This window comes from Pseudarthrobacter phenanthrenivorans, from assembly GCF_036455295.1.
Lineage (GTDB): Bacteria > Actinomycetota > Actinomycetes > Actinomycetales > Micrococcaceae > Arthrobacter > Arthrobacter phenanthrenivorans_C.
The window spans coordinates 1-56,281 of record NZ_JAYXNX010000017.1; the positions used below are offsets into that span (position 1 = coordinate 1).

The 56,281-nt window shown below is 66.4% G+C and carries 55 protein-coding genes and 1 pseudogene; 34 read left to right on the plus strand and 22 right to left on the minus strand.

Annotated features, from left to right (window positions below; translation table 11 throughout):
- From VXJ37_RS17665 to VXJ37_RS17685, 5 genes are all read right to left on the minus strand, one after another.
- On the minus strand, positions 1-243 hold a 243-nt coding region (locus VXJ37_RS17665), incomplete at its 3' end, for an aldehyde dehydrogenase family protein (RefSeq protein ID WP_331324412.1).
- Positions 244-421: 178 nt separating this feature from the next.
- Positions 422-868, minus strand: coding sequence for a riboflavin kinase (locus VXJ37_RS17670; protein ID WP_331324345.1), 447 nt, complete (start codon positions 866-868; stop codon positions 422-424).
- Positions 865-1,347 (minus strand): NUDIX domain-containing protein, encoded by a 483-nt coding sequence (locus VXJ37_RS17675; protein ID WP_331324346.1) that lies wholly within the window; start codon positions 1,345-1,347, stop codon positions 865-867. Before VXJ37_RS17675 ends, VXJ37_RS17670 begins: the two co-directional genes overlap by 4 nt.
- A gap of 93 nt (positions 1,348-1,440) precedes the next feature.
- Positions 1,441-2,871: a purine-cytosine permease family protein gene (locus tag VXJ37_RS17680; protein ID WP_331324347.1), complete on the minus strand. Its 1,431-nt coding sequence runs from the start codon at positions 2,869-2,871 to the stop codon at positions 1,441-1,443.
- Positions 2,872-2,976: 105 nt separating this feature from the next.
- Complete coding sequence (locus tag VXJ37_RS17685; protein WP_331324348.1) at positions 2,977-3,915, minus strand: flavin reductase; 939 nt, start codon at positions 3,913-3,915, stop codon at positions 2,977-2,979.
- Between the two features lie 140 nt (positions 3,916-4,055).
- On the opposite strand from VXJ37_RS17685, the gene VXJ37_RS17690 reads away from it, so the two are divergent.
- The 15 genes from VXJ37_RS17690 to VXJ37_RS17760 all read left to right on the plus strand — a co-directional run bounded on the left by VXJ37_RS17690 (position 4,056) and on the right by VXJ37_RS17760 (position 17,936).
- Positions 4,056-4,739, plus strand: coding sequence for a GntR family transcriptional regulator (locus tag VXJ37_RS17690; RefSeq protein WP_331324349.1), 684 nt, complete (start codon positions 4,056-4,058; stop codon positions 4,737-4,739).
- A 57-nt stretch (positions 4,740-4,796) separates the two neighbouring features.
- Entirely contained in the window at positions 4,797-5,405 is a 609-nt protein-coding gene (locus VXJ37_RS17695; protein WP_331324350.1) for an amino acid synthesis family protein, read from the plus strand.
- Positions 5,402-5,956: an amino acid synthesis family protein gene (locus VXJ37_RS17700; RefSeq protein WP_331324351.1), complete on the plus strand. Its 555-nt coding sequence runs from the start codon at positions 5,402-5,404 to the stop codon at positions 5,954-5,956. The genes VXJ37_RS17695 and VXJ37_RS17700 overlap by 4 nt, the downstream gene beginning before the upstream one ends.
- Before the next feature lie 9 nt (positions 5,957-5,965).
- A complete protein-coding gene (locus tag VXJ37_RS17705; protein WP_331324352.1) occupies positions 5,966-6,703 on the plus strand; it encodes an alpha/beta fold hydrolase in 738 nt (245 codons plus the stop codon).
- Entirely contained in the window at positions 6,693-8,180 is a 1,488-nt protein-coding gene (locus VXJ37_RS17710; RefSeq protein WP_331324353.1) for an aldehyde dehydrogenase, read from the plus strand. The genes VXJ37_RS17705 and VXJ37_RS17710 overlap by 11 nt, the downstream gene beginning before the upstream one ends.
- A 2-nt stretch (positions 8,181-8,182) precedes the next feature.
- Positions 8,183-8,404: a tautomerase family protein gene (locus VXJ37_RS17715; protein WP_331324354.1), complete on the plus strand. Its 222-nt coding sequence runs from the start codon at positions 8,183-8,185 to the stop codon at positions 8,402-8,404.
- Positions 8,404-9,471, plus strand: coding sequence for an LLM class flavin-dependent oxidoreductase (locus VXJ37_RS17720; RefSeq protein WP_141944629.1), 1,068 nt, complete (start codon positions 8,404-8,406; stop codon positions 9,469-9,471). Before VXJ37_RS17715 ends, VXJ37_RS17720 begins: the two co-directional genes overlap by 1 nt.
- 105 nt (positions 9,472-9,576) lie before the next feature.
- Entirely contained in the window at positions 9,577-10,227 is a 651-nt protein-coding gene (locus VXJ37_RS17725; protein WP_331324355.1) for a cyclodeaminase/cyclohydrolase family protein, read from the plus strand.
- Positions 10,228-10,457: 230 nt separating this feature from the next.
- A complete protein-coding gene (locus tag VXJ37_RS17730; protein WP_331324356.1) occupies positions 10,458-11,723 on the plus strand; it encodes an ABC transporter substrate-binding protein in 1,266 nt (421 codons plus the stop codon).
- Positions 11,723-12,616 (plus strand): carbohydrate ABC transporter permease, encoded by an 894-nt coding sequence (locus tag VXJ37_RS17735; protein ID WP_331324357.1) that lies wholly within the window; start codon positions 11,723-11,725, stop codon positions 12,614-12,616. The genes VXJ37_RS17730 and VXJ37_RS17735 overlap by 1 nt, the downstream gene beginning before the upstream one ends.
- Entirely contained in the window at positions 12,613-13,452 is an 840-nt protein-coding gene (locus tag VXJ37_RS17740; RefSeq protein WP_331324358.1) for a carbohydrate ABC transporter permease, read from the plus strand. The genes VXJ37_RS17735 and VXJ37_RS17740 overlap by 4 nt, the downstream gene beginning before the upstream one ends.
- 42 nt (positions 13,453-13,494) lie before the next feature.
- The gene (locus VXJ37_RS17745; protein WP_331324359.1) at positions 13,495-14,577 is read left to right on the plus strand and encodes an ABC transporter ATP-binding protein; all 1,083 of its coding nucleotides are present in this window, start codon (positions 13,495-13,497) and stop codon (positions 14,575-14,577) included.
- On the plus strand, positions 14,574-15,932 hold the full coding sequence (gene ggh, locus VXJ37_RS17750) for a glucosylglycerate hydrolase (RefSeq protein WP_331324360.1): 1,359 nt from the start codon (positions 14,574-14,576) through the stop codon (positions 15,930-15,932). The genes VXJ37_RS17745 and ggh overlap by 4 nt, the downstream gene beginning before the upstream one ends.
- 27 nt (positions 15,933-15,959) lie before the next feature.
- Entirely contained in the window at positions 15,960-17,159 is a 1,200-nt protein-coding gene (locus VXJ37_RS17755) for an ROK family transcriptional regulator (RefSeq protein WP_331324361.1), read from the plus strand.
- A gap of 36 nt (positions 17,160-17,195) precedes the next feature.
- Positions 17,196-17,936, plus strand: a complete 741-nt coding sequence (locus VXJ37_RS17760) for an SDR family NAD(P)-dependent oxidoreductase (RefSeq protein WP_331324362.1) — start codon at positions 17,196-17,198, stop codon at positions 17,934-17,936.
- Between the two features lie 152 nt (positions 17,937-18,088).
- On the opposite strand, the gene VXJ37_RS17765 is transcribed toward VXJ37_RS17760, so the two are convergent.
- The 3 genes from VXJ37_RS17765 to uriH are packed head-to-tail and all read right to left on the minus strand — an operon-like array spanning position 18,089 to position 21,599.
- Positions 18,089-19,051, minus strand: coding sequence for a ribokinase (locus tag VXJ37_RS17765; protein WP_331324363.1), 963 nt, complete (start codon positions 19,049-19,051; stop codon positions 18,089-18,091).
- Positions 19,048-20,478: a uridine transporter UriT gene (gene uriT, locus VXJ37_RS17770; protein WP_331324364.1), complete on the minus strand. Its 1,431-nt coding sequence runs from the start codon at positions 20,476-20,478 to the stop codon at positions 19,048-19,050. The genes VXJ37_RS17765 and uriT overlap by 4 nt, the downstream gene beginning before the upstream one ends.
- Positions 20,475-21,599, minus strand: a complete 1,125-nt coding sequence (gene uriH / locus VXJ37_RS17775) for a uridine-preferring nucleoside hydrolase UriH (protein ID WP_331324365.1) — start codon at positions 21,597-21,599, stop codon at positions 20,475-20,477. The genes uriT and uriH overlap by 4 nt, the downstream gene beginning before the upstream one ends.
- 217 nt (positions 21,600-21,816) lie before the next feature.
- Here uriH and VXJ37_RS17780 point away from each other — a divergent pair, with 217 nt between their 5' ends.
- From VXJ37_RS17780 to VXJ37_RS17825, 10 genes are all read left to right on the plus strand, one after another.
- A complete protein-coding gene (locus VXJ37_RS17780) occupies positions 21,817-22,806 on the plus strand; it encodes a LacI family DNA-binding transcriptional regulator (protein WP_440589833.1) in 990 nt (329 codons plus the stop codon).
- 47 nt (positions 22,807-22,853) lie between these two features.
- Positions 22,854-23,960, plus strand: a complete 1,107-nt coding sequence (locus tag VXJ37_RS17785; RefSeq protein ID WP_331324367.1) for a GTP pyrophosphokinase — start codon at positions 22,854-22,856, stop codon at positions 23,958-23,960.
- Between the two features lie 7 nt (positions 23,961-23,967).
- Positions 23,968-24,948 carry a hypothetical protein gene (locus VXJ37_RS17790; protein WP_331324368.1) on the plus strand — a complete coding sequence of 327 codons (981 nt, stop codon included), beginning with the start codon at positions 23,968-23,970 and terminating at the stop codon, positions 24,946-24,948.
- Between the two features lie 52 nt (positions 24,949-25,000).
- The gene (locus VXJ37_RS17795) at positions 25,001-26,053 is read left to right on the plus strand and encodes a D-2-hydroxyacid dehydrogenase (RefSeq protein WP_331324369.1); all 1,053 of its coding nucleotides are present in this window, start codon (positions 25,001-25,003) and stop codon (positions 26,051-26,053) included.
- A 17-nt stretch (positions 26,054-26,070) separates the two neighbouring features.
- The gene (locus tag VXJ37_RS17800) at positions 26,071-26,808 is read left to right on the plus strand and encodes a fumarylacetoacetate hydrolase family protein (RefSeq protein WP_331324370.1); all 738 of its coding nucleotides are present in this window, start codon (positions 26,071-26,073) and stop codon (positions 26,806-26,808) included.
- A gap of 94 nt (positions 26,809-26,902) precedes the next feature.
- Positions 26,903-27,700 (plus strand): IclR family transcriptional regulator, encoded by a 798-nt coding sequence (locus VXJ37_RS17805; RefSeq protein WP_331324371.1) that lies wholly within the window; start codon positions 26,903-26,905, stop codon positions 27,698-27,700.
- A gap of 156 nt (positions 27,701-27,856) precedes the next feature.
- Entirely contained in the window at positions 27,857-29,206 is a 1,350-nt protein-coding gene (locus VXJ37_RS17810; RefSeq protein ID WP_331324372.1) for an MFS transporter, read from the plus strand.
- Positions 29,203-30,135: an NAD(P)-dependent oxidoreductase gene (locus VXJ37_RS17815; protein ID WP_331324373.1), complete on the plus strand. Its 933-nt coding sequence runs from the start codon at positions 29,203-29,205 to the stop codon at positions 30,133-30,135. Before VXJ37_RS17810 ends, VXJ37_RS17815 begins: the two co-directional genes overlap by 4 nt.
- Positions 30,136-30,300: 165 nt before the next feature.
- Positions 30,301-30,936: an ANTAR domain-containing protein gene (locus VXJ37_RS17820; RefSeq protein WP_331324374.1), complete on the plus strand. Its 636-nt coding sequence runs from the start codon at positions 30,301-30,303 to the stop codon at positions 30,934-30,936.
- A gap of 145 nt (positions 30,937-31,081) precedes the next feature.
- A complete protein-coding gene (locus VXJ37_RS17825; RefSeq protein ID WP_331324375.1) occupies positions 31,082-32,122 on the plus strand; it encodes an LLM class flavin-dependent oxidoreductase in 1,041 nt (346 codons plus the stop codon).
- A gap of 15 nt (positions 32,123-32,137) precedes the next feature.
- On the opposite strand, the gene VXJ37_RS17830 is transcribed toward VXJ37_RS17825, so the two are convergent.
- A complete protein-coding gene (locus VXJ37_RS17830) occupies positions 32,138-32,527 on the minus strand; it encodes a CBU_0592 family membrane protein (protein WP_331324376.1) in 390 nt (129 codons plus the stop codon).
- Positions 32,528-32,751: 224 nt separating this feature from the next.
- Between VXJ37_RS17830 and VXJ37_RS17835 the strand changes: the two genes are divergently transcribed.
- From VXJ37_RS17835 to VXJ37_RS17845, 3 genes are all read left to right on the plus strand, one after another.
- A complete protein-coding gene (locus tag VXJ37_RS17835) occupies positions 32,752-33,201 on the plus strand; it encodes a helix-turn-helix transcriptional regulator (RefSeq protein WP_331324377.1) in 450 nt (149 codons plus the stop codon).
- On the plus strand, positions 33,198-33,617 hold the full coding sequence (locus VXJ37_RS17840) for a VOC family protein (protein ID WP_331324378.1): 420 nt from the start codon (positions 33,198-33,200) through the stop codon (positions 33,615-33,617). The genes VXJ37_RS17835 and VXJ37_RS17840 overlap by 4 nt, the downstream gene beginning before the upstream one ends.
- A gap of 93 nt (positions 33,618-33,710) precedes the next feature.
- Complete coding sequence (locus VXJ37_RS17845; protein ID WP_331324379.1) at positions 33,711-36,104, plus strand: excinuclease ABC subunit UvrA; 2,394 nt, start codon at positions 33,711-33,713, stop codon at positions 36,102-36,104.
- Positions 36,105-36,116: 12 nt separating this feature from the next.
- On the opposite strand, the gene VXJ37_RS17850 is transcribed toward VXJ37_RS17845, so the two are convergent.
- A complete protein-coding gene (locus VXJ37_RS17850; RefSeq protein WP_331324380.1) occupies positions 36,117-37,079 on the minus strand; it encodes an alpha/beta hydrolase in 963 nt (320 codons plus the stop codon).
- A gap of 61 nt (positions 37,080-37,140) precedes the next feature.
- On the opposite strand from VXJ37_RS17850, the gene VXJ37_RS17855 reads away from it, so the two are divergent.
- Entirely contained in the window at positions 37,141-37,713 is a 573-nt protein-coding gene (locus VXJ37_RS17855) for an MOSC domain-containing protein (protein ID WP_331324381.1), read from the plus strand.
- A 170-nt stretch (positions 37,714-37,883) separates the two neighbouring features.
- Here VXJ37_RS17855 and VXJ37_RS17860 read toward each other — a convergent pair whose 3' ends face one another.
- Both VXJ37_RS17860 and VXJ37_RS17865 read right to left on the minus strand, forming a co-directional pair.
- Positions 37,884-39,245, minus strand: coding sequence for an MFS transporter (locus tag VXJ37_RS17860; protein WP_331324382.1), 1,362 nt, complete (start codon positions 39,243-39,245; stop codon positions 37,884-37,886).
- Positions 39,246-39,448: 203 nt separating this feature from the next.
- Positions 39,449-40,324, minus strand: a complete 876-nt coding sequence (locus VXJ37_RS17865) for an NAD(P)-dependent oxidoreductase (RefSeq protein ID WP_331324383.1) — start codon at positions 40,322-40,324, stop codon at positions 39,449-39,451.
- 122 nt (positions 40,325-40,446) lie between these two features.
- Here VXJ37_RS17865 and VXJ37_RS17870 point away from each other — a divergent pair, with 122 nt between their 5' ends.
- Entirely contained in the window at positions 40,447-40,710 is a 264-nt protein-coding gene (locus VXJ37_RS17870; RefSeq protein WP_307305184.1) for a DUF3072 domain-containing protein, read from the plus strand.
- Positions 40,711-40,793: 83 nt separating this feature from the next.
- On the opposite strand, the gene VXJ37_RS17875 is transcribed toward VXJ37_RS17870, so the two are convergent.
- The gene (locus tag VXJ37_RS17875; protein WP_331324385.1) at positions 40,794-40,997 is read right to left on the minus strand and encodes a hypothetical protein; all 204 of its coding nucleotides are present in this window, start codon (positions 40,995-40,997) and stop codon (positions 40,794-40,796) included.
- Between the two features lie 356 nt (positions 40,998-41,353).
- Between VXJ37_RS17875 and VXJ37_RS17880 the strand changes: the two genes are divergently transcribed.
- Both VXJ37_RS17880 and VXJ37_RS17885 read left to right on the plus strand, forming a co-directional pair.
- Entirely contained in the window at positions 41,354-42,643 is a 1,290-nt protein-coding gene (locus tag VXJ37_RS17880; protein WP_331324413.1) for a glycosyltransferase family 87 protein, read from the plus strand.
- Between the two features lie 28 nt (positions 42,644-42,671).
- The gene (locus VXJ37_RS17885; protein ID WP_331324386.1) at positions 42,672-43,928 is read left to right on the plus strand and encodes a glycosyltransferase 87 family protein; all 1,257 of its coding nucleotides are present in this window, start codon (positions 42,672-42,674) and stop codon (positions 43,926-43,928) included.
- On the opposite strand, the gene mptB is transcribed toward VXJ37_RS17885, so the two are convergent.
- Both mptB and VXJ37_RS17895 read right to left on the minus strand, forming a co-directional pair.
- Positions 43,925-45,544: a polyprenol phosphomannose-dependent alpha 1,6 mannosyltransferase MptB gene (gene mptB / locus VXJ37_RS17890; protein ID WP_331324387.1), complete on the minus strand. Its 1,620-nt coding sequence runs from the start codon at positions 45,542-45,544 to the stop codon at positions 43,925-43,927. The two genes, VXJ37_RS17885 and mptB, sit on opposite strands and share 4 nt — an antisense overlap.
- 176 nt (positions 45,545-45,720) lie before the next feature.
- Entirely contained in the window at positions 45,721-46,122 is a 402-nt protein-coding gene (locus VXJ37_RS17895; RefSeq protein WP_331324414.1) for a MerR family transcriptional regulator, read from the minus strand.
- A 185-nt stretch (positions 46,123-46,307) separates the two neighbouring features.
- Here VXJ37_RS17895 and VXJ37_RS17900 point away from each other — a divergent pair, with 185 nt between their 5' ends.
- Positions 46,308-47,807: a SulP family inorganic anion transporter gene (locus VXJ37_RS17900; RefSeq protein ID WP_331324388.1), complete on the plus strand. Its 1,500-nt coding sequence runs from the start codon at positions 46,308-46,310 to the stop codon at positions 47,805-47,807.
- Positions 47,808-47,870: 63 nt separating this feature from the next.
- Here the strand turns inward: VXJ37_RS17900 and VXJ37_RS17905 are convergent, their stop codons facing one another.
- From VXJ37_RS17905 to VXJ37_RS17925, 5 genes and pseudogenes are all read right to left on the minus strand, one after another.
- Positions 47,871-48,992, minus strand: a complete 1,122-nt coding sequence (locus VXJ37_RS17905) for an NAD(P)/FAD-dependent oxidoreductase (protein ID WP_331324389.1) — start codon at positions 48,990-48,992, stop codon at positions 47,871-47,873.
- 77 nt (positions 48,993-49,069) lie between these two features.
- A pseudogene (locus VXJ37_RS17910) lies at positions 49,070-50,112 on the minus strand (Gfo/Idh/MocA family protein).
- Positions 50,112-50,891, minus strand: coding sequence for an amino acid ABC transporter ATP-binding protein (locus VXJ37_RS17915; RefSeq protein ID WP_331324390.1), 780 nt, complete (start codon positions 50,889-50,891; stop codon positions 50,112-50,114). Before VXJ37_RS17915 ends, VXJ37_RS17910 begins: the two are co-directional and overlap by 1 nt.
- On the minus strand, positions 50,888-51,676 hold the full coding sequence (locus VXJ37_RS17920; protein ID WP_331324391.1) for an amino acid ABC transporter permease: 789 nt from the start codon (positions 51,674-51,676) through the stop codon (positions 50,888-50,890). Before VXJ37_RS17920 ends, VXJ37_RS17915 begins: the two co-directional genes overlap by 4 nt.
- Positions 51,677-51,767: 91 nt before the next feature.
- A complete protein-coding gene (locus VXJ37_RS17925) occupies positions 51,768-52,625 on the minus strand; it encodes an ABC transporter substrate-binding protein (protein WP_331324392.1) in 858 nt (285 codons plus the stop codon).
- 173 nt (positions 52,626-52,798) lie between these two features.
- Between VXJ37_RS17925 and VXJ37_RS17930 the strand changes: the two genes are divergently transcribed.
- A complete protein-coding gene (locus VXJ37_RS17930) occupies positions 52,799-53,905 on the plus strand; it encodes a LacI family DNA-binding transcriptional regulator (RefSeq protein ID WP_331324393.1) in 1,107 nt (368 codons plus the stop codon).
- Here VXJ37_RS17930 and VXJ37_RS17935 read toward each other — a convergent pair.
- Both VXJ37_RS17935 and VXJ37_RS17940 read right to left on the minus strand, forming a co-directional pair.
- Positions 53,898-55,085, minus strand: coding sequence for a mandelate racemase/muconate lactonizing enzyme family protein (locus VXJ37_RS17935; protein WP_331324394.1), 1,188 nt, complete (start codon positions 55,083-55,085; stop codon positions 53,898-53,900). The two genes, VXJ37_RS17930 and VXJ37_RS17935, sit on opposite strands and share 8 nt — an antisense overlap.
- A gap of 47 nt (positions 55,086-55,132) precedes the next feature.
- Entirely contained in the window at positions 55,133-56,176 is a 1,044-nt protein-coding gene (locus tag VXJ37_RS17940; protein ID WP_331324395.1) for a LacI family DNA-binding transcriptional regulator, read from the minus strand.
- Positions 56,177-56,281 lie beyond the last annotated feature (105 nt).

Here is a 56,281-nt window from a genome sequence, read left to right on the forward strand (position 1 = left end):
CTTACGGAGGATCTCCGCCCGGGTCCTGGGCGCGGTCCGCGCCCACGACCCCTGCGCCGCATCTGCCGCGTCCAGCGCGGCGACCGCGTCTGCACTCGTGGCCGAGGCGAGGGTGGCGAGGACCTCCCCGGTGGCGGGGTCGTGCACGTCGAACGTGCCGCCGTCGGACGCGCCCACCCACTCACCACCGATCAACAAGCCGGTAGGCACCGACGCCAGCAGGCTGGATTCACGGTCAATCATCAAACTCGTTTGTGCAGCCACAGGGGGCTCCTTACTATGCGTAGCTCATCTTGCCTGTCACGGGGTCCCCGGCGGCCGGCTCCGCTTCCGCGGAGACAAGGCCGGGGTAATTGGAGGCGGCCCAGGCCCGCGCCTGGCNATCATCAAACTCGTTTGTGCAGCCACAGGGGGCTCCTTACTATGCGTAGCTCATCTTGCCTGTCACGGGGTCCCCGGCGGCCGGCTCCGCTTCCGCGGAGACAAGGCCGGGGTAATTGGAGGCGGCCCAGGCCCGCGCCTGGCGAACGTCGTGGTGCAGTTGGTCGGTCAGGGACTGAACGTCCGTAAAGGCCTGCTGGGGCCGCAGCCTGACCAGCAGTTCCACACGGATTTCCCGTCCGTAGAGATCCTCGTTGAAGTCGAGGAGGTGTGCTTCGAGCAGCCGCGGCCCGTTGTCGCCGTAGAACGTCCGACGCCGGCCCACGGAGACTGCGGCGGCGGCCCACTTGCCTGGTTTTGTCCTGACGAGCGCTCCCCAGACACCGTCGGCAATCGCCTCGTCAGCAAGGGTCAGGTTGGCGGTGGGGAAGCCGAGGAGCCTGCCCCGCCGGTCCCCGTGTTCCACGATGCCTTCGATGGCCGTCATCGTTCGCCCCTTCCAGTCGTCTGCGGAAGCGTGCCCTGCAGGACGATGTCCAGCCAGGGGACGCGGTTGGAGAACCTGCTGATCTTGGCAGGCACGGTCCAGCGGTAGGCGTCGTGCTCGTCATTGATGGTCAGCCTGCGCCTGCTAGTGACTGCAGTGTAGGCGTGCACCAGCCAGGGGTTGCCGGCGTCGTCGGAGATGAGGAGCTGGTCGGCGGGCTGGAAGGCTGTGAGATCTCCCAAGGTGAGTCCTGCTTCTTCCTCAAGTTCGGTCAGCGCCTGCTGCCGTGGTGTTTCGCCCGCTTCGAGGTATCCGGTGATGCAGTGCCAGAGGCCGCGCTCGTGCCCTACCGACTGGCTGCGCCGAAAGAGCGCAATGCGGCCGCGCCACTGAACAACCACGGCCACCACTTCACGGGGCGGACAGGGCGCGGACTTCAGTCCTTCGGCTTTCAGGGCCTGCAGTGTGGCGGTGCTCATCGGGCGCTCCTGGTCCGGTCACATGTGTCTGGGGGCATCGGAACGTTGGGGAGGATTCCCGGAATCCTCCCCAACGCCCTGCGGTGCAATTGGTTACAGCGTCTGGGCTGCGGGGGTACGGTCGAGCATTTCCAGTCCGGAGAGACGCCTGCGTCGGTGCGTTGCGAAGTAGACGCCTGCTGCGACGGCCGCGCCGACGTAGTAGGAGAGGTCGCCCATCTGGGGGAAGGCGGTAGCTATGGGACCCGTGTAGATCGAGGACATCCAGAACGGGGAGGAAAGGACCACGCCGGCGGCCCAGGCCACGAAACCCCATTCGAACTTGCGGCTCTTATCGAAGAGTTCACGCAGTCCCCGTTCAGTGCGCCGGCCACCGAACAGGTAGTCGCAGACCAGTACCGCAACGTACGGAGCGATGCAGTAGGCCGTCAGGTTCAGGAACGCCGTGAAGCCCTCGTTGAACCCCGTCTGGCCCCACTGGGCCACCAGGTATGAGGCGATGCAGATGAAGACAACTGCGGTGTGGCGCTTGACGGGTACGCCCATGGTCTGGATGGAGATGGCACCACCGTAGACGTTGAGGAAGTTCTGGGTGAAGGAGGAAAGTGCAACCACGCCCAGCCCGACGGCGGCCCACGGCCCCATGAGTTCTTTGAGGGCACCGATGCTGTCCGACGCCGTGGTGGTGGTTCCCAGAAGGGTCCCGAGGATACCCATCCAGACAAGGGTGACGAAGTTCCCGAGCATGGTGGCCCACCCGGCGCCGCGACGGTTTCCCGGCGTGTTGGGGAGGTAGCGGGAGTAGTCGGAGGCAAACGGCATCCAGGCGACGATGAAGGAGAAGAACCAGCCGAAGAAAATGATCCAGCCGCCGACGCCGTCAAAGCCCTTGGCTGCGACGTTGAAATCGGTCTCCACCCGGCCGTTGGCCGCGGCCACGACGGTGATGAAGATGAAGCCGACCACCAGGACGAAGGACAGGATCCGCTGCAGGAAGTGGATCAGGTTGTAACCGATGACGGCGACGGCAAGCTGGATACCCATGAGGATCAGCGATGACAGCCAGAAGGGAATGTCGGTGAGCAGGGCGATTGCCTTGCCGCCAAGGATCACGGTCACGGCAGCCCAGCCGATGCCGGCGAAGACATTGACGTAGGCAACCGGGAAGAGGTTGCCGATGAATCCAAGGGGTCCGCGGCCCTGCATCTGCTGCGGGACACCAAGCCGGACTCCCATGGCAGACAGGTATCCCATGCCTGCCGAGGAGGTCACGCCGGCGAGGATGATCGCCAGCGCTGCGGCCCAGAAGGGCAGGCCAAAGTAGGTGGCGCTGAAACCCAGGACCACGATGGGGAAGTTCATTCCGGCGGCGAACCACAGGAAGAACTGGGAACGGGGTTTGCCGTGCCGTTCGACGTCGGGAATGTGCTCGATGCCGTAGGGCTCGATCTTGGTGAGGCTGTCGCGGTAACCGCGGTCTTCGGCGACGCTGTTCTCGGCGGCGCGCATGGTATCTGGGCTCATGGGTGTCCTAAAGTGGAGAGCACACCTTGCGGTGTGCTGCTGGATCAGCAGATAGGGAAGGCGCGGCTGGGTTTCCTGTCCGAGGTGGTCAGCCGCGCCGGAACTCTAGAGTTCCGTGAGTTCGGCGCCGTCGAAGAAGTGGCCGGCTTTGTAAACCATCGGCGCTGTACCGGCAATCTCCGCGTGGCGGACCCGGCAGATAAAGACCGTGTGGGTCTTGGCCTGGAAACGTTCCTGGATTTCGGCTTCGAGGGAAGCGGCTGAGCCGTCCAAAAGGGGGCTCCCCTTGGGACCCTCATGCCACTCAAGCTCAGCGAACTTGTCCGGCACCTTCGACGCGAAGGTCTTTACCGTCCCGAGTTGTTCGGTCCCCAGGATGTTGATTCCAAGGTGGCTTGACGAGAAGAGCGCCGGGTAGGTGCTGGACGTCTTCTGGACGCAGACCAGCACCAGCGGCGGCTCCAGCGAGACAGAGCAGTAGGAGTTGGCAGCCAGCCCCTTGGGGGTTTCGCCTTCCTTGGTGGTGACCACCGTGACCCCGGTGATGAATTGCCGGTTGAAGGCCTTCATCAGGTCGGGATCCAGTTCGGGGAAGTCCGAGCCCTCGGCTACCAGGGGTGCGGCTATCCCGCGCAGGGGACGGATTCCCAGGCCGGCCAGCAGTTCGCTGCCGTCCCACGTCACCGTTTCTTTCAGGATCCTTCCGTCCTCGAGTACAAGGATGTTCGAACCCCTGGTCTGGACGGCCAGTCCCGTGGCGGGCACGCCCAGGTATTCGTGGGTGTGGGTACCCGTTGAGGTCCAGAAGACAGCGACTGTGCCGTCTCCTTCGACGACGTCGTCAACCGTGGTGGACAGGTCGGGAAAGGCTTCCCGGACCGCCGCGATCTCCGACTTGAGGCCAGCAAGGTCCACGGTTGCGCCCGTTGCCTTGCTGGTGCGCGTGTAGCCAGCTGCTACCAGGCCGTCAAGGGCGTCAAGGTCGCCCTTGTCCCAGGCCGCGAGCCAAGCTGATGTGATGAGCGGTTCGAGCGTCTGTTGCATACCAATGACGGTAAGCCAGGTCACAGGCACGGGTCAATAGGAAATGGAAAAATCCCTGGTTTCCGCCAGTTTGAGCGGTTTTGATGAGAGTGAAGAGTCGCCCTTGACGCTTCTGATGCATGCAACATACGCTGTGATGTATGCAAGAAGATCTGGAAACAATGACAGACGTGGCTGACCGCGACGGTCTCCTGGACCGTATCCGGCGCCTTGTCCTTGGCGGCGACTTCCCCCCGGGGGCAGTCCTTCCGGAAGCTTTCCTGGCCCAGGAATTTGCAGTCAGCCGGACCCCTATCCGCGAGGCGCTCAAACAGCTCCAGCACGAGGGGCTCGTGGAGATCCGCCCGAAGGTGGGCACCTTTGTCCGCGAACCCACGCGCAGGGAAATCATCGAACTCTTCCAGCTCAAGGAGTCCCTGGAAGGGCTGGCGGCATCCCTGCTCGCCCGCCGGGGTGAAGTGCCTGAACTCGCCGTGCTCCGGCGGAACCTCGAGGAGTCCGAGCTGGCCGTGCTCACCAACGACGCCGACACCTACGCCAGGCTGGTGCACGAGTTCCACTGGACCATCGTCCGGGGCTCGGACAACCACAAACTCGTTGAACACTACGAGCGGCTCATGAACCAGCTGGCCTACCAGCGGCTGGTGCTGCGGACTGTGGAGCATCCGGGCAGGATCCAGGCCTCCACGCGGGAACACCGTGCGGTGCTGGACATGATCGAACACAAAGACCCTTTCGGGGCAGAGGCATCGATGCGGAACCACGTTCACGCATCGTCGCGGGAAGCCCTGATGAACGAGCCGGCCACCAACGTCCGGAACTGAACCACGAAAGGAAGCCATGCGCTTCTCCACCCGCCCCGCGTCAGAGGGGGCCATGCCATGAACCACCAGCCATCCGGGATCCGCAAGATCGTGTACTACAGCGAAGAGGTCTTCCTGGAAAACGGCCTCTCCCCCGCAGTTCCGGCCATCCGCGCCACAGCGGCGGCCGTCATAGCCAACCCCTGGCTTGGCGGGAAGGCCACGGACGATCTGGGCACCGAGGTGGTGCGGGTCGCCCCGGGCCTCGCCCGCGCGCTGACTGACATTCTCGCTGCCAACCTTGGCGGGGTCGATGCAATTGAAGCGTTCGGCAAGGCAGCCGTTGTGGGCACCGACGGCGAAATTGAGCACGGCGCTGCCCTGATCCACACCCCATTCTTCGGCAACCTGGTCCGCGAGTACTTCGAAGGCAACTCCATCATCTGCTTCGCCGACGACAGGGCGGACGCCGGCGCCTCGCTGGTGGTACCCCTGTGGCACAAGAATGCCGCGGCCACCCGAAGCCATTACCAGACCATCAGCACCCGGATCGGGGACGCACCACGTCCCGGCGAAATCGTCGTCATCCTGGGTGCCTCGACCGGCCCCCGGCCCCATTCCCGTATCGGTGACCGCCTCACAGACCCGGTCGTCAAAGCAGACACACTAGGAGAACTTGTTTCATGAGCATCCGCAAGATCGTCACCTTCACCGAAGACGTCCTCGTTGAGGGCGGCAAGGAAGTCAGCCCCGCCGCCCGCGTCGCCGTCGTCGCGGCCATCGTCAGGAACCCATGGGCGGGCCAGGGCTTCGTTGAAGACCTCTCCCCCGGCATCGACGGCAACGCATCGGACATCGGTGCCTTGCTCGCCCCCCGCGTACTGGAAGCCCTGGGCTCCCCGGCGGAGGCGTACGGCAAGGCCGCCATCGTGGGCCTGAACGGCGAAATCGAACACGGCTCCGGGCTTATCCATACACTCGCTTTCGGCAACCACTTCCGGGACGCCGCCAATGCCACCACGCTGCTGCCCGCCGTGGAGAAGCGCGGCCCCGCGGGCGTCGTCTTCGACATCCCGCTCAAGCACATTACGGATGCCACCATCCGCTCCCACCACCAGAGCATCGAAGTCCGGATCAATGACGCCCCGCATGCTGACGAAATCGTCATTGCCCTGGCCGCCGCCGCGCAGGGGCGTCCCCAGCAGCGCCTCGCGGCGTTCTCCAGTGAAGCGAAGTAGGTGACCGTCGTGGACCGCGCCCGCATTGCCTTCATCCACGGTGTCGGCCTTGACGGGTCGATGTGGGAGCCCGTCCGCGAATTCCTCGAGCCGGAATATGACGTCCAGGTTCTCGAACTGATGGGCCACGGGCGGCACCCTAAGGCGGCGCGGGAGGTCTCCCTCCCCGAGCTGTCCGCCGACGTCGCGGACAGCCTGCTGCCTGGTACGCATCTGGTCGGCTTTTCGCTGGGCGCCCTCGTGGCACAGCACATCGCCAGGTTCCGTCCCGAGCTGGTCGCTTCCCTGGCATCGGTCGCCTCCGTCTGCAACCGCACCCCGGAGGAGCGTGCCGCCGTCATGCGCCGGCTGGAATCGGCGGAGGCCGATTTTCCGGCGACGGTGGAGGCCTCAATCCAGCGGTGGTATCCGGACGGCACCTCTGTCCCCGCCGCCGTCGTTGAGCAGACACGCGATGTCCTGCTCAGGAACGACCCCGGTTCCTTCGTGGCCTGCTACCGGGTCTTCGCTGCCGCAGACGCCGAAATTGGACCTGAGCTGCAGCACATTGCCGTCCCCTCACTCGCCGTGACCGGTGAGCTGGATCCGGGTTCAACCCCCGGGATGAGCGCCCGGCTCGCCGCCGCAATCCCCGGCTCCACGTACTCCATTGTCCGGGGCACCCGCCACATGATGCCGGTGGAACGCCCCCAGGAGCTCGCCACCATTCTTACTGCCTTCATCAAGGAGCATTCACATGTCCGTTGAACGCCGCTACGACCACTTCATCAACGGGGAGTGGGTCCCGCCATCGAGCGGCGCCTACTTCGACAGCACCAACCCCGCCACCCTCGAGGTGCTTTACCAGGCCGCCAGGGGCAATGAAGCCGACGTTGCCCGGGCTGTATCCGCTGCGTCAGCGGCCTTCGAAAACCCCGGCTGGCGCAACCTCAGCCAGACCAAGCGCGGGCACCTGCTGCGGCGCCTCGGTGACCTGGTGGGGCAGCACGCGGACGAACTCGCACGCATGGAGAGCCTGGACAACGGCAAGCTGCTTCGTGAAATGCGGGGGCAGCTGGCGGCCATGCCGGAGTACTACTACTACTACGCGGGGCTCGCCGACAAGATCCAGGGCGACACCATCCCGGGTTCGGCTCCAACGCTCCTGAACTACACCCTGCGGGAGCCCCTCGGCGTTGTCGGCGCCATCACGCCCTGGAACTCCCCCCTGACGCTGACCACCAGCAAGCTCGCCCCCGCCCTGGCGGCAGGCAACACCATCGTCATCAAACCCTCCGAATACACGTCGGCAACCGTCCTCCGGTTGGCCGCTCTGGCTGACGAGGCAGGGTTCCCCGCCGGTGTCATCAACGTTGTCACCGGTTTCGGCGCAGAAGCGGGGGCGGCCCTGGTTGATGACACGCGGCTGGCAAAGATCTCCTTCACGGGCAGCACAGCGACCGGGGCACGGATTGCCTCCACCACAGCGTCGCGGTTCATCGGTTCCACACTGGAACTCGGCGGCAAGTCCCCGAACATCGTCTTCGGCGACGCCGATGTCACCAACGCCGCGATGGGGGTTGTGGCCGGCATCTTCGCCGCGGCCGGCCAGACCTGCATTGCGGGCAGCCGCGTGTTCGCGCACAAGTCCGTGTACGACGAACTCCTGGAGCGGGTCTCCACGCGGGCCCGCAGCATCGTCATCGGTGACCCCCTGCTGGACGCCACGGAGCTTGGGCCGCTGGCGTTCCAGGACCAGCGCGACAAAGTGGCCAGCTACGTGGACCTGGGCGTCTCCGAAGGTGCCACCGTCCTGACCGGCGGCGGCCGCCCGGACATCGCCCTCGGCGGCTACTTCTTCGAACCCACCGTCCTGACCGACGTCGACAATTCCATGCGCGTAGTGCGCGAGGAAATCTTCGGCCCGGTCGCAGCCATCATGCCTTTCGAAACCGAGGAAGAGGTACTCCGCCTGGCCAACGACACCACCTACGGCCTTGCCGCAGGCGTCTGGACCACCAACCTGGCCCGTGCCCACCGGATGGCAAGCCGGCTGGAAGCAGGAACGGTATGGGTCAACACCTACCGCGCCATGTCCCCGGCGTCCCCGCGCGAAGGCTTCAAGGCCAGCGGCGTCGGGGTTGAACACGGGGTGGAAAGCATCCGGGAGTACACGCGGCTCAAGAGCGTGTGGATCAACACCGATGAGTCACCCATCGCCGACCCGTTCATCATGAGGAGCTGAACATGCCACTGATAGACGTGTCGATCGCGCGCGGCCGGACGCCCGAACAGCTTCGCGCCCTCATCGGCGCCCTTCACCGCGCGGCGGAGGAAACCGTGGGCGCGGTCGCGGAAAACACCACCGTCATAGTCCGCGAAGTTGAACATGAGCACTGGTCCCGTGGCAACCAGACCATCGCCGAACGTAATACGGCAGCCACCCAGGAAGACCAAAGGAGTCAGTAATGCGCTTTTCCCTCTTTGTCCACATGGAGCGCTGGGACGAATCCGTCTCCCACAGCGAATGCTTCGAGAACCTGACGGAACTGGCCCTCATGGCCGAGGCCGGGGGCTTCAGCACCGTCTGGATCGGTGAGCACCACTCCATGGAGTACACCATCTCCCCCAGCCCCATGCCCCAGCTTGCCTACCTGGCGGCGCGCACGTCGCGCATCCGGCTGGGCGCCGGCACCATCATCGCGCCCTTCTGGAACCCGCTCCGGGTGGCCGGTGAAACAGCGCTGCTGGACGTCATCAGTAACGGCCGGATGGAAGTGGGGCTGGCCCGCGGGGCGTACCAGTTTGAATTCGACCGGCTGGCGGGCGGCCTGTCAGCGGTCGACGGCGGCAAGCACCTGCGCGAGATGGTCCCCGCCGTACGCGCCCTCTGGCAAGGCGATTACGCCCACGACGGCGAGGTCTGGCAGTTCCCGACGTCCACCAGCGTGCCAAAGCCTGTGCAAAAGCCCACGCCGCCCATGTGGATCGCGGCCCGCGACATCAGTTCCCACGAGTTCGCGGTGGCCAACGGCTGCAACGTGATGGTCACGCCGCTCATGAAGGGCGACGAGGAGGTGGAGGACCTTGCGCGCAAGTTCGACACAGCCGTGGAGAACAACCCCGGCGTCCCCCGCCCGGACCTCATGGTGCTCCGCCACACGCACGTCCACACCGCCGACGAGCCCGAGGGATGGCGCCGGCCGGCAGAAGGGATCAACAAGTTCTACCGGACGTTCGATGCGTGGTTCGGGAATAAAACCACCCCGGAGAACGGGTTCCTTGAGCCCAGCCCCGAGGAAAAGTTTGCCGGGCGGCCGGAATTCACACCCGAGTCGCTGCACCGCACGGCAATGATCGGGACGCCGGAAGAGGTCATCGAACGGATCCGGCACTATGAGTCCCTCGGTGTCACCGAGTTCAGCCTCTGGTCCGACAACAGCCTTACGCACGAGGAGAAGAAGCGCTCCCTGGAGCTCTTCATCGAACACGTGGTGCCGGCATTCCAGGAACAGCCGGCAGCAGCAGTGCGCTGACCTCACCGGGCACCAGGCCGGGATTGACGGAAAGAACGACGGCGGGCGCGTGCCCGGCGTCGTTCTTTCCGTTTAGGCCCCCTCGCCGGTGGGCACGTTTTCCCCATGGAACAGGCTGAAGTAACCACCCAGGGATCAACGGTCGAGGAATGGACGCGGGCACTGGCAGAGTCCACAGGTTCGCCGGGCGGCGGAGCGGGGACGGGGCTCATGCTGGCCGTGGCAGCGTCCCTCACGTCCATGGTGGCCGGCTACAGCGGGGACGACGGCGGCGAGCCGGCAAAGATACGCGCGCGGGCGCAGCAGTTGCGCCGGGAGGCCCTGCGCCTGGCTGATGAGGACGCCTCCGCTTCCAAGGCGTTTGGTGCAGCTTTCCGGCTGGAGCCCGGCGACGGGCGCGACGAGGCCATCCGGCGTGCATCGCTTGAGGCCGCCGCCTCCTCAGCGGTCCTGGGCGACCAGGCCATCGGGGCCATTGACGACCTCGCCTGGCTGGCCACCAACGGCAACCGTGCGCTGGTGGCGGACATTGTCGTAGCGTTCGGCGCTCTCCGCGCTGCCGTGGCGGGCGCACGCACCAACGTCAGCTTCGACCTGGGATCGCTCCGGTCCGCCGGCGCCACCCTGGAGCAGGTCCGGACACAACAGCCGGAGCTCTGTGCCGCCGTCGAAAAACTGGGCGGTGCCATGGACCGCATCGACGAACTGGCTGCCGCCATCGATGACCGCGCCGCTCCAACGGAGACCGGCCAATAAAGACCCGAAGGTAGAGCCCGGTGCCCTCCCGGCACCGGGCTTTTCCATGCCCGCGGGCCACTTCTCCCGCGCCAAGGGTTGACAGCCACCGACTTATGTCTAATGCTTAAACGAAAGTTTGTGCAGTGGCGCACATCCGATGGGAGCAGTCAATGAACGACCCGAAATCACAACCCAGGCACGGGGCCCTTTCCCGCAGAAACCTCCTCCTCGCGGGTCTGGGAACCGCCATGTCAGCCCCTTTCCTCGCATCATGCGCGGGATTTGATACCAGCGGCGCAGCAGCCGGCCAGGGCACCGTGGGCTTCCTTTCCACGCAGTTCACCCCAGTGGAGGAAAGACAACGCTACGAAGCACTCCTCAAGAAGTTTGCGAAAGTCCCCACCGCCTACAACTCCGTACAACCTGACGTTTTCGCCTCCACGGTGGCCTCGCAGGCGGCCGCCGGCAATGTGAAGACCTCCCTTCTGGGCGGACTTCACGGCGAACTGGCCCCGCTGGCCGACTCCCTCGAAGACGTCGACGGCCTCCTCAGGGACCTGTCCGGGCGCGGATTCACCAAGGAAATGCTCGACCTGACCAAGGTGGGCGGTTCCACCTCCCGCTACGTCCCCTGGATGCAGGCAACGTATGTGGTGGCCGTAAACAAAAAAGCCCTGGAGTGGCTCCCCGCGGGCGTGGACGTCAACGACCTGACCTACGAGGGCTACCTCGCATGGGCCAAGACCGCTAAACAGGGAGCGGGCCGCCCCGTCTTCGGAATGCCGGCCGGCCCGAAGGGCCTGCACCACCGCTTCTACCAGGGTTTCCTGCTGCCCAGCTTCACCGGCGGCCAAATCACCACGTTCCGGAGCCAGGACGCGGTGGGAGCCTGGGACTACATGCAGGAACTGTGGTCCGTGATGGCCCCCGCGTCAACCAACTATGACTACATGCAGGAGCCGCTGGCCCGGGGCGAGGTGCTGGTGGCCTGGGACCATGTGGCCCGCCTGGTCAACGCCCCCGCCGACAAGCCGGACGACTGGCTCATGGTCCCGGCACCGCGCGGACCCAAGGGACGCGGCTACATGCTGATCATCGCCGGGATGGCGCTGCCCAAAAACGGCAAGGACCGTGACCTCGCAGAGAAGGCCATCCGCGCCCTGACCGAACCGGCCGCGCAAATCGAAACCCTGCGCAGCAACGCGTTCTTCCCCGTGGTCCAAACCGAGCTTCCCTCCGACCTGACGGGGGCCATCGCGCTCGAAGCCGCCGCAGTGCGCCGCCAGCAACGTTCCGCCGGCGCCCTCCTGGCCCTCCCCCCGGTAGGGCTGGGCGCCAAAGAAGGCGAAGTGTCCCAAATCTTCAAGAACTGCTTCCAGCAGATCTGCCTGGAAACCCGGCCCGTCCAGCAGGTCCTGGATACGCAGGCCACCCAGCTCAACACCATCCTGAAGGGCCTGAACATTCCCTGCTGGGCCCCCGATCCGATCTCCACCAAGTGCGAGGTAGCGTAATGGCTGTAGAGGCACCCCCCACCCCCGCCGCAACAGCGGCACCACCGCGGCGGCGCAGGATACCTCCCGCCGTCCTGTTGATAGCGCCGTCGGTAATCTTCATGGCACTGCTCCTGGGATGGCCCGTCGTCCAGGGAGTGCTGCAGGCCTTCAGGGACGACCAGGGTTTCACCCTCGAATTCATCAACCGCATGGTCCAGGACCCCTACTTCTGGCCGGCGGTCCGCAATACCCTGTTGCTGATCGTGGTGATGATCCCGCTGCAGTTCGCCCTTGCCATCGCCATGGCCCTGATGCTGCGCAGCAATCCCCGGCTCCACAAGGTCCACTTCTTCGTCTGGGCCATCCCCCTGGCACTGAGCGACCTGGCGGCCGGCCTTGTCTGGCTCGCAATCTTCAACGACCGGGGGTACCTGAACTCGGTCCTGTCCTGGTTCGGCCTGCAGGGCACCTCCTGGCTGGCCTACGACAACCAGACCAGCATGTTCATCTGCGTCCTCATCGCCGAGCTTTGGCGCGCAACCTCCCTGGTGCTGATCATCGTGGTGGCCGGACTGCAGGGCATCCCCAAGGACTATGAGGAGGCCGCCCAGGTATTCGGGGCCACCTTCTGGCAGCGCCTCCGGCACGTGACGCTGCCACTGCTCAAGCCCAGCCTCCAGGTGGCTCTGATCCTCCGGACCATCCTTGCCTTCCAGACCTTCGCGGTGGCCCAGGCACTGACTGGCCAGAACTTTCCCCTTGTGGTGGGTGAAACCTACCGCTGGTACACCGGGCTGCAGAACCCCAACATCGCGGCGGCACTGGCACTCGTCATCCTCGTCGTATCCATGCTGACGTCGATCTTCTACCTGCGGGCTCTCCGCGACAAGAACCAGGGAGGGCTCCGATGAGCACCACTGTGGACACCACGCCCATCGCGCGTCGAAAGCGGAACCGCATCCTGCTGCAGGCTGCGTGCATCGCCGTCTCGCTCTTCATGCTGATCCCCATCTACCTGATCTCGCTTGCAGCGCTTTCCAGCCGTGAATCGCTCAACGAGTTCCCGTTGTCGCTCCTCCCCACCCACTTCTCGGTGGAAACGCTCAACGCCTTCCTCGGTGCCACGGGTATCTTCGGAGCACTGGGAAACTCGCTGATCGTTGGCGCCGGGACCCTCCTGCTGTCCGCATTGATCGGCGTTCCCGCAGGGTACGCACTGGCCCGGTTCACTTTCCCCGGCAAGGACCCCTACCAGCTGTTCCTGCTCTTCACCCGCGCCCTGCCGATCGTGGTGCTGTCCGTCCCCCTCGCCAGGCTCTTCCTGACGGTGGACATCTACGACACCACCTACGCCGTCATCCTGCTGCACACCGCACTGGCGCTGCCCACCACCATCCTGATCTCTGCCAGCGTCTTCCTCAGCGTCCCCATCGACGTCGAGGAAGCTGCCCGGCTGTTCGGCTGCTCACCGCTCGGGGCGTTCGGCAGGGTGGTGCTGCCCATGGCACTGCCGGGCCTCGCCGCGGCGTCGATCTTCACCTTCGTCATGTCCTGGAACGAAGTGCTGGGCGCATCCATCCTCACCCTCGACCACCGCACCCTTCCCGCGCAGGTCCTCAGTTCGCTGTCCGACTCACCCCTGGCCTACAGGTTTGCCGGGGGCTTTGCCCTGGTCATCCCGTCCATCATCTTCATTGCCCTGATGCGCCGCTACCTCACCAACATGTGGGGCTCAACCATCCGTTAGGTCCGCCCCGGCCCACCACCCACTCTTTCGAAGGAGCCCACCGTGGCTGACATCCAAATCTCCAACCTCGTCAAGACCTATCCGGGCGGATCCGAACGCGCCACGGACGATGTTTCGCTGTCCATCCGTGACGGGGAGTTCACCGTCCTCCTCGGACCTTCCGGCTGCGGCAAGACCACCCTGCTCCGGATGATCGCCGGACTGGAACTGCCGGACTCCGGTTCGATCTCCATCGGCGGCCGCGACGTCACCTACCTGCCGCCGAACAAGCGCAACCTGTCCATGGTGTTCCAGTCCTACGCCGTCTTCCCCCACCGGAAGGTCCGCTACAACATCGGATTCGGGCTGAAGATGGCCAAGGTGCCGGCGGACGAAATTGAACGCAAGGTGCAGTGGGCGGCCGATCTCCTCCAACTGGGCCCGTACCTGGACCGGCTCCCGGCGAACCTCTCCGGCGGCCAGCGGCAGAGGGTTGCCGTGGCCAGGGCCATCGTCATGGACGCCGATGTTCTGCTCATGGACGAGCCGCTGTCCAACCTCGACGCCCTGCTCCGCCTGACCTTCCGCTCGGAACTGAAGAAGATCGTCCAGGACCTTGGGACCACCACTGTCTACGTCACGCACGACCAAAGCGAGGCGCTTTCCCTGGGAGACCAGGTGGCCGTGATGCGCAAGGGCCGGATCGCGCAGCTGGGTGACCCGCTGGACGTCTATGACGCCCCCGCCGACCGGTTCGTGGGCGGCTTCATCGGCTCCCCGCCGATGAACTTCCTGGACGCGGCAGTCAGCCACGACGGCGGCACGCTGGTCCTGGGCGAACAACAGCTCATGGCCCCCTCCATCCTGCGTTCCTTCGCAGGCAAGGACGTCCTCCTGGGGGTCCGTGCCGAAAACGTGACCGTCAACAGCACCGGCTCTTCCGGCGATGTGGCCGCCACGGTGCTGGTGGTGGAGCCGATGGGCTCCACCACCCTGCTCACCGTTGACGTGGACGGACACCCCCTCAAGGTGCAGGCCCCGCCCACCTTCAAAACGGCACCCCACCGGACTGTGTGGCTGGGCTTCGCACCGAACACCATGCGCGTCTACGACCGCGAAACGTCAATGGCACTGGAGGCCTCATGAACCCCACCCGCTCCCTGTCCATGGAAGAACTGCGCTCAGCCGCTGTTGAGGTCCTCAAGGTCAACGACCTGGGCACCATGACCAGCGCTGCCCCAAACCTGTACCCCCACATGTGGAGCTGGGACGCGGCATTCGTTGCCATCGGGCTTGCCCGCACCAGCGTCCCCCGGGCCGTCACCGAACTGCGCAGCCTCCTCAAAGCGCAATGGTCCACTGGCATGATTCCGCACATCGTGTTCAGCGACAATGACACCGGATACTTCCCGGGCTTCGACCGGTGGGGCACGCAGAATGCCGCCGCCCTGCCCGAAGGCATCCGCAGCAGCGGCATCTGCCAGCCTCCCGTCCACGCCATCGCGCTGCGCCACATCGTTGACCGCGGGCGGGAAAACGGCGGCGAAGACCAGGAGGTGGCCGAGTCGTTCCTGGCGGAGTCCTTTGACGGGTGGCTGGCATGGCACCGGTGGCTGGCGGCAGTCCGCGACCCCGACGGCGTTGGGCTCGTTGAAATCCACCACGGCTGGGAATCGGGTTTCGACAACTCACCCCGGTGGGACGGCCCCTACTCGCGGATCGTTCCGGGACCGGTGCCGGCATTCACCCGCAGGGATGTCCTGCATGTGGCAGACGCCAGTGAACGGCCGGACGACGACGAGTACACCAAGTACCTGTGGCTTGTTCAGCAGATGGCCGAGGTCGGGTTCGATGACGCCGCCGTGCAGGACGTCGTCGATTTCCGCGTCCGCGACGTCTTCTTCTCCGCGATCCTGGCTGCGTCCAGCGACGTCCTTGCAGGCCTTGCCGATGAGCTCGGCCGGGAACACGACGCCGGCGAGCTCCGGGACATGGCGGCCCGGTTCCGCGCCGGTGTCGCCTCGACAGTTGACCCGCAGACCGGGTTGGCGCGGGATTACGACGTGCTGGCACGGGAGTGGATCGGCACTGAGACCGTTTCCGGTTTTGCGCCACTCGTGGCGGGCGGCGACCCCGCCCTTCTGGCAGCCCAGCGGGAACTCCTGCGCGGACCACGGTGGATGGGCTTCCCGGGCCTGCGCTTCCCGCTGCCACCTTCCACATCCCCTGCCAGCGATGCCTTCCGGCCCCGGACCTACTGGCGCGGCCCCGTGTGGCCCTTCCTCAACCTGCTCCTTGGCTGGGCCTGCGCCCGCGATGGTGAGGCAGGACTCTTCGGGATACTGAGGTCAGCCTCCCTTGAACAGCTTTCGGACCTGCAGTTCGGCGAGTACTACGAGCCGTTCACGGGAGAACCCCTCGGAAGCCTCGCCCAGGCATGGACCGCGGCTGCGGCCCTGGAATGGGTGGGGTCGTATGAGGGGAACAACAAGGCGAAGTAGGCTGGGGAACCGGGAAAGGGGGCCGGAGTGACGGTTGAAAGAGTGCCTGCGGGACTGGTTGGGGCTACGTCGCACGGGCACCTGCTGGAACTTATCCGCGCCGCGGACGGACTGTCCCGGCAGCAGCTCCTGTCCACCACCGGCATGTCACGGGCCACCCTGTACGAACGGCTGGATACGCTCACCCGGCGCGGCTACATCTACGAGGCGGAGCCCCTGGGTTCCACTGGCGGGCGTCCGTCACGGAAGATCCGCTTCGAAGACAGGGGCAGGGTGGTCCTGGCGATCACCCTCGGCCAGACCCACGGCACAGTGAGCATCGCCGATACCGTGGGCCGGCAGCTGCGCTCCTTCACGAAAACCCTGGATGTCAGCGACCCCGCCGAGTCCGTCCTGGGCCCGTTGATCCGGGAAGGGCAGGCGCTGTTGGCCCAGGGGAAGAATGAGACGCTGCTCGGTATAGGTGTCAGCCTCCCGGCTCCCGTGGAGGCGGGTACGGGGCACGTCCGGCACCCGACGACCCTCCCCGGCTGGGCAGCGGACTCCGTGGTGGAAGCGGTCAGCGCGTCCTGGGACCTGCCCCTCGTCGTCGAAAACGATGCCAGGGCGGCCGGCCTGGGCGAGCGCAGGAGCGATGCCGAGACCGTGGTCTACGTGAAAGTGGGCACCGGCATTGGCTGCGGCATCGTGGTGGAGGGTTCCATTCTCCGCGGCGCCCACGGCGCGGCGGGGGACATCGGACACATCCGCATGACCCCCGACGGTCCGCTGTGCCGGTGCGGACGCCGCGGCTGCTTGGCGGCCTACAGTTCAGGCAGGGCACTCAGTGAGAAGCTCAGCGCCCGGGGCTTCAAGAACATGGCAGCCATCCGCGCCGCAGCGGGGGCCGGTGATCCTGCGGTGCTCGGGGCCCTGGAATCGGCGGCGGAAGTGCTGGGCAGCGCCCTGGCCGCCACGGTCACCACGCTCAACCCTGACCGGCTGGTCCTGGGAGGGGAAATGGGATCCATGGACTTTTTCGCACAGCAGGTGGGAGAGCGCGTCCTTGCCGATGTGGTGGACCGGATCGGCGAAGGCCTGGTGGTGGAAACCGGGCACCAGGAAGACGTTGCTGCCTGTTCGGGGCTCGCTACCCTTGTGATGCGGAAGATTTTCGCCCCGGGAGCTGTGGACCAGGTGTTTTCAGAAGAAGCAGTCCGTACGGCATCCGGCAGCCCCCGGCGGTAGCAGGCAGGACATCCAGAAGCGAAAGCAGGTCTGCGCATGGCACGCGTCTTCATCAGCGGATCCACTGAGGGGCTGGGCCGGGCGGCAGCGGCCTCGCTGGTGCAGGCCGGCCACGAGGTGATCGTGCACGCCCGGTCCTCCCGCCGGCTCCCCGCGGTCCAGCACCTCCTGGATCGCGGGGCGCAGTGCGTCGTCGGGGACCTTGCCGTCCTGGAGGAGGTCCGGCAGGTAGCGGACCAGGCGAACGGAATCGGCGGTATCAGCGCCGTCATCCACAACGCAGGCGTGTTGAACGGCCCTGCACTGCTGCCGGTCAATGTCGTCGCCCCGTACCTGCTGACCGCCCTCATCCCCGGTCCCCGGCGGCTGATTTACCTCAGCAGCGGCATGCACCGGGGCGGCGGCACCGGACTGGATGGCCTGGATTGGGCAGGACGCACGACGACGGCCTCCTATTCCACCACCAAGCTGCACGTCACTGCGCTGGCGGCAGCAGTGGCCAGGCTGGTGCCGCACGTCGCCAGCAACGCTGTGGACCCTGGCTGGGTCCCCACGCGGATGGGCGGGCGGTCAGCGCCGGACAGCCTGGAACTGGGCCACCGCACGCAGGAGTGGCTGGCCACCACTGACGATCCGGCGGCGCTGGGCAGCGGCGGCTACTGGTACCACCAGCGCCGGCAGACGCCGCATCCCGCCACTCAGGATCCCAAGTTCCAGGACGCGCTGCTGGCGCAACTCGCGGAACACACCGGAGTTACCCTGGAGGCGCTGCGCTGACCCCGTCGACTGCTGAGTACTTGTCGTTTTCGCGCCCGATAACGACAAGTTGGGCCCACGCCGGCAGGGTTCCCTGGCCGAGCTTGCGAGGTTAGGGTGCCGGTGGGGAGCAATCGATGGGGTTTTGTGCCGGGACGCAGCAATCGATGGGGTCAGGAGGCGCTGAGGCGCCGTTCGACGTCGGCCGCTTCCGGATAGGCAGCCTGGGTCCCCTTGCGCGTGGTCGCCATGGCCGCCGCAACGGAGGCGAACGCAGCGGCATCCGCGAGCGCGTCCCCCGCGGCGAGCCGCACCGCAACCGCTCCGGTGAAGGCGTCCCCGGCACCAGTGGTGTCCACGGCACGCACCTCGGTGGGCTGGACAAAGGTGACGCGGGCGCCGGCAGACGCACCCGCGTCCAGCACCACGGAGCCCTTCGACCCCAGGGTCACCAAAACCTGCCGGATCCCGCGGGCGGCGAACCGGGAGCACACCGCATCCCACTCCGCAGCGGGGGCACCGGCACCGGGCACGTCCGATCCCAGGAACAGCGCGGCCTCGTGGGCGTTCACCAGCAGGACGTCTGCCAAACCGGCCAGGGCTGACGGAATCTCCGCGTAGGGCGAGAGGTTCAGCAGGACCTGCGCGCCGGCGTCGTGCCCTGCCTGCGCGGCCACCAGCACCGTCTCCATGCTGAACTCCAGGCAGAGGCTGACGACGGCGGCCCCCTCCATGACGTCCGCGGCGCGGGTGACGTCGGCAGGGGACAGCGTCCCGTTGGCGCCGGCGGAAATGATGATGTTGTTTTCGCCGCGGGCATCCACGGCGATCACGGCAACGCCGGTGGGCTCCCTGGAAGTGCGCACATGGCTGACGTCCACGCCTGCCCCGGCGACGGAGGCCTCGAGCATGTTGCCGTTGGCGTCCTCCCCCACGGCACCCACCAGGCTGACGTGCCCGCCCAGGCGTGCCGCGGCGACGGCCTGGTTGGCACTCTTGCCGCCGGGGTTCACGGCGAACCCGTTGCCGTGCACCGTCTCGCCGGGCTTCGGCAGGCGGTCGCAGTAAATGGTGAGGTCGGCGTTGAGGGATCCGACGACGACGATCCGGCCCGAAGCGGCGGCCGCGGCACTCATGCGCCCACCTCGGCCTCAACCGGCTTGGGGATGAGCAGCGAGGCGGCGAACGCGGCGACTGTCAGGCCCAGGCCGACCACCACGACGGTCAGGTACGACGCCGTCGCATCGCCCAGTGCCGACGTCGCCACCAGCACGGCGGGCAGGATGAGGAAGCTCAGGCCCGCGCCCAGGTTGAACGCGCCGGCGTTCATGCCGGGCAGGAAGCCGGGGTTTCCCGCGGGCGAGAGGACAACGCCAAGTCCGTTCAGCATGATGTTGACCGTACCGGCGTACATGATGCCCAGCAAGACCGTACCCAAGATCATCATCGGCAGGCTGTGCAGCCCCAGGAAGGCGATGACGGCGAGCGCGGCGATGCTGCCCAGGAGCCCGATGCGCAGCACCTTGGTGTAGCCGAAGACCGGGGCCAGCCTGCCGCTGACCGGACCCACCAGCCAGCCCAGCAGGGCGTACGGGGTGAGGATGATCAGCGACATCTCGGTGGGGCCAACACCGAACCCGGGTGAGGCAGCCTGGACGTAGGCCGGAACGATGCCGTTGATGACGGCGAAGATACCGGTCATGGTCAGCGTGGTGGTCAGCAGCGGGGCCCAGGTGGAGCGCTGGCGCAGGTGGACGGTTTCCACCATGGGCTGGGCGGCGCGCTGTTCGGTCCGCCAGAAGGCAAGGAACGCGACGGCGGAGACGACCACCAGTGCCAGGCTCAGCATCAGCGTGCCGGAGTTGAAGCCGGCCACCAGCTTGGAGCCTTCGTTAAGGGCGGTCAGCAGGGCGCCGACGGCCACCACGATGAAGAACACGCCCAGCCAGTCCATGCGGGTTCCTGCGGCGGGCTTGCTTTCGGAAGCGAGGAACACGATGAGGGCTGTGGCTGCGGCGGCGAGGACCACCATGAGCCAGAAGATGCTGCGGAAGCCGTAGTGCTCGGCGAAGTAGCCGCCCACGAAGGAGTCCACGCCGGCCACGCCGCCATTGACGGCGGTAATAAGGCCCATCAGCGTGCCGTACTTGCGGGGGTTGCTGACGGCGGAGCGCAGCATGATGAGGCACAGCGGGACGGTGGGTCCGCTGACGCCCTGGATGATACGGCCCACGAAGAGCCAGGTGATGTCCGGGGCGAGCGCGGCGATGACGGAGCCCACGGCCATGAGCAGCATCATGCCCACCAGGACCTTCTTGCGGCCCACGATGTCGCTCAGGCGGGGAAGGAACAGGGAGAAAAGGGCGGCGGCGGTGAAGAACCAGGTCTGGGAGAGGCCGATCAGGGCCTGGTCCGCCTTGAGTTCCTGGCCCATGGTCACCAGGGCGGGGCTGAGCATGGAGGCGTTGAGCTGGAACGCCACGCAGGCGGCCAGCAGGGCTGTCATGAGGGCGGCGATGTTGCCGCGGCCGGTCTTGGTTCCAGCCAGGGTTGTGGTCGTCATTTACTTGACCCTCCGGCGGTGAGGTGGGCACTTTCCGAGCGCACGACGTCGGACGCGCCGCTTGGGGTGCCGGCCGCACCTCCGCTGCTCCCGGCGTCGGCCGCTTTGGCATTGGTGGCGGGCTCGCCGATGCGCACCAGTGCGTCGGTGACCAGGTCCCAGAACCGTGCGTGGTCCAGGTCCACAGCCACGCTGGTGTGGCAGTCCGCGGGCGCGGGTGCGCGGAAGTCAGCCACGGTCATACCAAGGGTGAGCGTGCCCGTCAGCTCAATGTTGACGGGGACCTTGCGGGTGCTGACGATGCTGGGGTCGATCACGTACGCCACGGCGCAGGGGTCGTGGACGGGCGGGTGGTCGAAGCCTTGGGCGTCCTTGTAGGTGTGGGCGAAGAAGTCCATCAGCTCGGTGACGAACTTGGCGGGGCCGGTGCCGATGGCGGCGATCTTCTCCACCACGTCCGGGGTGGCCAGCGCCTGGTGGGTGAGGTCCAGGCCCACCATGACCACGGGCCACTTTTCGTTGAAGACGATGTGGGCGGCCTCGGGGTCGATGACGATGTTGAACTCGGCCACGGCGCTCCAGTTGCCCACGTGGTAGCCGCCGCCCATGAGGACAACTTCCTTGACGCGTTCCACGATGCGGGGTTCCTTGCGGGCGGCCAGGGCGATGTTGGTCAGGCCGGCGGTGGGGACCAGGGTGACGCTGCCGGGCTCGTGCGCCATGACGGTGTCGATAATGAGGTCGACGGCGTGGCGGGGGTCCAGTTCGATGGTGGCCTCGGGCAGGGCCGGGCCGTCCATGCCGGACTCGCCGTGGATGTCAGGCGCGGTTTCGATGCTGCGGACCAGCGGGCGGGGGCAGCCGGCAGCGAAGGGGACGCCGGTGATGCCGGCGATGGTGCCGACGGCCAGGGCGTTGCGGGTGACTTTTTCGAGTGTCTGGTTGCCCACCACCGTGGTGACGGCGAGCAGTTCGATGTTGGGGTTGCCGTGGGCCAGCAGCAGGGCCACGGCGTCATCGTGGCCGGGGTCGCAGTCCAGGATGATCTTCCGGGGTTCTGGTGAACCCGTCCGGTGCTGGTTCGCTTGGGGATTTGGTTCCACGATGGTGCTCCACGTCATTGGGGCCTGCCGGGGCAGGGGTTTTGAGTATTCCGGGAGGAATCATGGCAGGGTTTTGTGGGCTGCGTCAAGCGCTTAACGCTGGCCGTGCGTCTTCGCACGTCAAACGCTTGATGCCTTGCCCTTACTGGTGGCGCCGCACGGCGGCTAGGATCGGAGTATGGATTCCGGGGAACAGGTAAAGCAGCGGGCGCGGCCGCGGCGGGTGACGGCCGCAATGGTGGCCGCGCGGGCCGGGGTGTCCGTGGCTACCGTGTCCCTGGTGGCAAACGGCAAAACGGCGGGCCGGGTGTCCGAGGACAACATTTCCCGGGTGCGCAACGCCATCGCCGAGCTGGGCTACGTGGTGGACGGGATCGGCAGCTCGCTGGCCCGGGGCGTGAGTTCCATCGTGATCCTGGTGGCGCCGGACATCTCCAACCCGTTCTTCGCCAAGGTGATCGGCGGGGTGCGGGAATCGCTGGGACCCAACTACCAGCTGCTGCTGTCCGTCACCGATTCGGGCGAGTTCCCCAAGGCCGACGACGTGCGGAAGCTGATGTCCCTCCGGCCCGCCGGGTTGTTGGTTGACGCCCCCAACGCAGGCTTTCTGGCCGACCTTTCGGTGGCCGGCCCGCTGGTCCTGCTGGACGCGCCGGGCCTGGAATCCGTCGCACCGGCAGTCAACCTTGACGTCGCCCACGGGGCCAGGGAGCTGGCTGCCCACCTGGCGGGGGCCGGCCACCGGCGGGTGGCCTACCTGGACAGCGTCACGGGGACGGAGACCTTCACCATCCGCCGGGAGGCGTTCCTGGCGGAGGCCGCGGCGCGGGGAATGTCAGTGGATCCCGGGCACATTCCCGCCACCACCATCGACGTCGGCGAGGCAGCGGCTGCGTTCGCCCAGGCGTGGCCGGGCTGGCAGCATGCGGGCGTCACCGCCGTCGCCTGCGCCACTGACACGCACGCCTACGGTGTACTGCAGGAAGCCCGCGTGGAGGGGGTCCGCATTCCGGAGGAGCTCGCGGTGGCCGGCTTCGACGACCTGCCGTACTCAGCCACCAGCAGCCCGGGCCTGACCAGCGTGCACCTGCCCGCGGAGCTGCTGGGACTGAAGGCCGGCGAGCAGCTGCGCCGGCTGATGGAAGGACAGGCGCTGGAGCAGGAGGAGCTGACACTGGAGAGCTCGCTGGTGGTACGCGGCTCCACCGTGGCCGCCGCAACCTAGGGCCTTCCTGCCCGGCCCGTGTCGCACCCCGGCCGTAAGCTGGGATTATGCCGAGTAACTGGGAAAGCCTGGACGCGCCGCTGCGTGATTCTGTGCAGCACAACGTGGAGATCTATGAGCGCGTCCGGCCCGCCCTGAAACTGGTGACCCGCGACGTCCTGCTGACTCTGCGGGACATGCTGAAGGACAGCGAGGTGACGCCGCTCTTCGTCACCGGCCGCACCAAAACGGTGGAATCCTTCAAGGAAAAGATCTCCCGCACGGAGGAGCCGCTGGAGCCCGGTGGACGCAGGCTCCTGAAGTTCCCGGACCCTTTCCGCACCCTCAATGACATGGTGGGCATCCGGGTGATCACCAAGCTGCCCACCGAGAACGCGGTGGTGGCCAACATCATCAAGCGCCAGCGCCAGGTCTTCGACTGCCGGGGTGACCGGGAAAAGGACATCGGGTCCATCGAATCCGGCACCTACGGCTACTCCAGCCGGCACCTGATCCTGCGCACCATCCAGAACGAGGCCGTCAAGGAGTACCAGCAGGTCTTCAACCCGGACCTGCAGCCCAACGGCAGCTATTTTTTCGAGTGCCAGATCCGCACCATTTTTGCCCACGCCTGGAGCGAGATTGAGCATGACATCCGCTTCAAGGCGGAGGACCCGCGCGCGTGGACGCCGCACTTCGACCGGCAGTTCACGGCCACCGCGGCCATGCTGGAAACGGTGGAGACGGCCTTCGCGGACCTGCACGAGCGGTATGAGGAAGTCCGCAGCTACTGGGACATGGACGGCGAGGGGGCAGCGCCGCTCACGCCCAACCGGATCCGCGACGTTTGGCGCACGCTGCTCCCCCACGTGGACCGCAAGGTGGATGACGACTGGGGCTGGGCCGCTGAGCTCCTCGCCGCCCACGGGCTGAACCAGACCATGCAGCTGGCCGGGCTGCTGAACGCCAACCGCATCACTGAGGTGCGCAAGGCCCTGGACCACCGCTACTCCCCCGGCCCGGACCGGCTGCTGGACGACCTCCTGCTCTGGCAGTACGGCACGAGCCATGTGGACCTGACCGCCGAGGCGGCCGACGTCGTCCCGCACCCGCGGCGCGACAGCCTGCTGCGGCGGCTGCGGCAGATCGAGCGGTACAGGATGACGGCGAAGTAGGGCTTTGTTGTTGAAACCCACGCAGGTGGTCCTGTCCGGTTTCGGCCCCGTGGGGCAGGCGTTCATTGATGCGGCATTACCGCACGATCCGTCGCTGCAAATTGCGGCAATTCGGGGGCATGAAGCCGAAGCTTTCCTCGCGCCGGGCGGCCCTGTCCCGGACCGCTCGTCGTGGGCTCCGCTTCAGCCGATCGAGGAGACACTGGCCCTTACCGGCGCCGCCGTTCTGGTCCAGGCACTGCCTTCCTCGCCTGAAGCCCATGCCCGAGCCCTGCATGAGGCGATGGCCGCATTGTCCGGCGGCGTGGACGTGGCGACAGCAACGAAGAGCCATATCCTCAGCCATTGGCGCGATCTTGAACGTGCGGCGGAGGAAGGCGGGAGCCGGATCCGCATTTCCGGAGCCACGGGCGCGGCCCTTCCCACTGCCGACATGGCGCGCGTGGCACTGCAGGGCATGGGCTGCACTGCAGTGCGGGCCTGCCCGAACGGTACCTCCACGTTCATCCTGGACGAGCTTTCCCGCGGTGCCGGGCTGGAGACCGCGTTTTTGGAGGCACAACGGCGGGGCATCGCGGAGGCTGATCCGTCCGCGGACCTGTCCGGTAAGGACTCGGCCACCAAGGTGCGCCTGATCGCAGGCCTCCTGTGGGACTGGGACGTATCCCGGATTTCGGTGGTGGCGGAGCCCATCGATTCCGCCGCCTCTTCCAGGGCTGTTGCCGCGGCTGACAAGGGACTGCGCCTCCGCGCCGTGGCCAGCGCCTCCCTGGAGCAGCCGATGGTGGTTACGGTGCGGCTGAAAGAAGTGGCACCTCCGGATCCGCTCTTCTCCATCGCAGGCCCGGAGAAAGCGATGGTTTTCAGTTGCCCCGAGGCAGGGGACATCGCCGTACAAGGAGGACGTTCCAGCCCGAAGGGGGCGGCAGTGGCAATGCTGAAGGACGTGCTCAACTTGGGCGCCTCCAAATCGACCGGCTTTCGGTAGACCACCAAAAGAGCTGTTCACTATTTCGAACTGGATCCACTATGCTGAACACATGACCTCCACCAAGACCGTGGCCATCGCCGTCCCGCTCGAAGCTGAGCTTGTGGACCAGATCCGTGCCGTTGATCCCTCCGCTACCGTGCTCTACCAGCCGGACCTCCTGCCGCCCGAACGCTTTCCGGCCGACCATTCGGGGGATCCCGCCTTCCAGCGGACGGAGGAACAGGAAGAACGCTATTGGGCCATGCTCAACAGCGCTGAAGTGCTGTACGGCTTCCCCAACGAAAGCCCTGCAGGCCTGGCACGCATCGCCCGGGAAAACGCCAGGCTCCAGTGGGTCCACGCCATGGCCGCCGGAGCGGGCGGAGCCGTCAAGGCGTCCGGCCTGGAACAGGACATCCTGCAGAAGTTCAAGATCACCACGTCAGCCGGGGTCCACGCCCTCCCCCTCGCGGAGTTCGCCGCGATGGGAATCCTGAACGGCTTCAAACGGAGCGCGGAGCTCGCGCAGGACCAGGCGGCGAAGGCCTGGCCCAGCCTCCGGGTCCCCACCCGGCTGGTCAATGGATCCAACCTGGTCATCAGCGGCCTCGGTGAAATCGGACTGGAAACCGCCCGGATCGCCCGGGCGCTGGGCATGAAGGTGAGCGGCACCAAACGCAGCGTGGAACCCATCGACGGCATCGACCACGTCGTGGACAACGCGGGCCTGCCCTCCCTCCTGGCCACGGCAGACGCCGTCGTCAATACCCTGCCCGGCACCGCGTACACGGAAAATCTGTTCAACCGGGGGATGTTTGCCGCCATGAAGCCCGGAACCACATTCGTCAACGTGGGCCGCGGAACCGTAGTGGATGAGGACGCCCTGCTGGAGGCACTGGACAACGGCCAGGTGGGCTACGCCTGCCTGGACGTCTTCGCCGTGGAGCCGCTGCCGCAGGACAGCCCCCTGTGGAACCACCCCCGGGTCATGGTCTCGCCCCACACCTCTGCCCTCAGCGCCGCGGAAAACCGCCTGATCACCGAGCGGTTCTGCAGCAATCTCCGCACTTTCCTCGACGGCGGGGACCTCCCCCACCTCGTGGACACGGTCCACTTCTACTAGGACGGGGCGAAGAAGCGATGCGCATCGCCAGAATCAGGACCGCGGAAGGTGCCCTGCATGCAGTGGAGCGGGATGGCATGTGGCACCACATTGTTGACCCCTTTGAGGAGCCCTTTCAGTACACCGGTGGCACCACCGCGGACAGCGAGGCCACATTCCTCGCCCCGGTTGAACCCAAAGTAGTGATCGGCATTGGCCACAACCGGACACTGAATGACCACCCCCTGCCCATCCAGGCATGGCACAAGTCTGTTCACACCGTGGCCGGCCCCGGCGATGCCATCGGCGCGGTCCGGGACCAGGGAACGGTGAACGCGGAGGGTGAGCTCGCCGTCGTCATCGGCAGGACATCAGCAAACCTGACCGCCGAGAATGCACTGGAGCACGTCCTGGGCTACACCTGCGTCAACGATGTCACCAACGTGGACCAGACCCTGGTGGATGAGCGGAACTTCCAAGGCAAGGCGGGGGTCAACTACACGCCCCTGGGCCCCTGGATCGAAACCGGACTTCCGGAACCCGAGCAGGTGGCCATCGACGTCTACGTCAACGGGAGGGCCAAGGCCACCTCCGGGACGTTCAACCTGCCCTCCACGGTGGTGGACTGCCTTATCTACGTCACCGCGTGGCTGACGCTTGAACCCGGCGACGTGGTGATGACCGGAGCGCCCGCCACCGTGGTCGCCATCGAACCCGGGGACCGGGTGGACGTCGTGGTGGAAGGCATCGGCACCTTGAGCAGCATGGTGGCCTGACGGCGGGCAGCCGAGGCCCCCGGGGCACTTATGATGGATTGCGTTCAGTTGACTGAACGATCAGCGAAGTCCGCCTGGCGACCTAAGGAGAATCATGGCCGATTCCCATGCCCCCGCTTCACCCGAAAAGCCGGGAGCCGCGTCGCCTGCGCCGGCAGTCACGCGGGCAGCTGCGGTACTGGACGCCCTTGCAGCCTCTGCCACCGGCCGCCTGACACTGAGCGACCTTTCGCGCGAAGTGGGGATCCCCAAGTCATCCACCTCCAACCTCCTGCTGGCCCTGGAGGAGGCCCGCCTGATCAGCAGGCAGGGTGCCGAGTTCACCCTGGGCCGCAAGCTGGTGGAACTGGGCGCTGCCTATCTTGGCCGGATGGATGAGGTCCAGGAGTTCTACCGGTACTGCGAACAGGCTTCGGTCCTTTCCCGCGAGACCGTCCGGATCGCCATGCTGGACGGCGCCAACGTCATTTACCTCGCCCGGTACGAGGGTCATCCCGCAGTCCGCCTCACCTCCAACATCGGTGACAAGATGCCGGTATCCCTGTGCGCGGTGGGCAAGGCGCTGATCGCCCGGCTGCGTGACCACGACTTGGAGGAGATGTTCCCCGACGACGCGGAACTCCCCGTCCTGACGCCCAAGTCCCTGCGCACCGGCGCGGAACTGAAGGCACAGCTGAAGGAAATCCGCGAACAAGGCTTTGCCTTCGAGGACGAGGAGTCCACCACCGGCGTGGTGTGCCTCGCCGTCTCCGTCCCCACCCGCGGAGCCCACGGCCCCAGCCTGGGCCTCTCCGTCACGGCCCTCAAGGCCACCTACACCCCGGAGCAGGGCGCCCAGATGGTCAAGGAACTGCAGGAGCTGGCCCATTCCCTGGGCAATCCCATGGGATAGGCGAACGCCGGGCCGGCATCCCGTCATTCAAAAATCTTAAAACTGTTGCCAGCCGTTCAGTGTGCTGTATTGTGTTCAGCATAGTGATCGACCAACAGGTGTTGTCACTATGCCACCAGGCCAACGGGGGCCTGGAGCGCATTAGAGGGAGTTCTCGTGACAACTCGTACTAACTCACCGCAGGCCACCACGGACGGCGCCGTCGTCGATCCGGACCAGCTGCGAAGGGCAACACTTGCCAGCTCCGTGGGATCAGCCCTGGAGTACTACGACTTCTACATCTACGGCCTTGCCTCGGCCCTGATCTTCGGCCCGCTGTTCTTTGCGCCGCTCGGAGACAGTGGAGCGGTCATCGCATCCTTCGCCACCTACGGCGTCGGGTTCGCGGCACGCCCCTTCGGCGGTGTGGTGTTCGGCCACATCGGGGACCGCTTCGGCCGCAAGATGGTCCTGATCCTGACCATCGGGCTGATGGGCCTGTCCAGCTGCGCCATCGGCCTCCTGCCCACCTTCGACCAGGCTGGAATGCTCGGAGCGGTACTCCTGGTGACGCTGCGCATCCTGCAGGGCCTGGGTGCCGGCGCCGAGCAGGCAGGCGCCACCACCCTCATCTCCGAGGTAGCCCCGCGCCGCCGTCGTGGTTTCTTCGCCGCGCTGCCGTTCGTTGGCATCCAGCTGGGCACCCTCCTGGGTGCGGGGACTTTCGCCCTGATGGCCCTGGCGGACAAGCAGGTCCTGCAGGGCTGGCTGTGGCGCGTTCCGTTCCTGGCCAGCATCATCCTGATCGCCATTGCCATCTTCATCCGGCTCCGGCTCAAGGAGACCCCGGTCTTCCAGGAACTGGAGAAGCACAAGGCCGTGGTCAAGAACCCGGTAGGCCAGATCTGGAAGCACTCCAAGAAGAACGTGTTGGTCGGCATTGGCCTCCGCATGGGGGAAAACGGCAACTCGTCCATCTACTCCGCGCTGCTGGTGTCCTTCATCAGCATGCCGGCCGGCGTTTTTCCAGGCGACAAGTTCATCGGCCCCACCGGCCTGCTGATTGCCGCAGGTTTCGCAGCGGTGCTGGTGGTCGCCTTCGGCGCCCTGTCCGACCGCTACGGCCGGGTTCCCGTCTACCGCTACGGCGCGCTCTTCCAGGCCGTCATCGCGCTGCCGGCCTTCTACCTGGTCACGCTGGGCAACGTCGCCCTGGTCTGGGCGGTCATGGTGGTGGGCATCGCCCTGGGCGTGCAGGCCATGCTCGGCCCCCAGTGCGCCCTGCTGCCGGAACTGTTCGGTTCCCAGCACCGCTTCACCGGAGTGGCCCTGAGCCGTGAGCTCTCCGCGGTGCTCGCCGGAGGCTTCGCCCCGATGATCGGCGTCGCCCTGCTGGCGGCCACCAACCATTCCTGGCTGGTACCGGCGCTCTACTCGCTGGTCCTGGCGGCAATCTCGTTCGTCACCACGTTCTTCACCCCGGAAACGAACGGCCGCGACCTGGTGGTCGTTGAGGACGCCCGGTGACCAGCGACGCCGGTCCCTCCCCTGCCACGGTGGGTACCACCACCCGGCGCGCCGGGTTCGTGGGGCTCGGGCTGATGGGCGCCCCGATGGCGGCAAACCTGCTCAAGGAAGGCTGGCAGGTCAGGGGATGGAACCGTTCCCCCGCCGCCGTCCGGGACCTTGAGCAGCAGGGTGGGACCGGCGTCGAGCATGTCGCGGAGCTGCGTGACGAACCCGTCATCATCTTCATGCTTCCCGATCTTCCCTTCATCGAGGAGGCAGCGGCGGGACTCCTCGAGACCTGGCGGAGCGCACCACCCGCGCCGGGAACACTGCTGGCGGTGATGAGCAGCGTCTCACCCGTCGCGGTGCAGGCCTTTGGCAGGCTCGTGGCCGACGCAAGCGGCGGGAACGCCTCGGTGCTGGACGCACCGGTCAGCGGGGGCACGGACGGTGCGCGGCGGGGATCCCTGGCCATCATGGCGGGCGGCTCGCCGGAAGATTTCGAGCGGGCCCGCCCGGTCCTGGCGGCCATGGGCTCGGCGGTGCGGCGGCTGGGAGAGCTGGGGGCCGGTTCCCTGGCCAAGGCCTGTAACCAGCTGGTGGTGGGAACCACGACGGCGGCACTTGCCGAAGCTGCCGAGCTTGCGGAACGCTCGGGGCTGGACGTGGCGGCCCTCTTCGAGGTGTTGTCCGGCGGCCTCGCGGCAAGCCGGGTGCTGGAACTTGTGGGGCCCCGCCTGGCGGCGAAGGACTACACCCCCACGGGGCCGGCGAAGTTCATGCACAAGGACCTGTCCTTTGTGCTGGAAGCGGCGGCCAACGCCGGAGCCGCCGCGCCATTGGCTTCCGCGGGCGTTGACCTCTACGGGCAGCTGGTGGCGCAGGGCCTGGGGGACCTGGACCTGGCTGTGGTCCGGCAGGCTGTTGCCAATCTGGCCCGGCTTTAAGCTGGGGGACCCCGGAAACCCGGGGTCCCGCCGTCGTCAGCGGTCCTAAAGTGGGCCAGCGTGACACCGTTTCGTCGCTTCGAAAGGCGGCACGGCTGCTATATCCTGTTCTTTTCCCGTCAGGGCCAAGGGAAGGCAGGACACAGCACGTCGAATGGCCCCTCAGTGACACCCAGCAGCGAACTTTCCAGACCCGCCTCTGGCAACATCCCGCGCGATGACTTCCTCGACTGCCCCACCGGGCTCGTGGAGTACTACTTCGACGAGGGCGTTTTCCACTGGTCGGACAGCCTGTACCGTATGTACGGCTTTGAACGGGGCGACGTGGTCCCGTCCATGGAAATGGTCTTTCCGCACCTCGAGCCTGAAGACCGGCCAAGAGTCCAGGCCTATTGGGACCACGTATCGAGCGTCGGCGGCCCCTCGTCCATCTACGTGTCCATCCGGGACCGCAAGGACCACCAGCACAAGATGCTTTTCTCGGCGGACCACATCCTCGACGGGGACACCCCGATCGGCGTCTGGGGCGTGGTGGTGGACCTCACGCAGTCGATCCACACCGACCGGCATCAGCTCGCCACGGAGGCGGTGGCGGCGTCGGCCCTCAACCGGGCGGTCATTGAACAAGCCAAGGGTGTCCTGATGGGCCGCACGGGCATTGATGCGGACAAGGCCTATGCGCTCATGAGCCAGCTGAGCCAGGACACCAACCGCAAGGTCTACGCCATTGCACGTGACATCGTGGAACGGGCAACCACGCGCGCCGGGGACCCGACCAACGGGGACCATCCGCTCCTGTAAGGGAGGGCCGGTGACGGTCTCTGCCGGCGGACGCGCGTGCGGGTGACATATTGCGACATGTCCCCGGGCGTCCGAACAGGGCGGACCCCTATTCTGGGGACGAGCGCCCCGCCCCGTTGCACATCCAGTCCGTCCGGAGGAAGCCATGCCCCATCCCGAACGTCCCCTGCGCAAGCTGGGGTTCCTCACCATTGGCTTGTTCGACCCGGCGAATCCTGCCGCCGGCCACGAATCCACGCTGGAGGTCATTGGGCTCGGCGAGCGGCTCGGCTTTGACAGCGCCTGGCTGCGCCACCGGCACCTGCAGTTCGGCATCTCCTCACCGGTGGCGGTCATGGCCGCCGCCAGCCAGCGCACCTCCCGGATCGAGCTCGGGACCGCGGTGACCCCGCTGGGCTGGGAAAACCCGCTGCGGCTGGCCGAGGACCTGGCTACCGTGGACCTGCTCGCCGGGGGACGCATCAACCCAGGGGTGAGCGTTGGGGAACCCATGAACTATGACACTGTGAAGCATGAGCTGTACCCGGACACCGCCGGGCATGAAGACTTCAGCTACGCGCGGGTGGAACGGCTTGCCCGCCTGATTGCAGGGGAAAAGGTCAGGGACTTTTCCGGAAAGCAAGGCGTGGTGGAGGAGTTCTCCAACCGCGTTGAGCCGCACTCGCCCGGGCTGCGGGACCGGCTCTGGTACGGAGCGGGCAGCACTAGATCGGCCGTCTGGGCCGGCGCCAACGGCTTCCATCTGCTCTCCAGCAGCGTGATCTTTCCGGACAAGGACCAGGAACCGGACTTCGCCCTCGTCCAGCAGTCGCAGATCCGTGCGTTTCGTGAGGCGGCTGCTGCCGCCGGGCATTCCGGGGCACGGGTCTCGCAGGGCCTGGTGGTGATTCCCACCGACTCGGCGACTGCGGCGCAGCGGGTGAAGTACCAGCAGTACGTGAACGAGCGGACTCCCCGCACTGCTGCTCCGCAGGGGCCGCGGGGCATGATGTTCGCGGCTGATCTCATCGGCACCAGCGGGGAAATCGCGGAGCAGCTGTACGCCCATGCAGGCTTCCAGGAGGTGGACGAGGTGGCATTTGCACTGCCGTTCAGCTTCGACCAGGAGGACTACGTCCAGATCCTGACCGACATCGCCGGCAGGCTGGGGCCGGCCCTTGGCTGGGCTCCTTCCCGGGTTGGGTAAGGGCGCCCGGCAGCCCTAAAGAGCCAGGCGCGGCCCATCGGTGAGGACGGGAGCGGTCCCAACAGCCGGCAGGGCCTCGGTGAGGGCCTCGACGACGGCCAACTGGCCGGTGGAATCAGGAACGCCGGGGTACTGGACATGCGCAGCTTCGGCAGGCTCGGCGGCTGCCTCCTCCGAGCGCATGCGGACGAGCGCAACCGCAGAGATGAGGAACCAGGCCACATTGGTGACCACGGACGGCCAGGCCTGATGCAGGGTGCCGTTGAGAATGAAGGCCACAGAGCCGAACAGGTTTGCCGTCTGAAAGCCCTTGCCGGCCTTCAGCCAGCCCATGGAAACGGCAAGATATGCACTGAGGATCGCAACAGCGCCTGCCCAGCCGGCGATTTCCCACAGCAGTTCCATGGCGTCCTTTCAAGGGGTGCCCGGCGCAGTATGCAGGCAGGGCTCAATAGGGTGGTACAGGGTTGGTTGTCGCCGGGGCCAGGTTCCTCAAGCCTTGTTCGGGCGAGGACCTCATGCTGGCCGGCGGCATAATCATATCCTGCGTGCGGGCACGGTTTTTACCGCCGGACCGTGACGCTCCCCACGTCTGGACAACACCACCGTGGCGTAGCACGATCGGAGCTGTGACCAGCAGTCCTGCCCCCGATCCCTACCTGCGCGAACTGACCCAGCTGCGGCGCGTCAAAGACCGGATGGACCGCGAATACGCGCAGCCTCTCGACGTCGAATCCCTTGCCAGGGACGTGCATATGTCCGCCGGCCATTTCAGCCGGCGCTTCAAGTTGGCGTATGGCGAATCGCCCTACAGCTACCTCATGACGCGCCGGATCGAACGTGCCATGGCCCTCCTGCGCAAAGGCGGCCTCAGCGTCACCGAAGTGTGTTTCGCCGTCGGCTGCTCGTCGTTGGGCACCTTCAGCACCCGCTTCAGCGAACTGGTGGGCATGCCTCCCAGCGTCTACAAAGCTGAGGCGGAACACTCGACGGCGGGGATTCCCGCGTGCGTGGAAAAGCAGGTGAGCAGACCGGTCAGGAATCGAGAAGCATCCGCGGCGGAGGCGTCGCTAGCATGACTGGCATGGACATCAACATTTCCTCGACCTTCCTCCCCGCCACCGATCCGGACGCCTCACTGGCCTTCTACCGCGACGCCCTGGGCTTCGAAATCCGCAACGACGTAGGCAAGGGGACCATGCGCTGGATCACCGTCGGCCCCGCCGGCCAGAAGGACGTTTCCATCGTCCTGCACCCGCCGGCGGTGGATCCCGGGATCACCGAGGACGAGCGGCGCACCATCACGGAGATGATGGCCAAGGGCACCTACGCCACTATCGTCCTGTCCTCCCCTGACGTGGACGCGGCCTTCGCCAAGGTGGAGGCCAGCGGGGCCGACGTGGTCCAGGAACCCATCGACCAGCCCTACGGCATCCGTGACTGCGCCTTCCGTGATCCCGCCGGCAACACAGTCCGGATCAACCAGCAGCCCTAGGCATATAAACAACAACGTATATAAGGGACGACGCCGGCGCCGGGCTGCCAGGGCAGCCTGCCGCAGGTGCCGTTCCACGATGAGGGGGACATTTTGAGCACGGACACCAGCACCGGCCCGGCAGCAGAGGCCGGGATCCATATCGCCGACAGCCACGACCTGATCCGCGTGCAGGGCGCCCGGGAGAACAACCTCAAGGACGTGAGCCTTGACCTGCCCAAGCGGCGGCTTACCGCCTTCACCGGGGTGTCGGGCTCCGGCAAGAGCTCGCTGGTGTTCGCCACCATCGCCGCCGAGTCCCAGCGGATGATCAACGAAACCTACAGCGCTTTCGTCCAGGGTTTCATGCCGAGCCTGGCCCGCCCCGATGTGGACCGGCTGGAGGGACTGACCACGGCGATCATCGTGGACCAGGAGCGCATGGGCGCCAACCCGCGGTCCACCGTGGGAACCGCCACGGACGCCAACGCAATGCTGCGGATCCTGTTCAGCCGGCTTGGCAAACCCTACGTCGGGCCGCCCACCGCCTTCTCCTTCAACGTGCCCACCCGCAAGGCCAGCGGCATCATGAGCACCGAAAAGGGCGGCCGGGTGGAAAAGAGCGTGGTCCGCCAGGTGACCTACCTGGGCGGCATGTGCCCGCGCTGCGAGGGCATGGGCAACATCAGCGACATTGACCGTACGGCCCTCTACGACGAATCCAAGTCCTTGTCCCAGGGCGCGCTCACCGTCCCCGGATACTCCATGGACGGCTGGTACGGCCGCCTGTTCGAGGGGATGGGCCTGCCGATGGACAAGCCGATCGCCAAGTTCACCAAGAAGCAGCTGGACACGATGCTGTATGCCGAGCCCACCAAGATCAAGGTGGAAGGCGTCAACCTCACCTTCGAGGGCGTCATCCCCAAAATCCAGAAGTCCATGCTCTCCAAGGACGTGGAGGCCATGCAGCCGCACGTGAGGCGGTTCGTGGAGCGCGCCGTCACCTTCGCCACCTGCCCTGACTGCGGCGGAACGCGGCTCACGCCGGAGGTGCTCAATTCAAGGATCAACGGCAGGAACATCGCGGACCTGTGCACCATGCAGATCAGTGACCTGGCCCAGTGGATCCGGGAGCTCGACGAACCCTCGGTCCGGCCGCTGCTCGACGGGCTCCGGGACCTGCTGGATTCGTTTGCGGAGATCGGCCTGGGCTACCTCTCCCTTGACCGCCCCGCCGGCACCCTCTCGGGCGGTGAGGCACAGCGGACCAAGATGATCCGGCACCTCGGCTCCTCACTGACTGACGTGACCTATGTCTTCGATGAGCCCAGCATCGGCCTCCACCCCCACGACATCGAGCGTATGAACACCCTCCTGCTGCAACTGCGGGACAAAGGCAACACCGTCCTGGTGGTGGAGCATAAGCCCGAGATGATCGCCATCGCCGATCACGTCGTCGACCTCGGCCCCAAAGCAGGCACCGCCGGTGGCGAGATCGTCTACGAAGGCGACGTCGACGGGCTCCGTTCCAGCGGAACCATTACCGGCCGCCACCTGGATGACCGCGCCCGGCTGAAGGATTCCTTCCGGCAACGGACCGGGGCGCTGGAGGTGCGCGGGGCCTCGACGAACAACCTGCAGAATGTGGACGTCGATGTGCCCCTGGGCGTGCTCTGCGTGGTGACAGGCGTAGCCGGGTCCGGGAAGAGCTCGCTGATCCATGGTTCCCTGGCCAAGCGTGAGGGCGTGGTCGTCATTGACCAAGGTGCCATCAAGGGCTCACGCCGGAGCAATCCGGCCACCTACACCGGCCTGCTGGAGCCCATCCGCAAGGCGTTCGCGAAGGCCAACGGGGTGAAACCGGCGCTCTTCAGCTCCAACTCCGAGGGCGCCTGCCCCACGTGCAACGGCGCCGGCGTGATCTTCACCGAACTCGGCGTCATGGCCACCGTGGAGTCCACCTGCGAGAACTGCGAGGGCCGCCGCTTCCAGCCGGCCGTCCTTGAATATACGCTCGGCGGCATGAACATCGCGGACGTCCTGGATCTGTCCGTGGACGCGGCCCTGTCGTACTTTGCGGACGGGGAGGCAAAGACACCCGCGGCGCACAAAGTCCTGGAACGCCTGGCGGACGTTGGCCTGGGCTACATCACCCTGGGCCAGCCGCTGACCACCCTGTCAGGCGGCGAGCGCCAACGCCTCAAGCTGGCCACCCAGATGGCGGAAGCCGGCGACGTCTACATTCTCGATGAGCCCACCGTAGGCCTGCACCTGGCCGACGTGGAGCAGTTGCTGGGCCTGCTGGACCGGCTGGTGGACGCCGGCAAGTCGGTCATCGTCATCGAGCATCACCAGGCGGTGATGGCGCACGGTGACTGGATCATCGACATTGGCCCGGGAGCAGGACACGACGGCGGCAGGATCGTTTTCGAGGGTACGCCGGCCGAGCTGGTGGCCGCGCGTTCGACGCTCACGGGGCAGCACCTGGCAACGTACGTCGGGCGGTGATCCTCCTGGGCCTTAGAGGCGGCCCAGGAAGCTGACCATGGCTGCCGCGATCTGCTGCTGGGCGGCCGAGCGGCTGATGCCGGGTTCGCCATCGCCGGGCTGAACGCCGTAGTCGCCGAAGAACGCGTGCACGCCTCCCTGGACGGCGGCGAATTCCGTGTCCGGGGGCAGGAGTTCCCGCGAGGCTTCGATCTTGTCCGGCGTGCTGAGTCCGTCCTGGGTGCCGGAGACGGACAGGACGGAGAGACCGCCCCGTCCGCGCAGTGATTCCACCGGGTAGGAGGCGTACAGCACCAGGCCCGTGACGTCGGCGTTCTTCAGGGCGAATGACGACGCGGACACCCCGCCCAGGGAGTGGCCGCCCACCGTCCACGTTGTGATATCCGGGTTGTCCGTGATGGCAGCGCGGGCCTGGTTTCCGTCCAGGAGGCTGAGCCCCAGGGGTTCCTTCAGGATGACCACCCGGTACCCGGCGCCGACGGCAGGCGCCAGGATGTCCTGGTAGGCCCGGGCATCCACCCGCGCCCCGGGGTAGAAGACCAGTCCCTTGGTGGTGGTGCCTCCGTCGGGTGACATGGTGATGGCGGTGGTGGACTCGGTGACGGTGAGGTCCGACCTGGGCCCGGCCTCCGCCGTCGGACCCGGCTCATACGTAAAGGGGTTGAGCCAGGCGAGCGCGGCGGCGAATGCCAGGACGGCCACCCTGCCGGCCCATGCTCCCACGGCCCGGACAGCGGAGCGCGGCCGGGGGATATCGCGGCGGCGCCAGAGCAGGACTGCCCATACTGAACCGGCGGCAGCCGCGGCCAGGAGGAGGCCCGGGAGCAGCGGGTGGCCGTGCAGGACGGCCGGGTTCCCCGCGAGCATCCACAGCGCAACCCCCATCAACGCGGCGGAGCATGCCGCCGACACCCAGTAGAGGGCCGTCCGTTTCGTGGGCGGCGCGCCGGCACGCCCGGCAGCTGAGGTCTCCATGGTTCCTGATCCTGCCATCCGCCGGCAGGATTTCAATGCCGGGCTGGCCTACGCTGGCCGTATGCCCGAAAAGTTCCGGTACGACGTCGACATCCTGCACCTGCTGGTCTCCCCCGCCCACGCCTATTTCGGCCGCGCCCGGGACGGCGCCGCCGACGTCCCCACCACGGACGCGGAGCAGGTGGAGGTGGTGGCGGGCAAGGGCATCGTCGGCGACCGGTTCTTCGGCAAAGCCGCCCACATGGACGCCGCCGTCACCTTGTTTGCCGTCGAGTCCCTGGAAGCCATTGCCGCGGACCTGGGTTCCGCGCCGTTCGATCCCCTGCTCACCCGCCGCAATGTGGTGCTGCGGGGAGCCCAGCTGGTGCCGCTGCTGGGGCAGGACTTCGCGCTCGAATCGGGCGGCTCAGTGGTGCGGTTCCACGGCGGCCGCCACGCCCAGCCATGTGCATGGATGAACGAAATGCTGGCCCCCGGGGCGCACCCTGCCATGCGCGGGCGGGGCGGCATCCGGTGCCGGGCCCTGTCCGGCGGGCTCCTGCACCGCGGGCCGGCAGTGCTGGTCAGCCCGGTGCCTTTGGATCCGGCCCGGGCCGGGGAGCCCAGCGTGCTGCGCCCAAGCCGGCTGCCCTAGCCGGCCTGCAGTGGCGGGACGCACGACGGCGTCACGCACGGCACGCTTTGGGCCCACCTGAGGCAGCGGGACCCGGAAAACCCGGGCGACCGCCGTCGTGCGTTCCCTGAAAGCGTGCTCCGCGTGACGCCGTGAAGCCTGACCAAATGCGGTTACCCGGTCGCCGGAGCCTAAGCCCCCTGGCGCAACCCCTCCAGGTCTTCAAGGGACTTGCCCCTGGTGTCGGAGGACATCAGGGTGGCCACGGCCGAGACCAGGCAGATGCCCAGCGTCGCCAGCCCAATGGTGAGCGGGACATTGGCGGAGCCCGGAGGGGCGATCGCCGTGAAGATGCTCGGGAAGAACGACGCGATCATGAGGCCGATGTTCTGCGAGACTGCGAAGCCGGTCACGCGGATCCGCATGGGGAACTGCTCCTGGAAGAATGTGGCGAAGGTGGCGTTCCACATCTGGAAGAAGATGCCCTGGACAATCACCACGCAGACGAAGACCAGGGGCAGGCTGCCCAGCTGGATCGCCCACAGGTACCGGGTGACCAGCGCGCCGCCGACGACGCCGCCGGCCGCCATGAGGACACGCCGCCCGATCCGGTCGGACAGGGCGCCGAACAGGGGAATGGTCATGACGGCGGCAATGTTCGCCACGAGGGTCACCCAGAGGAATTCACTGCTGGAGAAGCCGTTGCCATATCCCTTCTGGGTGGCATAGGAGACGCCGAAAATCAGGGTGGCCATGCCGATAACGTTGGTGAAGGTCATGAGGATGCACCGGACCAGGGCACCCGGCCGGGTACGCAGCAGCTCCACGAGCGGGAAGCGGCGGTGGCCGCCGGGCGTCCCGGTGTTCACCGCGTACGTGGGCGGTTCCTGGACGCGCCGCCGGATGAAGTAGCCTGCCAGGATTACGACGGCGCTGAGCAGGAACGGGATCCGCCAGCCCCAGGAGCCGAACTGGCCAGCCGGGAGGACCGCGGCGAGCGGGAGCAGGATGGCGGTGGCCAGGATGGAGCCCACCTGGGTGCCCTGGAGGCTGAAGCTTGCAAAGTAGCCGCGCCTGGCATCGGGGGAATGCTCCACGATCATCGCGCTCGCGCCGCCAAGTTCGCCGGCCACGGCAAAGCCCTGGATCAGGCGCAGGACCACCAGGAGTGCCGGGGCCAGGAGGCCCACCTGGCCATACGTGGGCAGGAGTCCGACAGCGAAAGTGGCAAAGCCCATGAGCAGCATGGCGAAGACCAGCACCTTCTTGCGCCCGTGCCGGTCCCCGTAGGCACCGAGGACCACGGCGCCTACCGGGCGGGAGACGTAGCCCACCGCATAGGTGGCAAGGGAAGCGATGATCCCGACTGCAGGGTTCTCCGACGGGAAGAAAATGGTGGGGAAGACCAGGGTTGCCGCCAGGGAGTACAGGGCGAAGTCATAGTACTCCAGGGCGCTCCCGATCCAGCCACTCATCGCCGCTTTCCTCGGGTCCCGCGATCCTGTTCCAGCACCCTGGCTGGTGAGGGGCACGCGGGTTGGGGTGGTGCTCATGTGCTTGTCCTTCGTCGTCATTGGCAAGGAACCGGAACCGCTGGAGCAGCAGGCGTTCCAGGCTGTTGTATGCGCCCGGAGCTGCCCCCAAGGGACTGAAGCAGCGGCTCTTGAATCGATTCATCCAATATAGAAGGTGACGCAGGTAACGTCAATGGGCAAGCGCTATCCCGCAGGCTTCGGCTGCTGGGCAGCTGCCATTGTCACCGGCTGGCGTGGTAAGCCGCGGCCATGTCCTGTTTGCTGCGGCCCTGCTCCGCCACGCGGTCCAGCCTGGCCGCGGAGGCCTCGGCGCCATCGAGCTTCAGACCGTATTCAGCGGCGGCATCAACAATGAGGTGGGCGTCCTTGCGTGCGGTGTCCACGGCGAAGGACGCCGGCTCCAGGGCGTCCTTAATAATGAGATCCATCTTCATCCGCAGATAGGGCAGGTCGAGCGGGCCGCCGTCCACCACGTCCAGGAACTGCTGCGGATCCACCCCCAGCGCCTGGGCGAGGGCAACCACCTCGCCGGCTGCGTTGGAGGCGGCGACCACCCAGCTGTTGACCACGAGCTTGAGCCGCGCCGCGGAACCTTTGGAGGGATCTACGCCGGTCCAGATGGTGCGGGCGCCAATGGCATCAAGCACCGGAGCCACCCGCCCGCGCAGCGGCTCAGGCGCGGCGGCGAGCACAAGGAGCTTGCCTGCTTCGGCAGGAGCCCTTGTCCCGGAAACGGGTGCTTCCACCAGCTCCACTCCCAGCTCCGCAGCCAGGTCCGCCAGGGCCGCCACGTCCTGCACCCCCACCGTGGTGGACTGCACCCAGGCAGTTCCGCGCCGGAGGCCGGGGGCCGCACTGCGCATCACCTGCTGCACCGCTTCTGCGTCGTAGAGCATGGTCAGCACCACGTCGGCGGCGTCAACAGCCTCGGCAGGGTTCGCTGCACGCCTGGCACCATCGGCGGCCAGGGACTCGGTTTTGGCCCCATCGCGGTTCCACACCGCAACCCGGTGACCTGCCTTGAGGAGGTTCCGCGCCATGGCTGCCCCCATGATTCCGGTCCCCAGCACCGCTACGCTGAGTTTGCTGTCCTTCACGCCATCCTCCTGGTCAATGTTTGGCTTTGCCTACCAAGTCAACGTTTCCAGGATTCGGCTGGTTATTCATCAGGACGGCAAGCTCCTGTGGATTGTCGGTGCCCCCACCTAGACTCGTATCCATGAGCGACAGCAACCAGGAGACAATCGGCAGCCCGGAGCCCGAACCCAATGCAGGCCTCAACCGGGACCCGGAAGACTGGGTCACCGGGGATGAACCCATGACGGCGGCGCAGCGCAGCTACCTCGACACGCTGGCCAGGGAGGCAGGCGAAGAACTGCCCGCTGACCTGAGCAAGGCAGAGGCGTCGAAGCACATCGACCGGCTGCAGCAGCGCAGCAACCGCGTGGCCGGCGGGGACGGGGACAACAGCGGCGGCAGCTAGCCACCCCAGCAGCACGCTGACGACGGCGGCTGGACAGGACGGCGCGGAACGCGCCTACGCCGAAAGCCGGCTAAAAAGAGGCTTTACCAGGCCTGGCACTCGCGGGTAAGGCCGAAGGGAACTGTCTCGCTGAGGTCAACCGTGAACGTGTCGGCACCATGGCGCGTCACCAGGATGCCGTGGCGCTTGCCGGTCAGGGCGTGGGCCTTCGCCGCTGCGACAGCGTCATCGAGCTGGCTGTCCATGCTCTGGCGGTCGGACACGGTGAGGGTCAGTGGGAAGTTCATGGTGTTGCCTTATGGTTCTCGGGGTGGGTGGTCAGACGCCGCCCTGCGCTTCCCCCTGGCTGCATAGGCGGTGGGCGCCTGGAGCGCCTCGATCCATGGTGCCCGAGCATCCAAGGGCCAGCAACTTTAGATAAATGACGCAGGTCAGCGCCTTGCCGTCCTCTCTTTGTCCTGACAATTCTCGGCAGCGGGGCACCGTCACTTAGAGTTGAACAGGAGTGGAAGCCCCTTTTAACGGCCTCCAGTGCCCCCTGAAACCCGCTTCGCGGCCTGACCCGAGCCATTTTGCGCGACCGCTGACTGTGCAACGACCTGACAAGGATTCCGCCATTTCCACCGACGCTCTCTTCGGCAATCTGACCAGGACCCGCAACATTATCCTCCCCGCACCGGTACGGAGCTGGCTGAACACCGGACGCGGCCTGCTGGCCGGCTTCATCGTGGTCCACCTCGTTTTTCTGGTCTTCGCCGCGTCGCTCTCGCTCCGTGGGGAAGCCTTCAGCGACACCTTCATTTACCGCGAATGGGCGATGGCCGGCTTCAACGACGCCAACCTCACCGGCGGCCCCAGCCCCTGGGTCTACCCCATCCTGGCGCTCATCCCCATGGCCATCGCAGGCGTGGCAGGACCCGGACCGTTCTTCTTCCTCTGGGTCCTCATGACCACACTCCTCAACGCCTGGGCACTCCTGAAACTAACGGAGCGGGGACGCAACACCAGCGCCATTCCGGCCGGCTGGTGGTGGCTGGCGTTCACTTTCCTGATGGGCTGGCTCGGTTTCGCCCGCGTGGACGGCCTCACCGCCCCGCTGGTCCTGGTGGCCCTGGCATACGGCGTGCAGCGTCCGTTCATCGCCTCAGTCCTGCTGGCAATCGGGACCTGGGCGAAGGTATGGCCGGCGGCCATCATGCTGGCCCTCTTCGCCGTCGTAAAAAACCGGCTTCTGGTGGTGCTGGCAGGAATCGCGACGACGGCCGGCGTCGTCGCGCTGGCAGCAGCCCTGGGCAGCGTCCCCAAGCTCCTGAACTTCCTCACCCAGCAGGGCGACCGCGGCATGCAGCTCGAGGCCACTTTCACCACCCCCTGGCTCTGGCTTTCCGTACTGAACGTGGGCGGCTCCCGCATGTACATGAACACGGACATCAACTCCATGCAGGTGGACGGCCCCGGCACCGCCATCATGTCCGTCCTGATGCAGCCGCTCCTGGTCCTCGCCGCCCTGCTGGTGGCCGGGCTGACCTTCTGGGCACTGCACAACGGCAAGCAGCACAAGGTGGCCGGCGGTGTGGACCGCACCGAACTGCTCCTGGCCGGCGCCCTGACCCTCGCCACCGCGTTCGTGGTGTTCAACAAGGTGGGCTCGCCCCAGTTCATGGTGTGGCTCGGGCCTGCCGTCGCCGTCGGCCTGGCCCACAGCTGGCGCGAATGGCGGGTCCCGGCACTGATGCTGATCGCCATCGCCGTGGCCACCTACTTCATCTATCCCCTCTTCTACGACGCCCTCAGCCACAACAACCCCTGGATGGCGCTGGTGCTGACCATCCGGAACGTCCTGCTGGTGGTGCTGTTCCTGTGGAGCGTCCGGCGCCTGTACTCGCTGGGCAAGAAGACGGCTGTACCTGCCCCTGCGCTCAAGGAGACCTGAGATTTCAACGAGGTTCTTTGACCGCCTGGTGACGGTCCGCAGCAGGGTCCTGCCGGCAAAGGTGGTGGACTGGTTCGCCCGCCCCTCCAGCGTCTGGTGGGGCTTCGCCGTCGTCCACCTGTACTTCCTGGGCTGGATGGCGTCCTTCTTCCTGAACGGCGACACGTTCAGCGACACCGAGCAGTACCGGCAGTGGGCCACTGCCGGCTACAACCCGGCTGACCTGACAGGAAAGATCAGCCCCTGGGTCTATCCGGTGCTGGCGCAGATCCCCATCTTCCTCGCGAATATCGCGGGGCCGCGCCTCTATCTTCTGGTCTGGTTCCTGATCATCACGGCGCTCAACGCCGTCGGTCTGCTCTATCTCACCCGCGGCCCCCGGAAAGTGACAGGCATAGCACCGGCCTGGTGGTGGCTGTTCTTCACCGTCTTCATGGGCTACCTGAGCTTCGCCCGGGTGGAGGGCATCACGGCGCCGATCGTCCTGATCGCGCTGCTCTACGCGGCCGAACGGCCCGTGGTGGCGGGGGTCCTGCTCAGCATCGCCACCTGGATCAAGGTGTGGCCCGCGGCCGTCCTGGTCCCCATCGTCATCGCCAGCCACAAGCGCATCCAGGTGGTCCTCGCCGGCGCCGCCGTCACCGCCGCCGTCGGTCTGGGCACCTGGCTGACCGGCGGCCTGCCGCACATCATGGACTTCCTCCTCAACCAGGGCGAACGCGGCATGCAGCTTGAGGCCACCTTCTCCACCCCCTGGGTCTGGCTGAGCGTATTGCACATCGCCGGCTCGAAAATGGCGGACAACACGGCCATCAACTCCACCGAGGTGTACGGCCCGGGCGCCAGTACCGCGGCCTTCCTGATGCAGCCGCTGCTGGTGCTGGCAGCGGTCACGGCCGCCGTCCTGCTGGTGCGCGCCATGCGCCGCGGCGCGGAGCGGGAGGAACTGTTCCTCGAGGGTTCGCTCATGATGGTCACCGCATTCATCGTGTTCAACAAGGTGGGCTCCCCGCAGTTCATCATCTGGCTCGCGCCGGTGATCATCGCCGGCCTGACGCACGACTGGGAGCGCTGGAAGGTACCCGCGGCGCTGCTGATGGGCATCGCCATGACCACATTCGTGATCTACCCGCTGTTCTACACACCGCTGATCCACGCCCACCCCGTCATGGCGGCCATCCTCACCACGCGCAACGTGCTCCTGGTAGTGCTGCTGTGGTGGTCCGTAAAGCGCACGGCAGAGCTGGGCCGAAAGACCGCGGCGCAGGTGCCCGCAGAAACTTAGGGGGTTTCGCGGCGTTCGACGGCGGCGCTTCCACGTTGGCCGACTGCCGCGGCCCGGCGTTCCATCGCCCACTCCCAGCCGCGACGGGCCAGGTCCAGCGGCTTGCCTTCGATGAGCAATTTGCGCGTGTGCACGTCCAGGACCAGCAGGTAGAACGTGAACGCGAGGGCAGTGAAGAACGCCAGGGACGAGGCATTGATGGGCAGTTCCACAAAGGACCAGACGGAGAGCTGGTCCTGGGCACCGAACACCACAAAGAACGTCACGCCTACATAGAGCGAGCGGATCTGCCAGTCGTCACGGATGCCGGTAACGGCGAGGAACGGCAGGAACCAGAGGATGTACCAGGGCTGGATGATGGGCGAGAGCATCACGACAGCGGTAAACGCCAGGGCCATGCGGCGCACGGCGCGGGAGTAGTCGCCGCGGAACATCAGCAGCAGGACCAGCCCGATGGCTGCCCATTTCATGGCCGTCCGGAGCCAGGTGGCCAGCGTTCCGCCCGGCAGCCCCAGCGCGTTGGCCAGCATCTCCACCTGCTGGCCCAGGAAGCCGGACGGCGAATAGCCTGTGTAGCCGGGGGTGGGGTCCATGATGGCCCAGGTCCAGCCGATCCCCAGGTTGTAGGGAATCCCGCTGAGTGCCAGCACGCCGAAACTGATGCCGGCCGTCGCGGCCCACATCAGGAACTTCCGCGGCCAGGAGGCTGAGGGACCCGCCCACATGACCCCGATGAATGGCAGCAGCAGCACGGTGATGGGCTTGATGCCGATGGAGGCCGTGACCAGGAGGATGCCGGGCAAGTACCGCCGGGTGGCGGCCAGGTAAACGCCCGCGACGGCGAGGCCCACCATGAGTGCGTCGTTGTGGGCGCTGGCGATGAAGCTGATGAGGAACAACGGGTTGGCCACGGAGATCCAAAGCGCACGCGCACCGTTGATGCCATGCAGTTCCGCGAGCTTGGGCACGAAAATGACGCAGAGCAGGACCCCGACGCCGGCCAGGACGCGGAAGAGCAGGACGGACGCGTCAGGCTGGGCTCCGGTCAGTCCCACCACGCCGCGCGCCAGCCACAGGAAGTACGGGCCGTAGGGGGTCCGGTTTTCCGCCCACGCAGGGTCTGCGCCCAGCGAGAACCAGTTGTTGAGGGTGGAGATGCCCACTTCATAGGGGTTCTGGCCTTCCATCACCAGCCTGCCCTGCCCTGTATAGGCATAGACATCGCGGGAAAAGACCGGGACGCAGAACATCAGCGGCAGGGACCAGGCGGAAATGGCCACCACCACGGACCGCAGCGAGGAGCCGCCGTAGGCGCCCAGCCGCTGGCCCAGCCGGAGCCAGGAGCGCATCAGCAGCATGGCACCGGCCGTCAGCAGAACGGTGGACACGGCCACGCCCCAGCCTTCGGTGCGGAGCGCGATCACCACCGGCTGGCGGATCATGGGGGAACCATTGGCGATCCATCCCGTTCCGATGGAGCCAACAAACATCATGAGGGCGCCCACGAAACCTTCGACGGTAGCCAGGTAGGCACGGCCCCTGGCGGGCGCGGAGGCGTCGGCCGGTGTGCCCGGCCGGCTTTCCGACGTCCTGAGGTGTGACCCGCCTGCCGTCATGATTGTGTGGTCCCCTACTTCGATACGGCACTGGTTGCACCGGCACTGAAGGCCGCCCTGCAACCCCGCCATTTTATCAGCCGTGCTTACTGCTGCCCCGGGACGCGGTGCATGCATACGGCACAGTTTGGCAACGGCATTCGGTACGGGACCCGGTCCTGTTGCGGGACAGTCCCCTACCGGGCCCGCAAAAGCGCCAGGAACTCGTCGGCCATGCCCAGTTGTTCCTCCAGCTTGGCCCGGCGCCTGGCTGCCTCTTCGATGAATCCGTCCAACTCCGCCCTGGTGTCTGTCACGTCCTGGCCGGGGCCGGCTGCCTCCAAGGCGTCAATGACGCGGAGCAGGCCGCCCATGGCTTCGAGCGTGAACCCCAACGGCTTCATCCTTCGAATCAGCAACAGACGGGTGAAGTCGCGTTCGGTGTACAGGCGGAAGCCGCCTTCGGTGCGGCCGGAGGGCTTCAGCAATCCCACCTCGTCATAGTGCCGGATGGTCCGCAAGGACATCTGCGAACGGTCCGCCAGCTCGCCGATGTGCATTGTCGCCACCACTTCTTCAGCGGTCATCTCTTTCACCATCACGTCACCAATCCGGCTCAACCCTCACGTTAGGGTAGTGTTGGATGCGCAGCCGAAAGTCACCGGCGCATTCTTTCCTCCACCCCATTGTCTTCCACGGCAGGGCTGGACCCGTGCGCATCGTGGCGCGCAGAAACGTTGCACACCGCTCTTTCCGCAGAGCCAACTCCCCCTGGAGCCGCCCCTTGGCCGTCGCCGACCGCACCCGCCCCATCCGGCAACCCGTCACCGTCCTCACGGCCCTGCGCTCTCCCCGGCAGCTTTCCCGCGAGGTCCTGGCCGGCATGGTCACCACCCTTGCCCTGGTCCCGGAAGTCATCTCGTTTTCGATCGTGGCGGGGGTGGATCCCATGGTGAGCCTTGTCGCCTCCATCGTGCTTGCCTTGGCGATGTCCATCCTTGGCGGACGCCCTGGCGTGGTGACTGCCGCTGCCGGCTCCGTCGCGCTGGTGATCGCCCCGCTGGTGCACCAGCACGGCGTCGAATACGTCCTGCCCGCGGTGATCCTGGCCGGGGTGATCCAGGTGGTCTTTGGCCTGGCAGGCCTTGCCCGGCTGATGCGGTTCATCCCGCGCTCCGTGATGATCGGGTTCGTCAACGCGCTGGGTGTACTGATCTTCATGGCGCAGGTGCCCCATGTCCTAAATGCCCCCTGGCTCGCCTACGTCCTGTTCGCCCTGACCTTCGCGATCATCTTCATCCTTCCCCGGTTCACCAAGGTGGTGCCGTCACCGCTGGTGGCCATCGTCGTCGTCACGGCGATCGTCATCATCGCCGGCCTGACGGTGCCCAACGTCGCCGACGAGGGACCCCTCACGGGCAAGCTCCCCGGCATCACGCCGTTCCTCTTCCCCGTGAACCTTGAGACCTTCCAGCGGGTCCTGCCGACTGCCCTCAGCGTGGCCTTCGTCGGCCTGATGGAAACCCTCCTCACGGCGAAACTCGTCGATGACATGACCGACACGCCTTCCCACAAGGGCCGCGAGTCCTGGGCGCTGGGCGTCTCCAACATCGTGGCAGGCCTTTACGGTGGCATCGCCGGCTGCGCCATGATCGGCCAGACCGTCCTCAACGTGAAGACCGGCCAGGCCCGTACCCGGATATCCACGTTCGTGGCGGGACTGTTCCTGCTGGCCCTGGTGACCGGGCTCAGTTCGATCATGGGGCAGATTCCCATGGTGGCCCTGGCCGCGGTGATGATGGTGGTCGCGGTGACCACTGTGGACTGGCACAGCCTCAAACCGTCCACCCTTAAGCGGATGCCCATCCCCGAGACCATGGTCATGGGCGTCACGGTGGCGGTCGTGGTCCTCACGGGGAACCTTGCCTACGGCGTGTTGGTGGGCGTCGTCCTGGCGATGGTGCTGTTCGCGCGCCGGGTGGCCCACGTCATCACCGTTGAGCGGCACCCTGCGGAGGACGGCGAAAGCGTCCGTTATGAGGTGGTGGGGCCGCTGTTCTTCGGCAGCAGCAATGACCTGGTGGAGCAGTTCGCGTACGCCGACGATCCGGCCGCAGTGACCATCGACCTCAGCCGTGCGCAGATCTGGGATGCATCAACCGTGGCCGCCCTGGACTCGATCGAAACAAAATACGCGGATCACGGTGCAGCGGTGGCAATCGAAGGCCTCGATGAACGCAGCACCGGCTTCCACCGCCGGCTTACGGGGCACCTGGGTGCCTGACTTCCGGAACGCGCGAGGAAGCGGGGCTGCAATCTGCGGCCCCGCTTCTTTGCCATGGGTGTCCTAGGAGAAGCGCGCGGGCCGGAAAGAGGCCAGCATGGGGTGCTTCCTGCCGGTCAGGATCTCACCGGCGAGCAGTTCGCCGGCGATGAGGCCCAGCGTGGCTCCGGAGTGGGTGAACGCCACGAAGCAGCCGGGCACCTGGCCCAGTTCGCCCAGGACCGGTTCGCCGTCGCCCGGGATCGGCTTGTAGCCCATCTTCCAGGAAGCGGGCTTCAGCTCCGGGTTGCCGGCAACCAGCCTGGACGCCTCATCCGCCAGTTCCTGCGCCACCTCGTCCGGAATGGTGAAGGAGCCGTCCGCGTGCTCGGTGATGTGTTCCTCGTACCAGTCGTGGTCCAGTGCGAACGTGCCGCCGGGGTTGGGCCGGAGGGCGGCGCGCGGGGTGTTCATCACCGCGGTCACCTCGTGCTGCACCTGCTTGGTCACCACCAGCATGGACACCGGCGAACCATTGGGGATGTGCACACCCAGGGGTTCGACGACGGCGGGCGTCGCTGCCCCGCACGCCACCAGGACGGCATCGGCCGGGTAGGTCCCGCCGGACGAGGTCTCCACGCCGGTAGTGCGGCCGCCCGCCACCATAACGGAGGCCTTGCCGGCGTTGAGGACCAGTTCACCGCCGCGGGAGTGGAACTCCTCCATCAGGAAGTCGATCAGGTCCGGCAGGCTGACCCAGCCTTCGCCGGGGTTGAAGATGGCGTTGTCCGGCACGGCACTGGAATCGATGCCGGGGGTGGCTGCGTCGACTTCTTCCGGGGCAAGCAGCTTGGAGTCGTAGCCGATGGACTTTTCGTAAGCGTGGCGGGCCTCTGTAGCCGCGCTCTGTCCCGCGGCGTTCCACATGAGTCCGCCGCCGAACTGGAGCCACTCCCGCTTGGGGTCCGAGGCGAAGAGGGTGCGGTAGCGGTCCACTCCGGCGACCCGCAGCTGGTGGTATGGGGTGGACCGTTCGCCCGCTGAGTTGAGCCAGGACAGGGAGCGGCCGCTGGCTTCGCTGGCCAGCCCGCGCTCAGTCAGGAGGATCACGGAGGCGCCTTCACGGAGCAGGTGAACGGCGGTGGAAACGCCCAGGATGCCGCCACCGATGATGGCGACGCGCTTGGTGGCTGTAACAGTGGACATTGGTGTCCCTTTCTGTGGAATTCGTGGTGATGGGGGACGCGAACGGTGCGTCAAAGAAGAGGTCGGTGTGCGGGACGTCAGGCCAGGGCGTGGATGCCCTCGATGACCTTCAGGACTTCGAGCGGGCCGGCGGGATCGACGGGCAACGGACCATCACCCCGGAGGGCGGCTGCCAGCTGCACGTAGAACTCCGGGTAGCTGCCGCGTTCGGCAGGGACGGGAGACGTTGCCCCATCGACGCCCAGGAGCCCCCATGACTCCTGGGGGTCGAGGCCATATGCAGGGTCCGACGGCGGCATCCCGGCCGCGAGGGAGGGTCCTGGCCGTCCAGTCCCCACGTGGTGTAACCGGCTTTTGAACCGAGGACGTGGAAGCGGGCACCCGCCTGTGCAGCCATGCCGTTCATCCACAGGCGTGAACGGACTCCCGAGGCGTGCAGCAGTGACACGAAGGCTTCGGTATCGGCCGCGTCCGGATGCGGGCCGCGGTTCGCCGTCTCGCCGTAGCTCCGTTCCACAGGGCCAAACAACTGGATGGCCTGGTCGATCAGGTGGGCGCCGAGATCGTGCAGGATGCCGCCGCCTTCGGCAAGGGACACGGTGTCCCGCCAGTTCCCGAACCCTTCCGGCCGCCACCATTCGAAGCGCGACTCGAAGCTGGTGACCTGCCCCAGCGCTCCGGAGGCCAGGACCTTCTGGAGGGTCAGGAAGTCTGCATCCCACCGGCGGTTCTGGAAGACCGTAAGCTGCACCCCGGCGTCGTCCGCCCTGTTGACCAGTTCCTCCCCCAGGGCGGAGGTGGGCACGAACGGCTTGTCCACCACCACGTGCAGGCCGTGGGCGATGGCCGTGGCCGCGAGGCCAAAGTGGGTGTGCGGCGGGGTACCCAGGATAACCAGGTCCAGGTTTGCGGACAGGGCGAAGAGCTCCTCCGCCGTGGCCACGATTTGGGCCTGGGGGTACAGCCGTGCGGCTTCGGCCGCCCGGGCAGGCTGGGCCGTGACGATCACGTCCAGCGAGTACTCCGGATTCGCGGCGATCAGCGGGGCATGGAACACCTTGCCCGAGATGCCGAAGCCGACGACGGCGGTCCGGATGGGTGCCGCTGCAACGGTAGCCATCAGAGCACCTCGGAGAGGAAGCGTTGGAGGCGTTCGCTGCTGGGGTTGTCGAAGAGTTGGGTGGGAGTGCCTGCTTCGACGACTTCGCCTTCGTCCATGAAGACCACCTGGTCTGCGACTTTGCGGGCAAAGCCCATTTCGTGGGTGACCACGAGCATGGTCATGCCGCGCCTGCCGAGGCCGGCCATGAGGTTCAGGACGCCTTTGACCAGTTCGGGGTCCAGGGCGCTGGTGGCTTCATCGAAGAGCATGACTTCCGGTTCCATGGCCAGGGCGCGGGCGATGGCGACGCGTTGCTGCTGGCCGCCGGAGAGGTCGCGGGGGCGGTGGTCAGCGCGTTCGGCGAGGCCCACTTCGGCCAGGCGCTGCCGGGCTTTGGCCATGGCCTGGGCCTTGGGCATGCCCTTCACGGCCCAGAGTGCCAGGGCGACGTTCTCTTCGGCAGTGTGGTCCGGGAAGAGGTTGAAGTGCTGGAAGACCATCCCGATGCGGGTGCGCAGGGTGTCCGGATTGGTGCCCAGGATGGTGTCCCCGGCCAGGAGCACGTCCCCGCTTTTGGGTTCATGCAGCCGGTTGATGCCGCGCAGCAGGGTTGATTTACCCGAACCGGAGGGGCCGATGATGCAGGTGGTGGTGCCCGGGGCGACGGTGAGGCTGACGTTGCGCAGGACCTCGATCTCGCCGTAGGCCATGGTCAGGTTGCGCAGTTCCAGGCTGGAACCGTGGAACGTCGGGGCTTCCTGCGCGGTGCTGTTTTTGGTGGGGGTGGGGGTGTTCATGTGTTGCTCCCGGTGGTCAGCGGCGAGGCCGCTTCGAGGTCCTTGACTTCGTTCAGGCCGCTGGTCGGTGGCGCGGGGCGGCGGCGGCCGGTGCGGAACTTGTTGTCGAAATGGTTCACCAGGTGCGTCAACGGGACGGTGATCACCAGGTAGAAGACGCCGGCGGCGACCAGGGGTGAGAGGTTGCCGGAGAGCACGGCGGCGTCCTGGCCCACGCGGAACAATTCGCGTTCGCTGACCAGCAGGCCCAGGAAGTAGACCAGGGAGGAGTCCTTGACGATGGCGATGAACTGGTTCACCAGGGCCGGCAGCACCCGTCGGACGCCCTGCGGGACCACCACCAGGGCCATGGACTTGGCGTAACTCATGCCCAGGGCCCGGCAGGCTTCGCCCTGGCCCTTGTCCACGCTCAGGATCCCGGCGCGGAAGATCTCGCCGATGTAGGCGCTGGCGATCAGGCTCAGGGCGATGATGCCCAGCGGGTACGGTGACGGGCCGAAGACCGATTGGCTGAGCCGGGCGAAGCCCTGGCCGATCAGCAGGATGGTGAGGATTGCGGGCAGGCCGCGAAAGAGATCCGTGTAGATCCTGGCCGGAACCCGCAGCCACTTCGAAGGCGAGATGCCCATGACGGCCACCATCATTCCCAGCATCGTGCCGAGGACGGTTGCGGCGATGGAGATGATCAGCGTGTTCAGCAGGCCGACCGCCAGGAGTTGGGGCAGGACCTCGGCCATAGCGCCGAAGTCGAAGAAAGTTCGGATGATGGTGTTGAGCCAGTCCATGGTCGCTCTCAGACGTTGATTGTTTGGAGGTGCCGGGCAGGCCGCTTGGTGCAGCCCGCCCGGCTTTGCGCCCGAAGGCTTATTTGCCGGATTACTTGCTCGGGGACGGCGAGGCGGTCTGTTCGGCCTTGGGCAGGTACTGTTCAGGCATCGGCGAACCCGGGAACCACTTCTGGTAGAGCCTCTTCCAGGTGCCGTCCTCCATGGCCGCGGCCAGGCCCTTGTTCAGGGCTTCCTTGAACGCCGTCTTGCCCTTGGCCACGGCGAATCCCGCCGGGGCGTCGAAGGACGGAATGTCAGCGGCACTGACCAGTCCGTGCTGGGCTTCGTAGGCTTTGGCGGCTTCGTAGTCGAGGAAGTGCGCGTCAACGGTTCCGCTGTTCAGCGCCGCGATGGCCGTGTTGTTGTCCGGGAATCGCACCAGGCTGGCGGAGGTGAAGTTCTTCACCGCATAGGCCTCCTGCAGGGTTCCCTGGACTACACCGAGGCGCTTGCCGGCCAGGCTGTCCACATTCGTGATGCCCGACGTCTTGGTGGTGATCACGGTCAGGTAGCCGGCCAGGTAGCCGTCTGAGAAGTCCACGGTTTCCTTGCGCTTGTCCGTGATGCCGATCGCGGCGACGCCGGCGTCGAACTGCCCATTGGCTACCGCGGCGAGGAGGCCGGAGAAGTCCTGGCCGGTGAAGACCACATTGTCCACACCGGCCCGGTGGGCCACGTCCTTGAAGAGTTCCACGTCGAAGCCGGTGAAGTTGCCGGAGGCGTCCGCGAATGTGTACGGCTTGGAGTCACCGAGGCTTGCCACGCGGATGGTGCCGGGCTGGATCAGCCCGTACGGGTTGTCTTCCGTCGTGGAGGCCGCGGTGGTGGAGCTGCAGCCGGAAAGGGCCAGGACCGCAGCGAGTGCTGCGGCTGCAATTCCAGCCGGGCGGAGATTCTTTTTCTTCACAGCGTTGTCCAATCGTTGGGAGGGAGGCGGTGCTGTCAGGGCCGCCGAAGAAAGTCGCCGATGCTCTTGTTGAGTCCGGTCTCACAACCTAGGATTGAGACCGGACTCACATCGATGGATAGAAATGTAGCGGAAGTCACAGGGGGCGTCAACAGCCCCTGCGAAAGGTGAAGATGAGCGCTGAAGGAGCGCGACGGCGGGACGTCACCGTTGCCGACGTCGCAAAGGCCGCCCAGGTGTCCAAGGCCCAGGCCGCCCGCGCACTGGGCAATTACGGCGCTGTGAGCGATGACGTCCGCGAGCGCGTCCTGGCTGCGGCGGAGGCCCTTTCCTACCGGCCGAACGAGCTGGCGCGCAGCATGAACACGGGCAAATCGCACACCATCGGCGTGGTGGTGGGCGACATTGAAAACCCCCACTTCGGCCTCGCCACAAGGGGTATCACCGACACCGCCAAAAAGGCCGGCTACAACGTCATTTTGGTCAATACGGACGAGGACCGCGCTGCGGAAGTTGACGCGGTACGGGTCCTGCTGGACAAGCGGGTGGACGGGCTGATCGTCGCTCCCGCGTCCTCAGTGGACACCGGGCACCTCCAGGAGGTGCACAGGTCCGGGCGCCCCCTGGTCTTCATCGACCGCACCGCCGGCGGGATGCCCGTGGAGACCATGGCCGTGGACATGGCAAGGATCTCGCGGGAGGCCACGCAGTACGTGCTCGACGCCGGACACCGGCGCATCGCCTTCATCTCCACATTGCGGACGGAGACCCCGTACACACCCGGGATGACACTGGAATCCTCACAGATCGCCGACCGTATCGACGGCATGCGGGGGGCCTTCCTGGAGTCCGGGCTGCCGTTTCCGGAGGACCTGGTCCGGCTGAATGCGGGCGATGAAGACTCCATCCGCAGCATCACCCGCGAGGTGCTGCGAGGGCCGGACCGGGCAACCGCCGTCGTGGCCTCCGACGGCCTGATCGCCCTCAGCGTGGTGGAAGCCATCCAGGAACTGGGTCTGGCCATTCCGGCGGATGTTTCCTTCCTGATGTACGACGACTTCGCGTGGACCAGGCTGACAACCCCGCCCCTCACAGTCATAGCGCAGCCCGTCTACAACATGGGTGTGGCGGCAGCCAAGGCGCTGATCCGGCAAATGGAGGGGTTGCCGGCCGCCGCTCCCGCGCAGTTCACGGCCACCCTGGTGCGGCGGGGGTCGGTAGGGCCCTGCCGGACGGAAGGTGACCCGGACCGGGAAGAACTCGCGGCCCGGTTCAACTGATGCCGGCCTTCTCCAGGTTGAAGAAGGAACGGGCGTCGGGGGGACGGATGTCAGCCACGGCGTCGCTGAAGATCCGCATGGGATGCGGCGTGAAGGGGTGCCCGGCGATGGCGTCATAGTCCAGTTCGATTCCCAGGCCCACCCCCTGGGGGATCAGGACGTCGCCCTCCGCCGTCAGTTCGAGGCGTTCATTTGAGATCTCGCTGCGCCACGGCACGTCTGTTGCCATGATCTCCAGATAGCGGAAATTAGGCAGGGTCGCGCCGAGTTGCAGGGTAGCGGCGGTGCTGAGCGGTCCGCTCGGATTGTGTGGCGCGAAGGGAACGTAGTGCGCCGCTGCCAGGGTAGAAATAAACGACAGTTCCAGCAGGCCCCCGGCGTGGGTGACGTCAGGCTGGATGTAGTCCACGGCCTTGCGCGACAGGGCCGGGATGAACGTATTCCGCCCCATCCACCGCTCCCCCGCGGCAATTGCGACCGGAGATTTTGAGCGGATTTCGACGAGCGCGTCGATTCCGTCCGGCGGGCAGGGCTCCTCGAAGAAGACCGGCTGGAACGGTTCCAGCTCCCGGGCCACGCGGATTGCGGTGGGGACATCGAAGCGGCCATGCCCTTCAATGAACAGCTCGACGTCATCACCTACTGCCTCGCGCACAGCCGCGACCGGCTCAAGCATGCGGCGCAGGTCCCGGGGGCCAAGGGTGAGGTCGGCAGCTTCGAACGGATCCCATTTGAGTCCACGGAATCCCTGGGCGACCGTTTGGACGGCTGCCTCTGCAAACTCCTCCGGCGTCGCGGCCCCCGAGAACCAACCGTTGGCATACGCCCGAACCCGGTCGCGGACCTGGCCGCCCAGCATCCGGTGCACGGGAACGCCCAAGGCGCGGGCCGAGACATCCCACATCGCCATCTCAAGGGCACTGAGGGCTGTCATCGACACCGGGCCGCCGCGCCAGTAGGCGTCACGGTTGAGTTCGTAGATGGTCTGGCTGATCCGGGTGGGATCCTTGCCCGCCACCGCTCCGGCAAGGATGGCAACGGCGCCGGCGACTGCGTGCTCCTGGCCCTCAAGCGTGGCCTCGGCGATGCCGGTGAGGCCCTCGTCGGTGAACAGCCGGACGAAGATGAGGTTCGTCCGGTAGAAGTCCACCACCACGGTGTCGAGCTTGGTGATTCTCATGCGTTGCCTTTTCCTTGTGGGCGCCGGCGCCGCATCGTCGGCAGCGGTCAGCCGGCGGGAGGGGCGGTGGACTCGCGGACAATGACATGCGTGGCCAGCTCCACCCGGTGGGAATCCAGGACCTCCCCCTGCGCCTGGCGCAGGAGCGACCTCAAGGCCGCCCGCCCCATTTCCTCAAGCGGCTGCGCCACAGAGGTCAGCGAGGGGACCGACTGCTCACCCTGGTTGGTGCCATCAAAGCCGATGAGGCTGATGTCCTCCGGCACCCTGATCCCATGGTGCCGCGCTTCGCTGAGGACACCCAGGGCAATGGCATCGCTGCCGGCGAAGATGGCGGTGGGAAGGGCGGCGACTCTGAGCAGCTCTTTGAAGCCACGGACACCGCTTTCGGTCCGGAACCTGCCGCCGGAGACAATGTAAGCCGGGTCCACGGGTACTCCGGCAGCCATCAGGGCAGCCATGTAGCCGTGCAGCCGCGCCTGGTTGCATTCAGCGTCCTCGATCCCGCCGATGTAGGCGATGCGCCGGTGGCCCAGCCCCAGCAGATGTTCCGTGGCGGCCTTGCCGCCTGCCCAGTTGGTGGCGCCAACGCTGACCACATCGGCAGAGGGCGGATTGAGGGGATCGATCACCACAACCGGGATCTGGCGCCGCCGGAACGCGTGCAGTTGCGCCTCGCTGAAGGCCGAAGTGACCACGATCATCCCGGCCCTGCCCTCCTCAAGCATGCGCTGGGCGCGGCGTTCCGGGGTTTGCCTTCCCGGGGTGGGCTGCCCTGTCACGCTCACCAGGATTTCCACGTCCGCTCCGGCGGCAAACTGCAGGATCCCGTTCAGCACCTGGATGGTGTAGGCGGAGTCGAGCACATCGATGACCACTTCGACCACTGTTCCGCTTTCCGCAGCCGCCCGGCGCTGCACGGGTGACCGATACCCCGCCTGCTCCAGGGCAGCCAGAATCCGCGCCCTGGTTTCCGGGGCCACATCATCGCGGCCGTTGACCACTTTGGAAACAGTAGGTGCCGAAACCCCCGCCTGCCTGGCCACGGTGGCGAGCGTTGGCTTGGCCCGCTCCGGCGTTCTGGTCGTCATGGGTTCGCAATCTTTCGAAGGTTTTGAAGTGAGTTCATTCTGTAGACCCGGCCGGTCTTGCGTCAAGCAGGCTTTCCTCGCAGGAGCAGGTAGAAAATATCCTCT

What these genes read in the sequence shown, in the direction of transcription:
- VXJ37_RS17670 (WP_331324345.1), bottom strand. Translation starts at nt 868, where the DNA reads ATGACGGCCATCGAAGGCATCGTGGAACACGGGGACCGGCGGGGCAGG.
- VXJ37_RS17675 (WP_331324346.1), bottom strand. Translation starts at nt 1,347, where the DNA reads ATGAGCACCGCCACACTGCAGGCCCTGAAAGCCGAAGGACTGAAGTCC.
- VXJ37_RS17680 (WP_331324347.1), bottom strand. Translation starts at nt 2,871, where the DNA reads ATGAGCCCAGATACCATGCGCGCCGCCGAGAACAGCGTCGCCGAAGAC.
- VXJ37_RS17685 (WP_331324348.1), bottom strand. Translation starts at nt 3,915, where the DNA reads ATGCAACAGACGCTCGAACCGCTCATCACATCAGCTTGGCTCGCGGCC.
- VXJ37_RS17690 (WP_331324349.1), top strand. Translation starts at nt 4,056, where the DNA reads ATGCAAGAAGATCTGGAAACAATGACAGACGTGGCTGACCGCGACGGT.
- VXJ37_RS17695 (WP_331324350.1), top strand. Translation starts at nt 4,797, where the DNA reads ATGAACCACCAGCCATCCGGGATCCGCAAGATCGTGTACTACAGCGAA.
- VXJ37_RS17700 (WP_331324351.1), top strand. Translation starts at nt 5,402, where the DNA reads ATGAGCATCCGCAAGATCGTCACCTTCACCGAAGACGTCCTCGTTGAG.
- VXJ37_RS17710 (WP_331324353.1), top strand. Translation starts at nt 6,693, where the DNA reads ATGTCCGTTGAACGCCGCTACGACCACTTCATCAACGGGGAGTGGGTC.
- VXJ37_RS17715 (WP_331324354.1), top strand. Translation starts at nt 8,183, where the DNA reads ATGCCACTGATAGACGTGTCGATCGCGCGCGGCCGGACGCCCGAACAG.
- VXJ37_RS17720 (WP_141944629.1), top strand. Translation starts at nt 8,404, where the DNA reads ATGCGCTTTTCCCTCTTTGTCCACATGGAGCGCTGGGACGAATCCGTC.
- VXJ37_RS17725 (WP_331324355.1), top strand. Translation starts at nt 9,577, where the DNA reads ATGGAACAGGCTGAAGTAACCACCCAGGGATCAACGGTCGAGGAATGG.
- VXJ37_RS17730 (WP_331324356.1), top strand. Translation starts at nt 10,458, where the DNA reads ATGTCAGCCCCTTTCCTCGCATCATGCGCGGGATTTGATACCAGCGGC.
- VXJ37_RS17735 (WP_331324357.1), top strand. Translation starts at nt 11,723, where the DNA reads ATGGCTGTAGAGGCACCCCCCACCCCCGCCGCAACAGCGGCACCACCG.
- VXJ37_RS17740 (WP_331324358.1), top strand. Translation starts at nt 12,613, where the DNA reads ATGAGCACCACTGTGGACACCACGCCCATCGCGCGTCGAAAGCGGAAC.
- ggh (WP_331324360.1), top strand. Translation starts at nt 14,574, where the DNA reads ATGAACCCCACCCGCTCCCTGTCCATGGAAGAACTGCGCTCAGCCGCT.
- VXJ37_RS17760 (WP_331324362.1), top strand. Translation starts at nt 17,196, where the DNA reads ATGGCACGCGTCTTCATCAGCGGATCCACTGAGGGGCTGGGCCGGGCG.
- VXJ37_RS17765 (WP_331324363.1), bottom strand. Translation starts at nt 19,051, where the DNA reads ATGAGTGCCGCGGCCGCCGCTTCGGGCCGGATCGTCGTCGTCGGATCC.
- uriT (WP_331324364.1), bottom strand. Translation starts at nt 20,478, where the DNA reads ATGACGACCACAACCCTGGCTGGAACCAAGACCGGCCGCGGCAACATC.
- uriH (WP_331324365.1), bottom strand. Translation starts at nt 21,599, where the DNA reads ATGACGTGGAGCACCATCGTGGAACCAAATCCCCAAGCGAACCAGCAC.
- VXJ37_RS17780 (WP_440589833.1), top strand. Translation starts at nt 21,817, where the DNA reads ATGGTGGCCGCGCGGGCCGGGGTGTCCGTGGCTACCGTGTCCCTGGTG.
- VXJ37_RS17785 (WP_331324367.1), top strand. Translation starts at nt 22,854, where the DNA reads ATGCCGAGTAACTGGGAAAGCCTGGACGCGCCGCTGCGTGATTCTGTG.
- VXJ37_RS17795 (WP_331324369.1), top strand. Translation starts at nt 25,001, where the DNA reads ATGACCTCCACCAAGACCGTGGCCATCGCCGTCCCGCTCGAAGCTGAG.
- VXJ37_RS17800 (WP_331324370.1), top strand. Translation starts at nt 26,071, where the DNA reads ATGCGCATCGCCAGAATCAGGACCGCGGAAGGTGCCCTGCATGCAGTG.
- VXJ37_RS17805 (WP_331324371.1), top strand. Translation starts at nt 26,903, where the DNA reads ATGGCCGATTCCCATGCCCCCGCTTCACCCGAAAAGCCGGGAGCCGCG.
- VXJ37_RS17825 (WP_331324375.1), top strand. Translation starts at nt 31,082, where the DNA reads ATGCCCCATCCCGAACGTCCCCTGCGCAAGCTGGGGTTCCTCACCATT.
- VXJ37_RS17830 (WP_331324376.1), bottom strand. Translation starts at nt 32,527, where the DNA reads ATGGAACTGCTGTGGGAAATCGCCGGCTGGGCAGGCGCTGTTGCGATC.
- VXJ37_RS17840 (WP_331324378.1), top strand. Translation starts at nt 33,198, where the DNA reads ATGACTGGCATGGACATCAACATTTCCTCGACCTTCCTCCCCGCCACC.
- VXJ37_RS17850 (WP_331324380.1), bottom strand. Translation starts at nt 37,079, where the DNA reads ATGGAGACCTCAGCTGCCGGGCGTGCCGGCGCGCCGCCCACGAAACGG.
- VXJ37_RS17855 (WP_331324381.1), top strand. Translation starts at nt 37,141, where the DNA reads ATGCCCGAAAAGTTCCGGTACGACGTCGACATCCTGCACCTGCTGGTC.
- VXJ37_RS17860 (WP_331324382.1), bottom strand. Translation starts at nt 39,245, where the DNA reads ATGAGCACCACCCCAACCCGCGTGCCCCTCACCAGCCAGGGTGCTGGA.
- VXJ37_RS17870 (WP_307305184.1), top strand. Translation starts at nt 40,447, where the DNA reads ATGAGCGACAGCAACCAGGAGACAATCGGCAGCCCGGAGCCCGAACCC.
- VXJ37_RS17875 (WP_331324385.1), bottom strand. Translation starts at nt 40,997, where the DNA reads ATGAACTTCCCACTGACCCTCACCGTGTCCGACCGCCAGAGCATGGAC.
- mptB (WP_331324387.1), bottom strand. Translation starts at nt 45,544, where the DNA reads ATGACGGCAGGCGGGTCACACCTCAGGACGTCGGAAAGCCGGCCGGGC.
- VXJ37_RS17895 (WP_331324414.1), bottom strand. Translation starts at nt 46,122, where the DNA reads ATGGTGAAAGAGATGACCGCTGAAGAAGTGGTGGCGACAATGCACATC.
- VXJ37_RS17905 (WP_331324389.1), bottom strand. Translation starts at nt 48,992, where the DNA reads ATGTCCACTGTTACAGCCACCAAGCGCGTCGCCATCATCGGTGGCGGC.
- VXJ37_RS17915 (WP_331324390.1), bottom strand. Translation starts at nt 50,891, where the DNA reads ATGAACACCCCCACCCCCACCAAAAACAGCACCGCGCAGGAAGCCCCG.
- VXJ37_RS17920 (WP_331324391.1), bottom strand. Translation starts at nt 51,676, where the DNA reads ATGGACTGGCTCAACACCATCATCCGAACTTTCTTCGACTTCGGCGCT.
- VXJ37_RS17930 (WP_331324393.1), top strand. Translation starts at nt 52,799, where the DNA reads ATGAGCGCTGAAGGAGCGCGACGGCGGGACGTCACCGTTGCCGACGTC.
- VXJ37_RS17935 (WP_331324394.1), bottom strand. Translation starts at nt 55,085, where the DNA reads ATGAGAATCACCAAGCTCGACACCGTGGTGGTGGACTTCTACCGGACG.
- VXJ37_RS17940 (WP_331324395.1), bottom strand. Translation starts at nt 56,176, where the DNA reads ATGACGACCAGAACGCCGGAGCGGGCCAAGCCAACGCTCGCCACCGTG.